At 60.1% G+C, this 57671-nt stretch carries 42 protein-coding genes (2 of these 42 running past the window's edge); 35 read left to right on the top strand and 7 right to left on the bottom strand.

Going from position 1 to position 57671, the window contains the following annotated elements:
• The 3 genes from ngg to mnmC form a co-directional block, all read right to left on the bottom strand.
• On the bottom strand, positions 1–19 hold the beginning of the coding sequence (ngg, locus tag ACF8FG_RS03730; protein WP_070384218.1) for an N-acetylglutaminylglutamine synthetase. 1727 nt of this gene lie to the left of the window's left edge; 19 of the gene's 1746 nt are visible here — the first part of the coding sequence; it begins with the start codon at positions 17–19; its stop codon lies beyond the left edge, outside the window.
• Between the two features lie 3 nt (positions 20–22).
• The gene (locus tag ACF8FG_RS03735; RefSeq protein ID WP_019437323.1) at positions 23–1810 is read right to left on the bottom strand and encodes an N-acetylglutaminylglutamine amidotransferase; all 1788 of its coding nucleotides are present in this window, start codon (positions 1808–1810) and stop codon (positions 23–25) included.
• A gap of 130 nt (positions 1811–1940) precedes the next feature.
• Complete coding sequence (gene mnmC, locus ACF8FG_RS03740) at positions 1941–3905, bottom strand: bifunctional tRNA (5-methylaminomethyl-2-thiouridine)(34)-methyltransferase MnmD/FAD-dependent 5-carboxymethylaminomethyl-2-thiouridine(34) oxidoreductase MnmC (RefSeq protein WP_019437324.1); 1965 nt, start codon at positions 3903–3905, stop codon at positions 1941–1943.
• Positions 3906–4041: 136 nt separating this feature from the next.
• Between mnmC and pap the strand changes: the two genes are divergently transcribed.
• Positions 4042–5535, top strand: a complete 1494-nt coding sequence (pap, locus tag ACF8FG_RS03745; RefSeq protein ID WP_014592035.1) for a polyphosphate:AMP phosphotransferase — start codon at positions 4042–4044, stop codon at positions 5533–5535.
• 289 nt (positions 5536–5824) lie between these two features.
• Complete coding sequence (locus tag ACF8FG_RS03750; RefSeq protein ID WP_019437325.1) at positions 5825–6778, top strand: DMT family transporter; 954 nt, start codon at positions 5825–5827, stop codon at positions 6776–6778.
• A 113-nt stretch (positions 6779–6891) separates the two neighbouring features.
• Here the strand turns inward: ACF8FG_RS03750 and ACF8FG_RS03755 are convergent, their stop codons facing one another.
• Entirely contained in the window at positions 6892–8286 is a 1395-nt protein-coding gene (locus ACF8FG_RS03755) for a class II fumarate hydratase (protein ID WP_010952795.1), read from the bottom strand.
• A 154-nt stretch (positions 8287–8440) separates the two neighbouring features.
• Here ACF8FG_RS03755 and ACF8FG_RS03760 point away from each other — a divergent pair, with 154 nt between their 5' ends.
• The 7 genes from ACF8FG_RS03760 (at position 8441) to ACF8FG_RS03790 (ending at position 16451) form a co-directional block, all read left to right on the top strand.
• Positions 8441–8965 carry a DUF2059 domain-containing protein gene (locus ACF8FG_RS03760; RefSeq protein ID WP_014592033.1) on the top strand — a complete coding sequence of 175 codons (525 nt, stop codon included), beginning with the start codon at positions 8441–8443 and terminating at the stop codon, positions 8963–8965.
• 10 nt (positions 8966–8975) lie between these two features.
• Positions 8976–9272: a BolA family transcriptional regulator gene (locus ACF8FG_RS03765; protein WP_010952797.1), complete on the top strand. Its 297-nt coding sequence runs from the start codon at positions 8976–8978 to the stop codon at positions 9270–9272.
• A gap of 226 nt (positions 9273–9498) precedes the next feature.
• On the top strand, positions 9499–10431 hold the full coding sequence (locus tag ACF8FG_RS03770; RefSeq protein WP_014592032.1) for a rhodanese-related sulfurtransferase: 933 nt from the start codon (positions 9499–9501) through the stop codon (positions 10429–10431).
• A gap of 3 nt (positions 10432–10434) precedes the next feature.
• The gene (locus ACF8FG_RS03775) at positions 10435–11067 is read left to right on the top strand and encodes a DsbA family protein (protein WP_014592031.1); all 633 of its coding nucleotides are present in this window, start codon (positions 10435–10437) and stop codon (positions 11065–11067) included.
• A complete protein-coding gene (locus ACF8FG_RS03780; RefSeq protein ID WP_014592030.1) occupies positions 11060–12892 on the top strand; it encodes an ABC transporter ATP-binding protein in 1833 nt (610 codons plus the stop codon). Before ACF8FG_RS03775 ends, ACF8FG_RS03780 begins: the two co-directional genes overlap by 8 nt.
• A gap of 286 nt (positions 12893–13178) precedes the next feature.
• Positions 13179–15635 carry an EAL domain-containing protein gene (locus ACF8FG_RS03785; RefSeq protein ID WP_392518606.1) on the top strand — a complete coding sequence of 819 codons (2457 nt, stop codon included), beginning with the start codon at positions 13179–13181 and terminating at the stop codon, positions 15633–15635.
• Between the two features lie 30 nt (positions 15636–15665).
• The gene (locus ACF8FG_RS03790) at positions 15666–16451 is read left to right on the top strand and encodes a TenA family transcriptional regulator (protein WP_010952802.1); all 786 of its coding nucleotides are present in this window, start codon (positions 15666–15668) and stop codon (positions 16449–16451) included.
• 56 nt (positions 16452–16507) lie between these two features.
• Here ACF8FG_RS03790 and ACF8FG_RS03795 read toward each other — a convergent pair whose 3' ends face one another.
• From ACF8FG_RS03795 to ubiG, 3 genes are all read right to left on the bottom strand, one after another.
• Positions 16508–17248: a YciK family oxidoreductase gene (locus ACF8FG_RS03795; RefSeq protein ID WP_003252656.1), complete on the bottom strand. Its 741-nt coding sequence runs from the start codon at positions 17246–17248 to the stop codon at positions 16508–16510.
• A gap of 157 nt (positions 17249–17405) precedes the next feature.
• Complete coding sequence (gene mupP / locus ACF8FG_RS03800; protein ID WP_010952803.1) at positions 17406–18077, bottom strand: N-acetylmuramic acid 6-phosphate phosphatase MupP; 672 nt, start codon at positions 18075–18077, stop codon at positions 17406–17408.
• Between the two features lie 2 nt (positions 18078–18079).
• Positions 18080–18778 (bottom strand): bifunctional 2-polyprenyl-6-hydroxyphenol methylase/3-demethylubiquinol 3-O-methyltransferase UbiG, encoded by a 699-nt coding sequence (gene ubiG, locus ACF8FG_RS03805; protein WP_003252662.1) that lies wholly within the window; start codon positions 18776–18778, stop codon positions 18080–18082.
• 110 nt (positions 18779–18888) lie between these two features.
• Between ubiG and mtnA the strand changes: the two genes are divergently transcribed.
• The 26 genes from mtnA to ACF8FG_RS03935 all read left to right on the top strand — a co-directional run.
• Positions 18889–19965 carry an S-methyl-5-thioribose-1-phosphate isomerase gene (gene mtnA, locus ACF8FG_RS03810; protein ID WP_019439148.1) on the top strand — a complete coding sequence of 359 codons (1077 nt, stop codon included), beginning with the start codon at positions 18889–18891 and terminating at the stop codon, positions 19963–19965.
• Positions 19966–20330: 365 nt separating this feature from the next.
• Positions 20331–23090, top strand: coding sequence for a DNA gyrase subunit A (gyrA, locus tag ACF8FG_RS03815; RefSeq protein WP_014592026.1), 2760 nt, complete (start codon positions 20331–20333; stop codon positions 23088–23090).
• Positions 23091–23304: 214 nt separating this feature from the next.
• Positions 23305–24390: a 3-phosphoserine/phosphohydroxythreonine transaminase gene (gene serC, locus ACF8FG_RS03820; protein ID WP_026031981.1), complete on the top strand. Its 1086-nt coding sequence runs from the start codon at positions 23305–23307 to the stop codon at positions 24388–24390.
• Between the two features lies 1 nt (position 24391).
• The gene (gene pheA, locus ACF8FG_RS03825; RefSeq protein ID WP_003252669.1) at positions 24392–25486 is read left to right on the top strand and encodes a prephenate dehydratase; all 1095 of its coding nucleotides are present in this window, start codon (positions 24392–24394) and stop codon (positions 25484–25486) included.
• Positions 25487–25683: 197 nt separating this feature from the next.
• Positions 25684–27891 (top strand): bifunctional prephenate dehydrogenase/3-phosphoshikimate 1-carboxyvinyltransferase, encoded by a 2208-nt coding sequence (locus ACF8FG_RS03830; RefSeq protein WP_033725117.1) that lies wholly within the window; start codon positions 25684–25686, stop codon positions 27889–27891.
• 5 nt (positions 27892–27896) lie between these two features.
• Positions 27897–28574, top strand: coding sequence for a (d)CMP kinase (gene cmk / locus ACF8FG_RS03835; RefSeq protein WP_003252672.1), 678 nt, complete (start codon positions 27897–27899; stop codon positions 28572–28574).
• 124 nt (positions 28575–28698) lie between these two features.
• Positions 28699–30375 carry a 30S ribosomal protein S1 gene (gene rpsA / locus ACF8FG_RS03840; RefSeq protein ID WP_003252673.1) on the top strand — a complete coding sequence of 559 codons (1677 nt, stop codon included), beginning with the start codon at positions 28699–28701 and terminating at the stop codon, positions 30373–30375.
• Between the two features lie 497 nt (positions 30376–30872).
• Positions 30873–31175: an integration host factor subunit beta gene (gene ihfB / locus ACF8FG_RS03845; RefSeq protein ID WP_010952810.1), complete on the top strand. Its 303-nt coding sequence runs from the start codon at positions 30873–30875 to the stop codon at positions 31173–31175.
• A 19-nt stretch (positions 31176–31194) separates the two neighbouring features.
• Positions 31195–31458: a lipopolysaccharide assembly protein LapA domain-containing protein gene (locus ACF8FG_RS03850; protein ID WP_003260859.1), complete on the top strand. Its 264-nt coding sequence runs from the start codon at positions 31195–31197 to the stop codon at positions 31456–31458.
• A 102-nt stretch (positions 31459–31560) separates the two neighbouring features.
• Positions 31561–32994, top strand: coding sequence for an MBL fold metallo-hydrolase RNA specificity domain-containing protein (locus ACF8FG_RS03855; RefSeq protein ID WP_019439150.1), 1434 nt, complete (start codon positions 31561–31563; stop codon positions 32992–32994).
• 244 nt (positions 32995–33238) lie between these two features.
• Complete coding sequence (locus ACF8FG_RS03860; RefSeq protein WP_019439151.1) at positions 33239–34291, top strand: Wzz/FepE/Etk N-terminal domain-containing protein; 1053 nt, start codon at positions 33239–33241, stop codon at positions 34289–34291.
• A gap of 111 nt (positions 34292–34402) precedes the next feature.
• Positions 34403–35620, top strand: a complete 1218-nt coding sequence (locus ACF8FG_RS03865) for a glycosyltransferase (RefSeq protein ID WP_014592019.1) — start codon at positions 34403–34405, stop codon at positions 35618–35620.
• A 10-nt stretch (positions 35621–35630) separates the two neighbouring features.
• Complete coding sequence (locus ACF8FG_RS03870) at positions 35631–37115, top strand: oligosaccharide flippase family protein (RefSeq protein WP_119713377.1); 1485 nt, start codon at positions 35631–35633, stop codon at positions 37113–37115.
• 38 nt (positions 37116–37153) lie between these two features.
• Positions 37154–38011, top strand: a complete 858-nt coding sequence (locus ACF8FG_RS03875; RefSeq protein WP_019439152.1) for an SDR family oxidoreductase — start codon at positions 37154–37156, stop codon at positions 38009–38011.
• Between the two features lie 18 nt (positions 38012–38029).
• Entirely contained in the window at positions 38030–39043 is a 1014-nt protein-coding gene (locus tag ACF8FG_RS03880; RefSeq protein ID WP_014592017.1) for a polysaccharide biosynthesis protein, read from the top strand.
• A 61-nt stretch (positions 39044–39104) separates the two neighbouring features.
• Positions 39105–39896: a glycosyltransferase family 2 protein gene (locus ACF8FG_RS03885; protein ID WP_023390080.1), complete on the top strand. Its 792-nt coding sequence runs from the start codon at positions 39105–39107 to the stop codon at positions 39894–39896.
• Positions 39896–40948 (top strand): EpsG family protein, encoded by a 1053-nt coding sequence (locus ACF8FG_RS03890; RefSeq protein ID WP_014592016.1) that lies wholly within the window; start codon positions 39896–39898, stop codon positions 40946–40948. The genes ACF8FG_RS03885 and ACF8FG_RS03890 overlap by 1 nt, the downstream gene beginning before the upstream one ends.
• A 34-nt stretch (positions 40949–40982) precedes the next feature.
• Positions 40983–41933, top strand: coding sequence for an NAD(P)-dependent oxidoreductase (locus tag ACF8FG_RS03895; protein WP_162911981.1), 951 nt, complete (start codon positions 40983–40985; stop codon positions 41931–41933).
• Between the two features lie 65 nt (positions 41934–41998).
• Positions 41999–43156 (top strand): glycosyltransferase family 4 protein, encoded by a 1158-nt coding sequence (locus ACF8FG_RS03900; RefSeq protein ID WP_014592015.1) that lies wholly within the window; start codon positions 41999–42001, stop codon positions 43154–43156.
• The gene (locus ACF8FG_RS03905; protein ID WP_019439156.1) at positions 43153–44142 is read left to right on the top strand and encodes an SDR family oxidoreductase; all 990 of its coding nucleotides are present in this window, start codon (positions 43153–43155) and stop codon (positions 44140–44142) included. Before ACF8FG_RS03900 ends, ACF8FG_RS03905 begins: the two co-directional genes overlap by 4 nt.
• Positions 44139–45152 carry a glycosyltransferase family 4 protein gene (locus ACF8FG_RS03910; protein WP_019439157.1) on the top strand — a complete coding sequence of 338 codons (1014 nt, stop codon included), beginning with the start codon at positions 44139–44141 and terminating at the stop codon, positions 45150–45152. Before ACF8FG_RS03905 ends, ACF8FG_RS03910 begins: the two co-directional genes overlap by 4 nt.
• A 6-nt stretch (positions 45153–45158) precedes the next feature.
• Positions 45159–47177, top strand: coding sequence for a nucleoside-diphosphate sugar epimerase/dehydratase (locus tag ACF8FG_RS03915; protein ID WP_019439158.1), 2019 nt, complete (start codon positions 45159–45161; stop codon positions 47175–47177).
• Between the two features lie 169 nt (positions 47178–47346).
• Positions 47347–48417 (top strand): dTDP-glucose 4,6-dehydratase, encoded by a 1071-nt coding sequence (gene rfbB, locus ACF8FG_RS03920; RefSeq protein WP_014592011.1) that lies wholly within the window; start codon positions 47347–47349, stop codon positions 48415–48417.
• Positions 48414–49319 (top strand): dTDP-4-dehydrorhamnose reductase, encoded by a 906-nt coding sequence (rfbD, locus tag ACF8FG_RS03925; protein ID WP_014592010.1) that lies wholly within the window; start codon positions 48414–48416, stop codon positions 49317–49319. Before rfbB ends, rfbD begins: the two co-directional genes overlap by 4 nt.
• Positions 49316–50197 (top strand): glucose-1-phosphate thymidylyltransferase RfbA, encoded by an 882-nt coding sequence (gene rfbA, locus ACF8FG_RS03930; protein WP_014592009.1) that lies wholly within the window; start codon positions 49316–49318, stop codon positions 50195–50197. Before rfbD ends, rfbA begins: the two co-directional genes overlap by 4 nt.
• Before the next feature lie 534 nt (positions 50198–50731).
• On the top strand, positions 50732–57671 hold the 5' portion of the coding sequence (locus tag ACF8FG_RS03935; RefSeq protein WP_392518607.1) for an SDR family NAD(P)-dependent oxidoreductase. The gene runs 560 nt beyond the window's last position; 6940 of the gene's 7500 nt are visible here — the first part of the coding sequence; it begins with the start codon at positions 50732–50734; the stop codon falls past the right edge of the window.

A 57671-nucleotide genomic window follows, 5' to 3' on the forward strand; every position in this document is an offset into this window, starting at 1 on the left:
CGATTTCATGGGCTTTCATCGGTCAGATTCCTTGTTCGCTCAGCCACAGGTTAAGCGCCGCCAGTTGCCATAGCTTGGAACCGCGCAATGGCGTCAGCTGGCCGTGTGGGTTGCTCAGCAGGCGGTCGAGCATGGCCGGGTTGAACAACCCTCGGTCCTGGCTGGAGTCGGTCAACAGTTCGCGTACCCAGCCCAACGTGGCACCTTCCAGATGCTTCAGGCCCGGTACCGGGAAGTAACCCTTCTTGCGGTCGATCACCTCATGCGGGATCACCCGTCGCGCTGCCTGCTTGAGCACCTGCTTGCCGCCATCGGGCAGCTTGAAGCGCGCCGGGATGCGCGCCGACAGCTCCACCAGGCGGTAGTCGAGGAAAGGCGTACGTGCCTCCAGGCCCCAGGCCATGGTCATGTTGTCCACTCGCTTGACCGGGTCATCGACCAGCATCACGGTGCTGTCCAGGCGCAGGGCCTTGTCCACGGCAGCCGGTGCGCCGGGGCGCGCGAAGTGTTCGCGCACGAAGTCGCCGGCAGCGTCGGTTTCCAGCAGCCAGGGGGCCTGTACGGTGTCGCGGTATTCGGCGTGGCTGCGGTCGAAGAAGGCGTCACGGTAGGCCGCATAGGCATCGTCGGCGCCGTCCACCTGCGGGTACCAGTGGTAACCGGCGAACAGCTCATCGGCACCCTGGCCGCTCTGTACGCCTTTGCAGTGCTTGGCCACTTCCCGCGACAGCAGGTAGAAGGCGATGCAGTCGTGGCTGACCATTGGTTCGCTCATGGCGCGGAAGGCGGCCGGCAGTTGGTCGATAATTTCGTGTTCGGCGATGCGCAACTGGTGGTGACGGGTGCCGTAGTGTTTGGCGATCAGGTCCGAATACTGGAACTCGTCGCCGCGCTCGCCGCCGGCATCTTCAAAGCCGATGGAGAAGGTCGACAGGTCGTCAACGCCCACTTCGCGCAGCAAGCCGACCAGCAGGCTGGAGTCGACGCCGCCGGACAGCAACACACCCACATCGACGGCTGCCCGTTGGCGGATTGCTACGGCGTCGCGGGTGGCGTCGAGCACGCGGGTGGTCCAGCCTTCCAGGTCCAGTTCACGCTCGTCGGGGTGGGGGCCGTAGTGCAGTTGCCACCAGACCTGGCGTTCCACTTCGCCATGCCGGTCGATGCGCATCCAGGTGCCAGGCTCCAGCTTCTGCACGTTGGCCAGCAGAGTGCGCGGTGCCGGTACCACGGCGTGGAAGTTCAGGTAGTGGTTGAGGGCCACCGGGTCGAGCATCGGGTCGATGTCGCCGCCCTTGAGCAGTGCCGGCAGGGTCGAAGCAAAGCGCAGGCGCTCGCCGTTGCGCGATAGGTACAGGGGTTTGACGCCCAGGCGGTCGCGGGCCAGGAACAGGCGCTGGTTGTCGCGCTCCCAGATGGCCAGGGCAAACATGCCGTTGAGCTTGGGCAGCAGCGCCGCGCCCCAGGCGTGGTAGCCCTTGAGCAGCACCTCGGTGTCGCCGTCGGACCAGAAGCTGTAGCCCAGCGCCTGCAATTCCTCGCGCAGTTCGGGGAAGTTGTAGATGGCACCGTTGAAGGCCAGTGACAGGCCCAGCGTATTGTCGACCATCGGCTGCGCCGAGCCGTCGGACAGGTCCATGATCTTCAGGCGACGGTGGCCCAGGGCGATCGGGCCCTGGCTATGGAAGCCCCAGGCATCCGGGCCTCGCGGGGCCAGGTGATGGGTAATGCGCTCTACCGCAGCCAGGTCGGCTGGGCGAGGGGCTTGGTCGATGGGGGTGAAACGTAACTCTCCTGCTAATCCGCACATAAGTCCTTACCGGTTTTTCCGTTGGGGAGGTGATGCCCCGGATTAGGGCACCTTAAGGAACTGACCTATGTGCATTTCGAGAGTTTTAGAATGTTTGGTTATATGTGGCCGGGCAGGCAACCCGCTGCAATCATTTCCCCCGGATCAACCGGCGCAATCCAAACCGGTTCGGATGGCAAGCCTCCGCCACTGCCCGCGGCAATGGCAGCGGTTCCCCACATACCCAGGCCGCCACCAGCTCGCCACTCAACGGCGCTGTTATCAACCCGCGTGAGCCATGCCCGCTGTTCACATACAACCCGCCCAGCCAAGGGCAGGGCACATCCGGTACTTGCCGCGCATCCCGGCCCAGTACTGCGTAGGCTTCGGCAAACGCCTGCGCGTCGGCGATGGGCCCGACGATCGGCAGGTAATCCGGGCTGGTGCAACGGAACGCAGCACGTCCCTGCAATTGCTCGGGGTCCCGCTCAGCCACAGCCAGCCGTTGCGCCAGATCGACGGAAATTTCGTCCAGCAGCGCCAGGTTGCCCTGGTGCTCGGCCACCGTCGGCGCAAGGTCTTCGCTATGAAAGTCAAAACTGGCCCCCAGTGTATGTTCACCCTCGCGCGGCGGTGCCACATAGCCTTCGGCGCACACTACGGTGCGCAGTGCCTGGCTGCTGGCGGTGGCCGGCAAGCGGGTGATCTGCCCGCGGATGCGCTTGAGTGGTAACTGCGCGCAAGGTTCGAAGCGCAGCACATCCGCCGCGCCGGCCAGGACCACCACTGGAGCGCGGGCTAACAGCTGGTCGCCAGCCCAGGCTTGCCACTGTTCATCCACTTTGCGCAGTTCGAGTACTTCCTGGTGGGTCACCACGCGAATACCAGGGTGCTGCAACTGCTGTTGGCACAGCGCCGGCGGGTGCACCCAGCCACCTTCGGGGTAGAACAACCCGCCGCCAGGCAACGCCACGCCGGCGATGGCTTCGGCCTCGGCGCGGGCCAGGCAGTGCAGCAAGCCATGGTCGAAGGCGGCAGCCAGCTTGCCCTGGCGTTCGGCCTCCTTGCTGTCGAAGGCCAGTTGCAACACCCCGCAGGCATCCCAGTCCCGGCCACGCTGCAAGCGCTGCAGCTGGCGCCGGGTGTAGCCGAACCCGGACAGGATCATCTGCGACAGCGCGGTGCCGTGGGCAGACAGCTTGAGGTACAGCACCCCTTGCGGGTTGCCCGAAGCCTCCTGGGCGGGGGCTTCGTGGCGCTCCAGCACGGTTACCTGCCAGCCGCGCCGGGCCAGGCTGGCGGCGCTGCTGCTGCCGGCAAGTCCGGCACCGATCACCAGCGCCTCGCGCGGCCCCTGTGTAACAGCGGGGCGCGCGTACCAAGGCGCGCATGGGCCGGGCAGGGGGCCGACGTAGGCGCCGCTCATCACCTCCCACTTCTTGCCGATGCCTGGCACCTTCTTCATGGCGAAGCCGGCTTCGACCAGGCTGCGGCGTACCCAGCCGGTGGTGGTGAAGGTACCCAGCACCGTGCCCGGATGCGATAGCCGCGCCAGTTGCGCAAACAGCTCCGGGGTCCACATGTCGGGGTTCTTGGCGGGGGCGAAGCCGTCGAGGAACCACACATCGATCTGTGCATCGAGTTGCGGCAGCTGTTCCAGCACATCGCCGATCAACAGGGTCAGGGTGACCCTGCCACCGGCGAAGGTGAACTGTTGAAAGCCCGGGTGCACCGCCACGTATTGCTCCAGCAGCGGCTCGGTATAGGCGGCCAGTTCAGGCCACAGGCGCACTGCGCGGGCCATGTCGGCGTGGTCGAGGGGGTACTTCTCGACGCTGACGAAGTGCAGGCGCGCGTCGCTGTGTGCGTGTTGGTCGAACAGCTGCCAGGCGCAGAAAAAATTCATGCCGGTGCCAAAACCGGTTTCGCCGATCACCGTGCAGGCGTGCGGCGCCAGGTTGGCAAAACGCTCGGCCAGGCGGGTCTGGCCGAGGAACACGTGCTTGGTTTCTTCGATGCCTTCGTTGACTGCGAAATAGACGTCGTCATAGTGCCGCGAATGGGGGCGGCCCTGGTCGTCCCAGTCGATCTGGGCGTGCTGGAGGAGGGTGGGCATGGTTGGCTCGGTTGCAGCGGATGGCGGGATTTTATGCCATCCGGCTGAGCTGTGGGAGCGCGTTCATTGGTGAAGAGGTCAATACAGGCCGAAATGAAATCCGCTAGTCTTGCTTATCCATTGAAGGAGCCAGTGCATGTTCGAATCTGCCGAAATCGGCCACAGCATCGACAAGGAGGCTTACGACGCCGAGGTACCCGCTTTACGCGAGGCCCTGCTCGAAGCCCAGTACGAACTCAAGCAGCAGGCGCGTTTTCCGGTGATCGTGCTGATCAACGGCATTGAAGGCGCCGGCAAGGGTGAGACGGTAAAACTGCTCAACGAGTGGATGGACCCGCGCATGATCGATGTGCTCACCTTCGACCAGCAGACCGACGAAGAGCTGGCCCGCCCACCCGCCTGGCGCTATTGGCGGGCCTTGCCACCCAAGGGGCGAATGGGTGTGTTCTTTGGCAACTGGTACAGCCAGATGCTGCAGGGGCGGGTGCATGGGGTGTTCAAGGATGCCGTGCTCGATCAGGCCATTACCGGTGCCGAACGCCTGGAAGAGATGCTTTGCGATGAAGGTGCGCTGATCATCAAGTTCTGGTTCCACCTGTCCAAGAAGCAGATGAAGGCACGGCTGAAATCGCTCAAGGACGATCCGCTGCACAGCTGGAAGATCAGCCCGCTGGATTGGCAGCAGTCGCAAACCTACGACCGCTTCGTGCGCTTTGGCGAGCGCGTGCTGCGCCGCACCAGCCGCGACTATGCGCCATGGCACATCATCGAAGGGGTAGACCCGAATTACCGCAGCCTGGCGGTCGGGCGTATTCTGCTGGAAAGCCTGCAAGCCGCGCTGGCCAACAACCCCAAGGGCAAGCACCAGGGCAACGTGGCTCCATTGGGCCGCAGCATCGACGACCGCAGCCTGCTTGGCGCCCTGGACATGACATTGCGCCTGGACAAGGTCGACTATCAGGAACAGTTGATCACCGAACAGGCCCGTCTGGCCGGCCTGTTGCGTGACAAGCGCATGCGCCGGCACGCCCTGGTGGCGGTGTTCGAAGGCAACGACGCCGCTGGCAAGGGGGGCGCCATCCGCCGCGTGGCGGCGGCGCTGGACCCGCGACAGTACCGTATCGTGCCGATTGCCGCGCCTACCGAAGAAGAGCGCGCCCAGCCGTACCTGTGGCGGTTCTGGCGGCACATCCCGGCACGGGGCAAGTTCACCATCTTCGACCGTTCCTGGTATGGCCGGGTGCTGGTGGAGCGGGTGGAAGGCTTCTGCAGCCCCGCTGACTGGATGCGTGCCTACAGCGAGATCAACGACTTTGAAGAGCAGTTGGTGGATGCCGGCGTGGTGGTGGTCAAGTTCTGGCTGGCGATCGACCAGCAGACCCAACTGGAGCGCTTCGAAGAGCGTGAGCAAATTCCGTTCAAACGCTACAAGATCACCGAGGATGACTGGCGCAACCGCGACAAGTGGGACGAATACTCCCAGGCGGTGGGCGACATGGTCGACCGCACCAGCAGCGAGATTGCCCCTTGGACGCTGGTGGAGGCCAATGACAAGCGCTGGGCGCGGGTGAAGGTGGTGCGCACCATCAATCAGGCGCTTGAGGCGGCGTTTGCCAAGCACAAGAAATAGCCGAAGGTGATGTTGCCTGTTCTGGCCCTTTCTCGGGTAAACCCGCTCCTACGACGGATCGCCGCTGAACTGCGCCTCGGATGTTGGACAAAAAATCCAACACCGGGGCGCAGCTCACGCTCCTGTAGGAGCGGGTTTACCCGCGAAGAGGTCAGTACAGGCAACACCTCCCCCAGCCATGCCCCAAAAGAATGACCTGATGAATTCTTTTCTCGGCACTCTCCACCGTCTCCGTCCTCCAACCCCGTAGAATTCAACAACCCCCACCACGGGCTTGATCGAGGATTTTATGCACACCACTTCTGGCCGCTGGGGCTATGGACTGTTCCTGGCACTTCTGACAGCGCTGCTCTGGGGCATCCTGCCGATCAAGCTCAAGCAGGTACTGCAAGTGGTCGACCCGATCACTGTCACCTGGTACCGCCTGCTGGTCTCCGGCGGCCTGCTGTTCGCCTGGTTGGCGGCTCAGCGGCGTTTGCCGTCCATACGCAAGCTGGCGCCCAGGGGCAAGGGCCTGGTGCTGGTTGCGGTGCTCGGCCTGATGGGCAACTACGTGCTCTACCTGATCGGTCTCAAACTGCTTAGCCCCGGCACCGCACAACTGGTGGTACAGATCGGCCCGGTGCTGTTGCTGGTGGCCAGCGTGTTCGTGTTCCGCGAGCGCTTCAGTGTGGGGCAGGGCATGGGCCTGTTGGTGCTGCTGGCAGGGTTTGGCCTGTTCTTCAACCAGCGCCTGGAAGAGCTGCTGACTTCACTGGGTACCTACACCACCGGCGTGTTGACCATCTTGCTGGCGACCAGTATCTGGGTGTTCTACGCCCTGAGCCAAAAGCAGTTGCTGACCGTGTGGCACTCGCAGCAGGTGATGATGGTGATCTACCTCAGCTGCGCTGCGCTGCTGACACCTTGGGTGCACCCGCTGGAGGCCTTGCAACTGACCCCGGTGCAAGGCTGGCTGCTGCTGGCCTGTTGCCTGAATACCCTGGTGGCATACGGCGCGTTTGCCGAAGCACTGGCGCACTGGGAGGCGTCGCGGGTTAGTGCCACGCTGGCGCTGACCCCGCTGGTGACCTTCGTTGCGGTGGCGCTGGCGGCGTTGGTTTGGCCTGAGTATGTGCATGCCGAGGACATCAACGCCCTGGGCTATGTGGGGGCGGTCACGGTAGTGTTCGGTTCGGCGCTGGTGGCGCTGGGGCCCTCGCTGATGGCGGGTTGGCGGGCCCGCAGGGCGCGGTTGGCCTAGGTCTGTCGATTGCCTGTACCGGCCCTTTCGCGGGTAAACCCCCTCCTACAATGGATCATCTCGGTGTAGGAGCGGGTTTACCCGCGAAAGGGCCGGTACAGGCTACAGAGCAGTCAACCCTTGCCGCCCGGTGCCAGCATGTTCTCTGGCCGCACCCACTGGTCGAACTGCTCATTGGTCAGGTACTTCAACGCCAAGGCCGCCTCGCGCAAGGTCGTGCCCTCGCTGTAAGCCTTCTTGGCAATTTCTGCCGCCTTGTCATAGCCGATATGCGGGTTCAGCGCCGTCACCAGCATCAACCCGCGCTCCAGGTGCGCGGCCATCTGCTCCGCATCCGGCTCGATACCCGCCACGCAATGCTGCTGGAAGTTGCGGCAACCATCGGCCAGCAATTCGATGGATTGCAGCAGGTTATGGATGATCACCGGCTTGAACACATTCAACTGCAAATGCCCCTGGCTGGCGGCAAAGCCGATGGCCGCGTCGTTGCCCAGTACCTGGCAGGCCAGCATCGACAGCGCTTCGCACTGGGTAGGGTTGACCTTGCCCGGCATGATCGAGCTGCCCGGCTCGTTGGCTGGCAGGCGCACCTCGGCCAGCCCGGCGCGCGGGCCGGACCCCAGCAGGCGCAGGTCGTTGGCGATTTTCATCAGGGCCACGGCCAGGGTCTTCAGGGCCCCCGCCAGGCTGGTCAGCGGCTCGTGGCCGGCGAGGGCGGCGAACTTGTTGGGTGCAGTGATGAACGGCAGGCCGGACAGCGCCGCCAGCTCGGCCGCGATGGCCTCGGCAAACCCCTGCGGGGCGTTGAGCCCGGTACCCACGGCAGTGCCGCCCTGAGCCAGCTCGCACACCGCCGGCAGGGTGGCGCGGATAGCGCGCTGGGCGTAATCGAGCTGGGCGACGAAGGCCGACACTTCCTGGCCGAAGGTAATCGGCGTGGCGTCCATCATGTGCGTGCGGCCGGTTTTTACCAGCTTGTGGTGACGCATCGACAGCTCGGCCAGCCCCGAAGACAGTTCAGTGACGGCCGGCAGCAGCTTTTCATGCACCGCCTGGGCTGCCGCAATGTGCATGGCGGTGGGGAAGCAGTCGTTGGAGCTCTGCGAGCGGTTGACGTGGTCATTGGGATGTACTGGCGCCTTGCCGCCACGGCCTTTGCCGGCCAGTTCGTTGGCGCGTCCGGCGATCACCTCGTTGACGTTCATGTTGCTCTGGGTGCCACTGCCCGTCTGCCAGACGACGAGCGGGAACTGATCGTCGTGCTGGCCATCCAGTACTTCATCGGCGGCCTGTTCGATCAGCCGGGCGATGTCGGCCGGCAGGTCGCCATTGCGGTCGTTGACGCGCGCCGCGGCCTTCTTGATCAGTGCCAGGGCGTGCAATACCGCGAGGGGCATGCGTTCCTTGCCAATGGCGAAGTTGATCAGCGAACGCTGGGTCTGCGCACCCCAGTAGGCGTCCTCCGGAACTTCGACCGGGCCCAGGCTGTCTGTCTCGATACGGCTCATTCTGTACTCACTCCTGTGTAGTTCGAAATCGCAGTTTAGGCCCTGATTCGACCGAGCGGTTCCGTCGCTCGTCGTGCCACTTGAGCACATCGCCACCACGGCGCAGAATGCTCTACTCTGAGGTGCCCGCCTCCCTCTCTTTGAAGGAAATGCAATGACCCGTCTCCGTGTCCTTTGTGCCGCCGTTGCCCTGGTTTGCGCCAGCGGCCAGGTACTCGCTGCCACCGCCAGCCACAACGCTGCTGCCGAGAAATTCCTGACCCTGGCCAACGCCGACAAGCTGGGCACCCCGGTGTACATGCAAGTGCAGCAGATGTTCGCCCAGCGTTTCGGCCAGACCAAGGCCCCGGCCGCCAAGCAGCCCGTACTGGAAAGCTACCAGGCCAAGGCCAATGCCGCGCTGGACAACGCCATCGGCTGGAACAAGCTGAAGCCGAAGATGGTCGACCTGTACACCCGCACCTTCACCGAGCAGGAGCTGAAGGACCTGGTCAAGTTCTACGAATCGCCGCTGGGCAAGAAAGTGCTGCGTGAAATGCCCAAGGTCACTCAGCAGTCGGCACAGCTGACCCAGCAGAGCCTGGAACCAGCAGTACCGGTGGTGAACAAGCTGCTGGAAGACATGACCAAAGAGCTGGACCCGAACGCAGGCAAGGCCGCCGCCCCAGCGAAGAAGTGAGTACGCCGCAATGACCATGCAACAACGTATCGAACAGCAACTGGCCGCGCTGGCGCCGCAACATCTGGAAGTGCTCAACGAAAGTCACATGCACAGTCGTGGTCAGGAGACCCACTACAAGGCGGTGATCGTCAGCGAGCAGTTCGCCGGGTTGAACAGCGTCAAGCGCCACCAGAAGGTCTACGCCACCATGGGTGAGCTGATGGGCGAGATCCATGCCCTGGCCATCCACACCTACACCGCCGAAGAGTGGGCCAAGGTCGGCGTTGCACCGGCCTCGCCCGTGTGTGCAGGCGGCGGGCACTGAAACCTTTTTGTTGTTCTGGTAGAATCCTGCAAGATCCGGGGCCGCTTTGCGGCCCTTTCGCGACACAAGGCCGCTCCCACAGGAACCGCACTAGCCATCGGGTTACGCGGTCCCTGTGGGAGCGGCCTTGTGTCGCGAAAGGGGCGCAAAGCGCCCCCATGCTTTTTCTATACCTGTCAAACCCGGTCCGCCCCTTACGAGGGCAACCACCTGGAGATTCCGTTACATGTCTCAAGCCATCGTCGTCGCGGCGCTGTACAAGTTCGTCACCCTGGAAGATTACGTCGAGCTGCGCGAGCCGCTGCTCAAGACCATGCTCGACAACAACGTCAAAGGCACCCTGCTGCTGGCCCACGAGGGCATCAACGGCACCGTTTCGGGCACCCGGGAAGGCATTGATGGCCTGCTGGCATGGTTGCGCAGCGACTCGCGTCTGGTCGACATCGACCATAAAGAGTCGTACTGCGACGAACAGCCGTTCTACCGCACCAAGGTCAAGCTCAAGAAAGAGATCGTCACCCTCGGCGTGCCGGGCGTAGACCCCAACCAGGCCGTTGGCACCTATGTCGAGCCCAAGGACTGGAACGCCCTGATCAGCGACCCTGAAGTGCTGCTGATCGACACCCGCAACGACTACGAAGTGGCCATCGGTACGTTCAAGGGCGCCATCGACCCGAAGACCGAAACCTTCCGTGAGTTCCCGGAGTACATCAAGGCCAATTTCGACCCGAGCAAGCACAAGAAGGTCGCGATGTTCTGCACCGGCGGCATCCGTTGTGAAAAAGCCTCCAGCTACATGCTCGGTGAAGGCTTCGAGTCGGTCTATCATCTTAAGGGCGGCATCCTGAAATACTTCGAGGAAGTGCCTCAGGAAGAAAGCCTGTGGGACGGCGACTGCTTCGTCTTCGACAACCGGGTTACGGTGCGTCATGACCTGAGCGAGGGCGAGTACGACCAGTGCCACGCCTGCCGCCATCCGATCAATGCAGAGGAGCGCGCGTCCGAGCACTATTCGCCAGGTGTCAGCTGCCCGCATTGCTGGGACAGCCTGAGCGAGAAGACCCGGCGCAGTGCCATCGACCGGCAGAAGCAGATCGAGCTGGCCAAGGCCCGCAACCTGCCGCATCCGATCGGTTACAACTACAAAGCCGAGGCTTGAAGCATGTCTGCACGCCTGATCTATGTGATGGACCCGATGTGCTCCTGGTGCTGGGGTTTTGCGCCAGTGGCCGCGGCCCTGATCGCCCAGGCGCGTGAGGCAGGCGTGCCTGCCCACTTGGTACCGGGCGGGCTGCGCACTGGCGGCAGCGCCCTGGACAGCTCCACTCGCAAGTACATCCTGGAACACTGGCAGGCGGTGGCTGATGCTACCGGCCAGCCGTTCCGCTTCGAGGGGGCCATGCCTGACGGCTTCGTCTACGACACCGAGCCGGCCTGCCGCGCCCTGGTCGCGGCCCGCGAGCTGGATGCCGAGCGTGTCTGGCCGCTGCTGGCGTTGATCCAGCGTTCGTTCTACGAACAGGGCATCGATGTAACCACCGCGCCGCAGCTGGTCGAGCTGGCCTCCCAGTGTGGCTTCGACCGTGCCGCGTTTGCCGAAACCTTCGCCCGTGCCGATACCCGCGCCGCCACCGCGGCCGACTTCGCCTGGGCCCAGGATCTGGGTATTGCCGGTTTCCCGACCTTGCTGGCCGAGCGCAATGGCCAACTGGCCTTGCTGACCAACGGCTACCAGCCGCTGGAGCGCCTGCAATCCTTGCTCGGCCGCTGGCTGCAGCAGGCCGCCTGTGCTTGATGTACCAGGGTCACCCGACCCGGTACCGGGCAAGCCATACACTGCGGGCGATCGACTGAGCTGGGCGGAAATCCGCCGCCTGGCCCTGCATCACAAGAAAAACCTCTGGTCCGCCAACCTCGTTGCGTTATTGGCGGCGTGTTGCAGTGTGCCCATTCCGCTGCTGCTGCCGCTGTTGGTGGACGAAGTACTGCTCGGCCATGGCGATGCCGCGCTGAAGTGGATGAACCACCTGCTGCCGTCCAACTGGCAGGTAGCAGCCGGCTACATCGGCCTGATGCTGGCGCTCACCCTATGCCTGCGCCTGGCTGCGCTGGCCTTCAACGTGATCCAGTCCAAGCTGTTCGCCGGGCTGGCCAAGGACATCGTCTACCGCCTGCGCATCCGCCTGATCGAGCGCCTCAAGCGTATTTCGCTGAAAGAGTACGAAAGCCTGGGCAGCGGCACGGTGACCACCCACCTGGTCACCGACCTGGACACCCTCGACAAGTTCGTTGGCGAAACCCTCAGCCGCTTCCTGGTGGCCATGCTGACACTGACCGGCACGGCGGCCATCCTGATCTGGATGCATTGGCAGCTGGCCTTGCTGATCTTGCTGTTCAACCCGCTGGTGATCTACTTCACCGTGCAGTTGGGCAAGCGGGTCAAACACCTGAAAAAACTCGAGAACGACAGCACCGCGCGCTTTACCCAGGCGCTGGCGGAAACCCTGGATGCCATCCAGGAAATCCGCGCCGGCAACCGCCAGGGCTACTTCCTTGGCCGCCTGGGTTTGCGTGCCCGCGAGGTGCGCGATTACGCCGTGGACTCGCAATGGAAAAGCGATGCCAGTGGCCGTGCCAGTGGTCTGCTGTTCCAGTTCGGCATCGACATCTTCCGCGCGGCGGCCATGCTGACCGTGCTGTTTTCCGACCTGTCGATCGGCCAGATGCTGGCGGTGTTCAGCTACCTGTGGTTCATGATCGGTCCGGTGGAGCAACTGCTTAATCTGCAATATGCGTACTACGCCGCAGGCGGTGCGCTGAGCCGCCTCAACGAGCTGCTGGCGCGTGCCGACGAGCCGCAATACCCGGCCGCCAGCGACCCGTTCGCCGGGCGCGAAACGGTGGGCATTGAAGTGCGCGACCTGCGCTTTGCCTATGCCGACGAGCCGGTGCTCGAGCACCTCGACCTGTCCATCGCTGCGGGTGAGAAGGTGGCGATTGTCGGTGCCAGCGGCGGCGGCAAGAGCACGCTGGTGCAGCTACTGCTGGGCCTTTACAGCGCCCAGGCCGGGACCATCCGCTTTGGCGGGGCCAGCCTGCAGGAAATCGGTTTGGAAACCCTGCGCGAGAACGTCGCGGTGGTGTTGCAGCACCCGTCGCTGTTCAACGACAGCGTGCGTGCCAACCTGACCATGGGTCGCGACTGTAGCGATGATGCCTGCTGGCAGGCGCTGCGCATCGCCCAGTTGGATGCCACCATCGCCGCCTTGCCGCAAGGCCTGGACAGTGTGGTAGGGCGTTCAGGCGTGCGCTTGTCCGGTGGCCAGCGCCAGCGTCTGGCCATTGCCCGCATGGTACTGGCTGAGCCCAAGGTGGTGATCCTCGACGAGGCCACCTCAGCCCTGGATGCCGCCACCGAGTACAACCTGCATCAGGCCTTGGCGTGCTTCCTCAGCGGCCGCACCACGCTGATCATCGCCCATCGCTTGTCGGCGGTGAAACAGGCCGACCGGGTGCTGGTGTTCGATGGCGGGCACGTGGCCGAAGACGGCGACCATCAGCAGCTGATTGCCGAGGGTGGGTTATACGCCAAGCTGTATGGGCATCTGCAGCAGAGCTGATTATCTGGCTGCCTTCACCGGGCTTTTGGGAGTAACAGTCTTGCTCAATTTCTAAAAGCTGGTGCGACCCTGTGGGAGCGGGCTTGCCCGCGAACACGGGCGAAGCCCGTGCCATCCACCGCGGTGTCTTCTTCGCGGGTAAACCCGCTCCTACAATGGCCAGCGCGTACGCTGTAAAATCCCCCGGTTCCTTGTCATAAAAATCCCCTCCACAGCGATGGCAAATGGCCTACGCTGTGCTTGTCTGGGTCGATTTACGCCTTATCTGCTCTGTGACAGGGACTCCATGAAGGGAAATCGCACACTCGAAGCGCCAAAGTTGCTCGGCATCACATGGCCTTTCATCGCCGTCGTGGTCCTTCAGGTGGCGTTGGGCAGCCTCAGCCTTTATACGCTCTCGGCCGTGCGCGCCTATGTCGCGGGCGAAAGCCTGTGGTCCAAGGCGCAGAAAGATGCCATCTACTACCTCAGTCTGTACGGCGAGACGCAGGACGACAGCACCTACCAGCGCTATCGCCAGGCCATTACCGTGCCCCAGGGTGACCATCGTCTGCGCGAGGTGCTCGACCACCCCAGCCCTGATCTGGACGCCGCGCGACAGGCGGTTCTGCAAGGTGGCAACCACCCTGACGATGTCGAGCGGATCATCTGGTTCTACCGTAACTTTCGCCATGTCAGCTATATGCAGACAGCCATCGATTACTGGGACATCGGTGACGACTATCTGGCCAAGCTGGATGTACTGGCCGGTGAAATGCGCCAGCGTTTTGCCAATGGCCCGGCGGATCCAGACACTGTCAGCGATTGGAAGGCCCGCATTGTCGCCATCAACGAAGGCGTGACCCCGGCGGCCAAGGCCTTCAGTGATGCCTTGGGTGAAGGCTCGCGTATGTTGCTGCGGGTGCTGCTGATCACCAACCTGCTGACCGCGATGTTCCTGATCGCCATTGCCTGGCGCCGCTCCAGCAAGCTGTTGGCCCAGCGCCAGGCCTTTGCCAGCGCCCTTCAGGAAGAAAAAGAGCGAGCGCAGATTACCCTGCAGGCCATCGGTGATGCGGTGATCACCACTGATGTCGAGGGCAGTATCGGCTACATGAACCCGGCCGCTGAGCAATTGACCCACTGGCAATCCGGCCAGGCCCAGGGCCTGCCGCTGTCGGCACTGTTCAGCCTGGTTGATGAACACGCCGAGGAGGACGGTCGCAGCTTGGTCGAACAGGTGCTCAGCGGCAGCCTCAAGGGCGGCTCCGAGCATGCCCGGCTGATCCAGCGCCTGGACGGCAGTACCGTGTCGATCAACCTGGTAGGCTCGCCGATCCTCAATGATGGCCAGGTCAGTGGCATCGTGCTGGTGTTGCACGACATGACCCAGGAACGCCAGTACATCGCCAACCTGTCCTGGCAGGCAACTCACGACGCCCTGACCGGGCTGGCCAACCGCCGCGAGTTCGAATACCGCCTGGAGCAGGCGCTCAACGACCTGGCGCGCCAGGCCGGGCGGCATTCGCTGATGTTCCTCGACCTCGACCAGTTCAAGCTGGTCAACGACACCTGTGGCCACGCTGCCGGCGATGAGTTGCTGCGGCACATCTGCGCGGTGCTGCAATCCGGCCTGCGTGAGGGCGATACGCTCGCGCGGCTGGGCGGCGATGAGTTTGGCGTGCTGCTGGAAAACTGCCCGCCCGACCAGGCCGAGCGCATCGGCGAACAATTACGCCAGATGGTGCAGAGCCTGCACTTCGTATGGAAAGGGCGGCCGTTCGTAACCACGGTCAGCATTGGCCTGGTGCATATGGCCCAGGCCCCCGGTACCCTGGAGGCCTCGCTGCGCGCCGCCGACATGGCCTGCTACATGGCCAAGGAAAAGGGCCGAAACCGTGTGCAGGTGTACCACGCCGACGACAGCGAACTGTCCATGCGTTTTGGCGAGATGGCCTGGATCCAGCGCCTGCATGTGGCCCTGGAAGAAAACCGCTTTTGCCTCTACGCCCAGGAAATCGCCCCGCTCAAATCCTTCGAGGACCCGGGCCATATCGAAATTCTGTTGCGCCTGCACGACGAAAGCGGCCGCACCATCCTGCCCAGCAGCTTCATCCCGGCGGCCGAGCGCTACGGCCTGATGACCGCGCTGGACCGCTGGGTGGTGCGCAATGTGTTCATGGTCATACGCCAGTGCCTGGAAGAAGGGCGTGAAGGGCCATTGTCGACCTGTGCCATCAACCTGTCGGGGTCCAGTATTGGCGACGACAAGTTCCTTGAATACCTCCAGCGGTTGTTTGTCGAATACGCCATTCCGCCGCGAATGATCTGCTTTGAAATTACCGAAACCAGCGCCATTGCCAACCTGGGCAGCGCCATTCGCTTCATCAACGAGCTGAAAGGGCTGGGTTGCCGTTTCTCGCTCGATGATTTTTGCGCCGGCATGTCCTCGTTCGCCTATCTCAAGCATTTGCCCGTGGACTACCTGAAGATTGACGGCAGTTTCGTCAAGGACATGCTCGACGACCCGGTCAACCGGGCCATGGTCGAGGTCATCAACCATATCGGCCATGTGATGGGTAAGCGCACGATTGCCGAGTTCGTCGAAACACCCTTGATCGAGCAGGCCTTGCAGGAAATAGGCGTGGATTACGCCCAGGGCTACCTGATCGAACGCCCCCAGGTGTTCACCTGTGACAGTCTGCAGCGCCAACGGATCGCCGCCCGGCCTCTGTTGCAGCGAGCACCTGGCACGTTTCGCTAGTTGGAAATCACAAGGATCAAGGAGCTGAAAGTGATTGACGCATTCGTTCGTATCGGGCCTTTGATGGACCCCGCCAGTTACCCCCAATGGGCCCAGCAACTGATTGAAGACTGCCGCGAGAGCAAGCGCAGGGTGGTTGAGCATGAGTTTTATGCACGACTACGCGATGGCCAGCTGAAGCAATCGACCATCCGCCAGTACCTCATCGGTGGCTGGCCGGTGGTGGAGCAGTTTTCGTTGTACATGGCGCATAACCTGACCAAGACCCGCTATGGCCGGCATCAGGGCGAGGACATGGCGCGGCGCTGGCTGATGCGCAACATCCGCGTCGAGCTCAACCATGCCGACTACTGGGTGAACTGGTGCCAGGCGCACGGTGTGCATCTGCACGAGTTGCAGGCGCAAGAAGTGCCGCCCGAGCTGAACGGCCTGAACGATTGGTGCTGGCGGGTGTGCGCCACCGAGAACCTGGCCATTTCCATGGCGGCGACCAACTACGCCATCGAAGGCGCGACCGGTGAATGGTCGGCGGTGGTGTGCTCGACCGACACCTATGCGCAGGGGTTTCCTGAAGAAGGGCGCAAGCGGGCGATGAAGTGGCTGAAGATGCATGCCCAGTATGACGATGCGCACCCGTGGGAGGCGCTGGAAATCATCTGTACCCTGGCTGGTGAGAACCCCACCCTGGGGTTGCGGACCGAGCTGCGCAGGGCCATTTGCAAGAGTTACGACTGCATGTTCCTGTTCCTGGAGCGCTGCATGCAGCTGGAAGGGCGCCAGCAAGGCCGTATGCGGCCGGCGTTGGCTGCGGGCTGATCGCTTTCCTGTACCGGCCTCTTTGCGGGCAAGCCCGCGAAGAGGCCGATGCAGGTTTATTGGGCGTTGAACGCCTGCCCGTTCACCCCTGTGCTGTCCGGCCCCATCAGGTACAGGTACACCGGCATGATCTCTTCGGGCAGCGGGTTGTTCTGCGGGTTCTCGCCGGGGTAGGCCTGGGCCCGCATCGCCGTGCGCGTGGCGCCTGGGTTGATACTGTTGGCGCGCACCGGCGCCACGCCTTCCAGTTCATCAGCCAAGGTCTGCATCAGGCCTTCGGTGGCGAACTTCGACACGCCATAGGCGCCCCAGTAAGCCCGGCCCTTGCGCCCCACGCTGCTGCTGGTGAACACCACCGAAGCGTCTTCCGACAGCTTCAGCAGCGGCAGCAGGGTGCTGGTGAGCATGAAGGTGGCATTGACGTTGATGTGCATCACGCGCATGAAGTTGTCGCCCGACAGCTGTTCCAGCGGTGTGCGCGGGCCGATGATCGACGCATTGTTGAGCAGGCCATCGAGGCGGCCGAACTGGCCTTCGATCATGGCCGCCAGCTCGTCGTACTGGTGTGGCAGGGCGGTTTCCAGGTTGAACGGGATAACCACCGGCTGCGGGTGGCCGGCGGCTTCGATCTGGTCGTAGACCTCGTTCAGGTTGGCCTCGGTCTTGCCCAGTAGCAGCACGGTGGCACCCAGGGCGGCATAGGCCTTGGCAGCTGCGGCACCAATGCCACGGCCGGCACCGGTAACCAGGATGACCCGGCCTTGCAGCAGGTCGGGGCGGGCGGTGTAGTCGAACATGGTTCTGTCCTTCGAGTTCGTGTGGGCGGCCCGGGGCTATCGTAGGAGCGGGTTTGCCCGCGAATGCGTCAGCCCAGACAACACTGGCGTCTGATCGGACGCATTCGCGGGTAAACCCGCTCCTACAAAAGGGCGGTGCCCGGTCATCGGTCTGGGTTCAGCAGCCGCACAGCGCGCTGTCGATCACTTTGCGCAGTTCCAGCGGGTGGTCCACCACCACGTCGGCACCCCAGTTGTTGGGGTTGTCCTCTGGATGAATATAGCCGTAGCGCACGGCTGCCGTGCGGGTACCTGCGTCGCGGCCAGACTCGATGTCGCGCAGGTCGTCGCCGACGAACAGCACACTGGCCGGGTCCAGATTCAGCGTCTTGCAGGCCAGGATCAGCGGCTCGGGGTCGGGTTTGCTGTTTTTCACGTGGTCCGGGCAGATCAGCAATGCCGAGCGCTCGGCCAGGCCCAGCTGCTGCATGATCGGCTCGGCGAAGCGCACCGGCTTGTTGGTGACGACGCCCCACAGCAGGTTGCCTTTCTCGATGTCGGCCAGCAGCTCGGCCATGCCCTCGAACAGCTTGCTGTGCACCGCGCAGTCGCGCTGGTAACGCTCGAGGAACTCCAGGCGCAGGGCCTCGAAGCCGTCAGCCTCCGGGTCCATGGCGAACGCAGTGGCAACCATGGCGCGGGCGCCACCCGAGATAACGCCACGGATCAGGTTGTCGTCAACGGCCGGCAGCCCGCGTTCGGCGAGCATGGCCTGGCAAATGGCGATGAAGTCCGGCGCCGTGTCCAGCAAGGTGCCGTCCATGTCGAAGAGTACTGCTCGCAAACGCATGCTTATTCCTCGCGCAGGGTCTGGATCATGTAGTTGACGTCGACGTCGCTGTTGAGCTTGTAGTGCTTGGTCAGCGGGTTGTAGGTGAGGCCGATGATGTCCTTCACCTGCAGGCCTGCATCGCGGCTCCAGGCGCCCAGCTCGGACGGGCGGATGAATTTCTTGAAGTCATGGGTGCCGCGCGGCAGCATCTTCAGGATGTACTCGGCGCCGACGATGGCCAGCAGGTAGGCCTTGGGGTTGCGGTTGATGGTGGAGAAGAACACCTGGCCGCCCGGCTTGACCATGCGGTAGCAGGCGCGGATCACCGAAGACGGGTCGGGCACGTGCTCGAGCATTTCCAGGCAGGTAACCACGTCGAACTGTTCGGGCATTTCCTCGGCCAGGGCTTCGGCGGTGATCTGCCGGTATTCCACCTGCACGCCGGACTCCAGTTGGTGCAACTGAGCCACCGCCAGTGGCGCCTCGCCCATGTCGATACCGGTGACCGTGGCGCCGCGCAGGGCCATGGCTTCGCTGAGGATGCCGCCACCGCAACCCACGTCCAGCACTTTCTTGCCGGCCAGGCTGACGCGCTCGTCGATCCAGTTGACGCGCAGCGGGTTGATTTCGTGCAGCGGCTTGAACTCGCTTTCGCGGTCCCACCAGCGGTGGGCCAGCGCTTCGAACTTGGCGATTTCGGCGCGGTCGACGTTGCTCATTGAACAGTCCTCTGAAACTTCGCAAAATTGCGCCGGAGTATACCCGAGCGCTTGGCCGCGAGGGTCGCTATAATCGCCCGTTTTTGATATCCGAATGACGGGGAGAGGCGATGCGCGAGCGACTTTTGGCGGCGGAGAAGGTGACCGCGATCCGCTGGCAGGGCGGCGCCTTGCACCTGCTCGACCAGCGCTTGCTGCCGTCGGAGGAGCGTTGGCTGGCCTGCGACAATGTTGCGCAGGTGGCCGCAGCCATCCGTGACATGGCAGTGCGCGGCGCCTCGGCGATCGGTATTGCCGCAGCTTACGGCCTGGTACTGGCCCTTGAAGAGCGGCTGGCCGAAGGTGGCGATTGGGAAATGGACCTGGAAGACGACTTTCTCACCCTCGCCGAAGCGCGTCCTACCGCCGCCAACTTGTTCTGGGCGCTGAACCGCATGCGCGAGCGTCTGCTGCGCCTGCGTCCGGAAGAAGACGTTCTGGCGGCGCTGGAGGCCGAAGCGGTGGCCATTCACGAAAGCGACCGTGAGGCCAACCTGACCATGGCCCAGCAGGGTATCGAACTGATCCGTCGTCATCAGGGCAATGCCCAGGCCCTGCTCACCTTCGGCAACGCCGGCGCCCTTGCCAGTGGTGGCTTTGGCACCGCACTGGGGGTGATCCGTGCCGGCTACCTGGAAGGCATGGTCGAGCAGGTTTATGCCGGTGAGACTCGCCCTTGGCTGCAGGGCTCGCGCCTGACGGCCTGGGAGCTGGCCAACGAGGGAATTCCGGTGACCCTTTGTGCCGACTCCGCGCTGGCCCACCTCATGAAGACCAAGGGCATCACCTGGGTGGTGGTGGGGGCGGACTGCATCGCTGCCAATGGTGACATGGCCGGCAAGATCGGCACCTATCAGCTGGCCGTCAGTGCCATGCACCATGGGGTGCGCTTCATGGTGGTGGCGCCGAGCACCAGCATCGACCTGAACCTGGCAACCGGCGAGGATATTCCCCTGGAAGAGCGTGACGCCGACGAGTGGCTGGACTTTGGCGGTGCCCCGGCGGTACGGGATGTGCAGGTATTCAACCCGGTGTTCGACGTGACCCCGGCCGACCTGATTGACGTTATCGTGACCGAACGGGGTGTTGTAGAGCGTCCGGATACTGCCAAACTGGCCCAGTTGATTTGCCGCAAGCGCCTGCACTGACTTTGTATCGTCTCACCGGCCTCTTCGCGGGCTTGCCCGCTCCCACAGGGATATCGCATGGCCTTAGGGCTGTGGTGAACCTGTGGGAGCGGGCGAGCCCGCGAAGAGGCCGGTGCAGGCAATACAAAAATCAGGTTTCAAACGCGGCTGAGACCAACTGCCACCTCTCCCCACCGCCCCTGCGTTTGTGATAACATCCGGCAGTTTCCAAGACCGCCCATCACGGCGGCCTTCATTGCGCAGATCCATGGCACAACTCATTGATTTGTCGTAAGTCGTCGCACCCTTATGCGCTGCGGCGGCGAGCTTCGTTCGGCCCTTGATGGAGCTGCGAAGTTTCACCAGAAAAAGGAATCAGGCTTCTCATGGGCGAACTGGCCAAAGAAATCCTCCCGGTCAATATCGAAGACGAACTGAGACAGTCTTACCTCGACTACGCGATGAGCGTGATTGTCGGGCGAGCGCTGCCCGATGCGCGTGACGGCTTGAAGCCCGTGCATCGCCGCGTTCTCTATGCGATGAGCGAACTGGGCAACGACTGGAACAAGCCGTACAAGAAATCCGCCCGTGTGGTCGGTGACGTGATCGGTAAGTACCACCCGCACGGCGACACTGCGGTCTACGACACCATCGTGCGTATGGCCCAGCCGTTCTCGTTGCGCTACCTGCTGGTCGACGGCCAGGGCAACTTCGGTTCGGTGGACGGCGACAACGCTGCTGCCATGCGATACACCGAAGTGCGCATGACCAAACTGGCCCACGAACTGCTGGCCGACCTGCACAAGGAAACCGTCGACTGGGTGCCCAACTACGACGGCACCGAGCAGATCCCGGCGGTCATGCCGACGCGTATTCCCAACCTGCTGGTCAACGGTTCCAGCGGTATTGCCGTGGGCATGGCGACCAATATCCCGCCGCACAACCTCGGCGAGGTCATCGATGGCTGCCTGGCGCTCATCGACAACCCGGAAGTCACCATCGATGAGCTGATGCAGTTCATCCCTGGCCCGGACTTCCCGACTGCCGGCATCATCAACGGTCGCCAGGGCATCATCGAGGCCTATCGCACCGGTCGTGGCCGCATCTACATGCGCGCCCGCTCCGAGATCGAAGACATCGACAAGGTTGGCGGTCGCCAGCAGATCGTGATCACCGAGCTGCCGTATCAGCTGAACAAGGCGCGCCTGATCGAAAAGATCGCCGAGCTGGTCAAAGAGAAGAAGATCGAAGGTATCACCGAGCTGCGCGACGAGTCCGACAAGGACGGCATGCGCATCGTCATCGAGCTGCGTCGCGGTGAAGTGCCGGAAGTGGTGCTCAACAACCTCTACCAGCAAACCCAGCTGCAGAGCGTATTCGGCATCAACGTGGTGGCCCTGGTTGACGGCCGTCCGCGCCTGCTCAACCTCAAGGACCTGCTCGAAGCGTTCGTCCGCCACCGCCGTGAAGTGGTGACCCGCCGTACCGTATTCGAGCTGCGCAAGGCCCGTGAACGCGGCCATATCCTGGAAGGCCAGGCGGTTGCGCTGTCCAACATCGACCCGGTCATTGCCCTGATCAAGGCCTCGCCGACGCCGTCCGAAGCCAAGGAAGCCCTGGTTTCCACGCCGTGGGAATCCAGTGCCGTGCAGGTCATGGTCGAGCGCGCCGGCGCCGACGCCTGCCGCCCTGAGGACCTGCCGGAGCAGTACGGCCTGCATGACGGCAAGTACTTCCTGTCGCCGGAACAGGCCCAGGCCATTCTCGACCTGCGCCTGCACCGCCTGACCGGCCTGGAGCACGAGAAGCTGCTGGCCGAGTACCAGGAAATCCTCGAGCAGATCGGCGAGTTGATCCGCATCCTCAGCAGCGCCGAGCGCCTGATGGAAGTGATTCGCGAGGAGCTGGAGGCCATCCGTGCCGAGTACGGCGATGTGCGCCGCACCGAAATCCTCAATGCCAGCCACGACCTCAACTACGGCGACATGATCCCGGAAGAAGAGCGCGTGGTCACCATCTCCCATGGTGGTTATGCCAAGACTCAGCCATTGTCCGCCTACCAGGCCCAGCGCCGCGGCGGCAAAGGCAAGTCCGCGACCGGCGTGAAGGACGAGGACTACATCGAGCACCTGCTGGTCGCCAACAGCCATGCCACCCTGTTGCTGTTCTCCAGCAAGGGCAAGGTGTACTGGAAGAAGACCTACGAAATCCCCGAAGCGTCCCGCGCTGCCCGCGGTCGACCGCTGGTCAACCTGCTGCCGCTGGAGGAGGGTGAACGCATCACCGCCATGCTGCAGATCGACCTCGAAGCGCTGCAGCAGAACGCCGACCTCGACGAATTGCTGGACGAGGCTGATGACACCGTGCTCGAGGGTGAGCTGGTTGAGGCCGAGGAAGTCGACGAAGAAGACGGCGACACCCCGGAGTGGGTTGCAGAGCCGACCGGCGCATACATCTTCATGGCGACCGCTTCCGGTACCGTCAAGAAGACCCCGCTGGTGCAGTTCGCCCGTCCGCGCTCCAACGGCCTGATCGCCCTGAAGCTGAAGGAAGGCGACACCCTGATTGCCGCGGCCATCACCGATGGCGCCAAGGAAGTCATGATGTTCTCCGACGCTGGCAAGGTCATCCGCTTTGCCGAGAGCGTCGTGCGTGAAATGGGCCGCAACGCCCGTGGTGTACGCGGCATGAAGCTGGGCAAAGGCCAGCGGATCATTTCGATGCTGATCCCGGAGTCCGGCTCGCAGATCCTTACCGCCTCCGAGCGTGGCTTTGGCAAGCGCACCCCGCTGTCCAAGTTCCCGCGTCGCGGCCGCGGTGGCCAGGGTGTGATCGCCATGGGTACCAAAGGGCGCAACGGCCTGCTGATCGGGGCTATCCAGGTGCAGGAAGGCGAGGAGATCATGCTGATTTCCGACCAGGGCACGCTGGTTCGCACCCGGGTTGGCGAGGTGTCCAGCCTCAGCCGCAACACCCAGGGCGTTACGCTGATCAAGCTGGCGGCCGATGAGACACTGGTGGGCCTGGAGCGTATTCAGGAGCCGTCCGAGGACGAACTCGATGAAGTGATCGAGGCGGACGAGGAGGGTGTCGAAGCCGAAGCGCCAGACGAAGCTGCAGGCGCCGAAGAGGCCCCGCAAGAGTAATCAAGCGTGAAACCCGAACGGGGCGACCAAGGTCGCCCCGTTTGACTGATAACAGCTGGCAAAGCCCGGCCTTGTGGGAGCGGGCATGCCCGCGAAGCAGACACTGCGGTAGATGGCACCGGCTTTGCCGGTGTTCGCGGGCTCGCCCGCTCCCACAGGGTCGCTGCGAACCCATGTGATAGTTTTTGTTCTATTTGGCAGAGCGAGAGTGGATGTGAGCAAACGAGCCTTTAACTTCTGCGCAGGCCCTGCCGCGCTTCCTGACGCTGTCCTGCAGCGCGCACAGGCCGAGATGCTGGACTGGCGTGGCAAGGGCTTGTCGGTGATGGAAATGAGCCATCGCAGCGACGATTACGTGGCCATCGCCGAAAAGGCCGAGCAGGACCTGCGTGACCTGCTGTCCGTCCCCTCCAACTACAAGGTGCTGTTCCTGCAAGGGGGCGCCAGCCAGCAGTTCGCTGAAATCCCGCTGAACCTGCTGCCGGAAAACGGCACAGCCGACTACATCGAAACCGGCATCTGGTCGAAAAAGGCCATCGAGGAAGCGCGCCGTTTCGGCAACGTCAACGTCGCCGCCACTGCCAAGCCTTACGACTACCTGGCCATCCCTGGCCAGAACGAGTGGAATCTGACCAAAAACGCAGCCTACGTGCACTATGCGTCCAACGAGACCATCGGTGGCCTGCAGTTTGACTGGGTGCCGCAGACCGGTGACGTACCGCTGGTGGTCGATATGTCGTCCGACATCCTCTCGCGCCCGATCGATGTGTCGCAGTTCGGCCTGATCTACGCCGGCGCGCAGAAGAATATCGGCCCAAGCGGTCTGGTGGTGGTGATCGTGCGCGAAGACCTGTTGGGCCATGCCCGCAGCAGCTGCCCGACCATGCTTGACTACAAGGTTTCGGCTGACAACGGGTCGATGTACAACACCCCGGCTACCTACTCCTGGTACCTCTCGGGCCTGGTCTTCGAGTGGCTGAAAGAGCAGGGCGGTGTCGAGGCCATGGAGCAGCGCAACCGTGCCAAGAAAGACTGCCTTTACGGGTTCATCGATCGCAGCGAGTTCTACACCAACCCGATCAGCGTCAACGCCCGTTCGTGGATGAACGTGCCGTTCCGCCTGGCTGACGAGCGCCTGGACAAGGCCTTCCTCGCTGGCGCCGACGCGCGTGGCCTGCTCAACCTCAAGGGCCACCGTTCGGTTGGCGGCATGCGCGCCTCCATCTACAACGCCCTGGGCCTGGAAGCGGTAGAAGCGCTGGTAGGCTACATGGCTGAATTCGAGAAGGAGCATGGCTGACATGTCCGAACAGGAGCTCAAGGCGCTGCGCGTACGCATCGACAGCCTCGACGAGAAAATCCTCGAGCTGATCAGCGACCGCGCCCGCTGCGCCGAAGAAGTGGCCCGGGTCAAGACTGCCTCGCTCAAAGAAGGCGAGAAGCCGGTGTTCTACCGTCCCGAGCGTGAAGCTGCGGTGCTCAAGCGCGTGATGGAGCGCAACAAGGGCCCGCTGGGCAATGAAGAGATGGCGCGGCTGTTCCGCGAAATCATGTCGTCGTGCCTGGCCCTGGAAGAGCCGCTGAAAATCGCCTACCTCGGCCCTGAAGGCACCTTCACCCAGGCGGCGGCCATGAAGCACTTCGGCCACGCGGTGATCAGTCGGCCGATGGCGGCCATCGACGAAGTGTTCCGTGAAGTGGCGGCCGGTGCCGTCAACTTCGGTGTGGTGCCGGTGGAAAACTCCACTGAAGGTGCGGTCAGCCACACCCTGGACAGCTTCCTCGAGCATGACATGGTGATTTGTGGTGAGGTCGAGCTGCGTATCCACCACCACCTGCTGGTGGGCGAGAACACCAAGACCGACAGCATCACCCGCATCTACTCCCACGCCCAGTCGCTGGCCCAGTGCCGAAAGTGGCTGGATGCGCACTACCCGAACGTGGAGCGCGTGGCCGTATCGAGCAATGCCGAAGCGGCCAAGCGAGTCAAGGGCGAGTGGAACTCGGCGGCGATCGCCGGCGATATGGCGGCCAACCTGTACGGCCTGACCCGCCTGGCCGAGAAGATCGAAGATCGCCCGGACAACTCCACGCGCTTCCTGATGATCGGTAACCAGGAAGTACCGCCGACCGGCGACGACAAGACCTCGATCATCGTTTCGATGAGCAACAAGCCAGGTGCGTTGCATGAGTTGCTGGTGCCGTTCTATCAGAACGGCATCGACCTGACCCGCATCGAGACCCGCCCGTCGCGCAGCGGCAAGTGGACCTACGTGTTCTTCATCGACTTCGTCGGCCACCACCGCGACCCGCTGATCAAGGCGGTGCTCGAGCAGATCAGCCAGGAGGCTGTGGCGCTGAAGGTGCTGGGCTCTTATCCGAAGGCGGTGCTTTGATTCAGGGGCCTTGGGGCTGCCCTGCAGCCCTTCGCGGGCATGCCCGCTCCCACAGTGAGCATGTGATGCCGAGCTCTGTGGGAGCGGGCTAGCCCGCGAAGGGTCGCGCCGCGGCCCCAATGGCCCTCACAGGCTACCTAGATTTCTGAACAGGGTTCGCACCAGTGGTAAATGCAGCAAAAACCAAACCTGCGCCCATCATCGACCGCCTGGTCGTGGTCGGTCTCGGCCTGATCGGCGGCTCGTTCGCCAAGGGCCTGCGTGAAAGCGGCCTTTGCCGCGAAGTGGTCGGTGTCGACCTGGATGCCCCCTCGCGCAAGCAGGCCGTGGCCCTGGGCGTGGTCGACCGCTGCGAAGAAGACCTTGCCGCCGCTTGTGTGGGCGCCGATGTCATCCAGCTGGCCGTACCCATCCTGGCTATGGAAAAAGTCCTCGCGCGCCTGGCCCTGCTCGACCTGGGTGATGCAATCATCACCGACGTCGGCAGCGCCAAGGGCAACGTCGTGCGTGAGGCGCGTGCCGTCTTCGGTGCGCGCCTGCCGCGTTTCGTCCCGGGCCACCCCATCGCCGGTTCCGAGCAGAGCGGGGTAGAGGCGTCCAATGCCACCTTGTTCCGCCGGCACAAGGTGATCCTCACGCCGCTGGCCGAAACCGACCCCGCCGCGCTGGCCCTGGTTGACCGCCTTTGGCGTGCGCTGGATGCCGATGTGGAACACATGTCGGTCGAGCGCCATGATGAAGTACTGGCCGCCACCAGCCATCTGCCACACCTGCTGGCCTTTGGCCTGGTCGACTCACTGGCCAAACGCAATGAAAACCTCGAGATCTTCCGGTACGCTGCGGGTGGGTTCCGCGATTTCACAAGAATCGCCGGCAGCGATCCGACCATGTGGCATGACATTTTCCTCGCCAACCGCGACGCTGTCCTGCGCACGCTTGATACATTTCGCAGCGATCTCGACGCCCTGCGCGACGCGATCGCTGAAGGGGATGGGCACCAACTGCTGGGTGTATTCACCCGCGCACGGGTTGCCCGCGAGCATTTCAGTAAAATCCTGGCCCGCCGGGCCTATGTGGACGCTATGAACGCCAACGATCTGATTTTCCAGGCCCAACCGGGTGGCCGCCTGAACGGGCGGATCCGTGTACCGGGCGACAAGTCGATTTCCCATCGCTCGATCATGCTCGGCTCGCTGGCCGAAGGTACTACCGAGGTCGAAGGCTTCCTCGAAGGCGAAGATGCGCTGGCGACCCTGCAGGCATTCCGTGACATGGGTGTGGTCATCGAAGGCCCCAACCACGGTCGTGTAACCATTCACGGCGTGGGCCTGCATGGCCTGAAGCCGCCACCAGGGCCGCTGTACGTAGGTAACTCCGGTACTTCGATGCGCCTGCTGTCGGGCCTGTTGGCCGGTCAGCCGTTCGATGTCACCATGACCGGCGACGCCTCGCTGTCCAAGCGCCCGATGAACCGTGTGGCCAACCCGCTGCGCGAAATGGGTGCTGTGGTCGAGACCGGCCCGGACGGCCGTCCGCCGCTGACCATCCGCGGTGGCCACAAGCTCAAAGGGCTGACCTACACGCTGCCGATGGCCAGCGCCCAGGTCAAATCCTGCCTGCTGCTGGCCGGTCTGTACGCCGAAGGCAAGACCACTGTCACCGAGCCTGCGCCTACCCGTGACCACACCGAGCGCATGCTGCGCGGTTTTGGCTATTCGGTCGACAGCAATGGCCCAGTGGCCTCGCTGCAGTCCGGTGGCAAGCTGACCGCTACCCGGATCGAAGTGCCGGCTGACATTTCCTCGGCAGCGTTCTTCCTGGTCGCAGCCTCTATCGCTGAAGGCTCCGAGCTTGTGCTGGAGCATGTCGGCATCAACCCGACCCGTACTGGCGTGATCGACATCCTGCGCCTGATGGGCGGCGACATCACCCTGGAAAACCAGCGTGAAGTGGGCGGCGAGCCCGTGGCCGACCTGCGTGTGCGCGGTGCCAAACTTAAGGGTATCGACATTCCTGAAGCGTTGGTGCCGCTGGCCATCGACGAATTCCCGGTACTGTTCGTGGCCGCTGCCTGCGCTGAAGGGCGTACCGTGCTGCGTGGCGCCGAAGAGCTGCGGGTGAAGGAGTCCGATCGCATCCAGGTGATGGCCGATGGCCTCACCACCTTGGGCATCAAATGCGAGCCGACCCCGGACGGCATCATCATCGACGGCGGCCAGCTGGGCGGCGGCGAAGTGCATGGGCATGGTGACCACCGCATCGCCATGGCCTTCAGTGTGGCCTCGCTGCGCGCCAGTGCGCCGATCCGCATTCACGACTGCGCCAACGTCGCCACCTCGTTCCCCAACTTCCTGGCGCTGTGCGCCGAAGTGGGGATCCGCGTGGCAGAAGAGGGCAAGTCGTGAATTCAATGGCACCGGTTATCACCATCGACGGGCCAAGCGGCTCGGGCAAGGGCACGGTCGCCGGGCTGATTGCCCGCGAGTTGGGCTGGAAGCTGCTGGACTCTGGCGCGCTGTATCGCTTGCTGGCATTCAATGCCAGCAACCACGGCGTCGACCTGACCAACGAAGAGCTACTGACCAAGCTTGCCGCCCATCTGGATGTGCAGTTCATCGCTGCCGAGCCCGGTAAGCTGCAACAGATCATCCTTGAGGGTGAGGACGTCAGCAACGTCATCCGTACCGAAACCGTCGGTGCTGGTGCATCGATGGTGGCCTCGCTGCCGGCGGTGCGTGATGCGCTGCTGGTACGTCAGCGTGAGTTCCGCGAAGTGCCAGGGCTGATTGCTGACGGGCGCGACATGGGTACCGTGGTGTTCCCGGACGCGCCATTAAAGGTCTTCCTCACCGCCAGCGCGGAGGAGCGCGCACGTCGCCGCTACCTGCAGTTGAAGGGCAAGGGTGAAGATGTTAGTCTGTCGAGTCTGCTGGATGAGATTCGTGCGCGTGATGAACGTGACACCCAACGTGCAGTGGCCCCGCTGAAACCAGCGGCCGATGCCATTCAGTTGGACTCTACCGAGTTGTCCATCGAGCAGGTGTTGCAACGTATCAGAAGCGAGATCGCCCAGCGCGACCTTATCTGATAGCCAGGAAAGCAGGCAGGGGCACCAGTCAACGTCCTGCCGGCTTTCCTTTACTTAAAACGAACCCACATTGTCTGGAATGTGGTTATGGGCGTCTGTTTCGCCCGAATCTACAGGAATTAAAATGAGCGAAAGCTTTGCAGAACTCTTTGAAGAAAGCCTGAAAACCCTCAATCTTCAGCCGGGTGCGATCATCACCGGTATCGTTGTCGACATCGACGGCGACTGGGTTACCGTACACGCTGGCCTGAAGTCCGAGGGCGTCATCCCGCTCGAGCAGTTCTACAACGAAGCTGGCGAGCTGACCATCAAGGTCGGTGACGAAGTTCACGTTGCGCTGGACGCGGTCGAAGACGGCTTTGGCGAAACCAAGCTGTCCCGTGAAAAAGCCAAGCGCGCCGAGTGCTGGATTGTTCTGGAAGCAGCTTTCGCCGCCGAAGAAGTGGTCAAGGGCGTTATCAACGGTAAGGTTAAGGGCGGCTTCACTGTCGACGTTAACGGCATCCGTGCGTTCCTGCCGGGCTCCCTGGTTGATGTCCGCCCAGTGCGCGACACCACCCACCTGGAAGGCAAAGAGCTGGAATTCAAGGTCATCAAGCTGGACCAGAAGCGCAACAACGTTGTCGTTTCCCGTCGCAGCGTGCTGGAAGCCGAGAACAGCGCCGAGCGCGAAGCCCTGCTGGAAACCCTGCAGGAAGGCCAGCAAGTCAAAGGTATCGTCAAGAACCTCACCGACTACGGCGCATTCGTGGACCTGGGCGGTATCGACGGCCTGCTGCACATCACCGACATGGCCTGGAAGCGCATCAAGCACCCATCGGAAATCGTTAACGTTGGCGACGAAGTCGACGTACGCGTTCTGAAGTTCGACCGTGAGCGCAACCGCGTTTCGCTGGGTCTGAAGCAGATGGGCGAAGATCCGTGGGTAGCTATCACTGCCCGTTACCCAGAAGGTACTCGCGTACAGGCTCGCGTTACCAACCTGACCGACTACGGCTGCTTCGCTGAGCTGGAAGAAGGCGTTGAAGGTCTGGTACACGTTTCCGAAATGGACTGGACCAACAAGAACATCCACCCGTCGAAAGTCGTTCAGGTTGGCGACGAAGTGGAAGTCATGGTTCTGGACATCGACGAAGAGCGTCGTCGTATCTCCCTGGGCATCAAGCAGTGCAAGTCCAACCCATGGGAAGACTTCTCCGGCCAGTTCAACAAGGGTGACAAGATCACCGGTACCATCAAGTCGATCACCGACTTCGGTATCTTCATTGGTCTGGACGGCGGCATCGACGGTCTGGTTCACCTGTCCGACATCTCCTGGAACGAAACCGGCGAAGAAGCCGTACGTCGTTTCAAGAAGGGCGACGAGCTGGAAACTGTCATCCTGTCGGTTGACCCAGAGCGCGAGCGCATCTCCCTGGGCATCAAGCAGCTGGAAGACGATCCGTTCTCCAACTTCGTTGCTGTCAATGACAAGGGCGCTATCGTCAAGGGCATCGTGAAAGAAGTTGACGCCAAAGGCGCCATCGTCACCCTGGCCGACGACATCGAAGCCACTCTGAAAGCTTCCGAAATCAGCCGTGACCGCGTTGAAGACGCGCGTAACGTTCTGAAAGAAGGCGAAGAGATCGAAGCCAAGATCATCAGCGTTGACCGCAAGTCCCGCGTTATCAGCCTGTCGATCAAATCGAAAGACGACGCTGAAGAGCGCGAAGCTATCCAGAGCCTGAAAAACGCTCCGGAAGCTGCTGCCGACACCACCATGGCTGCGCTGCTGCGCGAAGCAATGGCCAAGCAGAACTGAGTTCTGTTTGATCGGTAAAAAGGGCGACCCTCGGGTCGCCCTTTTTTTTGTGCTCCGCAACCAGGTGGCGCGGCGGATGGCACTGCTGGATCACGCCAGCTTCAGGCTGGCGAAGCCCGTTGTAGGAGCGGGTTCACCCGCGAATCAGGCAGCGCGGTGGATGGCACCGGCTTCGCCGGTGTTCGCGGCTAAACCCGCGCCTACGCCGATGGCGCCAGTGTAGGAGCGGGTTCACCCGCGAATCAGGCGGCGCGGTGGATGGCACCGGCTTCGCCGGTGTTCGCGAGTAAACCCGCGCCTACGCCGATGTCGCCAGTGTAGGAGCGGGTTCACCCGCGAAGCAGGCCCCGCTGGCCAGTCTAAGCGGTAGACCATTCTTGAATTACTTCAATCTTGAATTTTTTTATTAAGTCAAGATCCACCCTGTTCAAATCCTTCCCAGCGTGCTACAAACTGGTTAAGCAATGATCTAGCTGCTTGATAACGAAGGGAAAAATATGACGAAGTCGGAGCTGATCGAACGTATTGTCACCCATCAGGGGCTGCTCTCGTCCAAGGATGTGGAGCTGGCCATCAAGACCATGCTTGAGCAGATGTCACAATGCCTGGCTACCGGCGATCGCATCGAGATCCGCGGTTTTGGCAGCTTCTCGCTGCACTATCGCGCCCCTCGCGTAGGCCGTAACCCGAAGACCGGCCAGTCGGTCAGCCTCGAAGGCAAGTTCGTGCCGCACTTCAAGCCCGGCAAAGAGTTGCGTGACCGGGTCAATGAAGACGAGCATGAAGAGGCCCACACCTGATTCCACAAGGAGCAATCTGATGCGTAACCTCAAGCGCGCCCTGGCGGCGGTGTTCGTGCTGCTATTGGCGGCTGTGGTGTTGTTCTTCGTGCTGGAGAACCAGCAAACCGTGTCACTGGTCCTGTTCGGTTGGGCTGCACCCGCCATGCCGGTTGCTGTCCTGGTGTTGGCTGCCTTGGTCATTGGCCTGGCAGTCGGGCCGTTGCTGGGGGCCTACGGCGTGCAGCGCAGCAAGCGCAAGATCAGGGCTTCTGCTCGTCAGGCGGCATTGAACGGCAACTAAGGAAATTTCCTACACCTACTAAAGAAAGGTTCACCTATGCATGCGTCGGTCGTCATGGAGTAATAGTCCACTTCATTTTCGGTCCAGGCGAGTGTGCGCAGCATGGAATATCCCAGCCTTTCCCATCACGGTGGTACCCGGGGTGTCACCGGGTCCTGTCACCAGCTGCACCTCGGTCCATCCACCAGTTTGCTGGTCGACTGCGGGCTGGAACAGGGAAGTGATGCGCCGCCCGGTGCAGAATCCGCCCCTCTCGGTTTTGATATCCAGGGTATTCAGGCTCTGGTCATCACCCATGTCCATCTCGACCATGTTGGGCGCATCCCTGCGCTGCTGGCAGCGGGTTACCGTGGTCCTATCCTGTGCAGCGAGCCCTCGGCCCGGCTGCTGCCGCTGGTACTGGAAGACGCCTACAAGCTGAGCATCAGCAGCGAGCCTGCGCAGGTGGCGCGCTATCTCGAATTCATCCGTGACCTTATCGTGCCGCTGCCCTTCGAGCAGTGGCACACGGTGGTTGAGTGCCCTGGTCTTGCCTGTCGTATTCGCCTGCAGCGTGCAGGGCATCTGCTGGGTTCCGCTTATGTCGAGTGCGATATGCAGCATGAGCAAACCAACAGCCGGTATGTGTTTTCTGGCGATCTGGGCGCTTCTGGCAACCCGCTGCTGCGCCCGGTGCAGCCCCCGGAGCGTGCTGACGTGCTGGTGCTGGAAAGCACCTACGGCGACCGCCTGCACCCGCAGGCAGACGACCGCCGTCAGCGGCTGGAAGACGCCATCGACCGAGCCCTCGCCGACAAGGGCACCCTCTTGATTCCTGCATTCAGTCTTGGTCGTACGCAGGAGCTGTTGTACGAGCTGGAAGACATTCTGCACCGCAAAGCCCTGCTGAACACTACTGGTCCGGCTCCGGACGGTGAGTCAATCGACTGGTCACAGTTGCCCATCATCCTCGATTCGCCCTTGGCTCAGCGCATCACCAGCGTGTACCGGGAGCTGCACGAATACTGGAATGCAGAAGCCAGGGCGCGTGTTGCTGCAGGGCGCGATCCACTCGGCTTCAGCCAACTGATCAGTGTGGACACCCATGCCCGCCACCAGCAGGTGGTCAATTACCTCAAGAGCACCGGGCGACCGGCGATCGTGATTGCCGGCAATGGCATGTGTTCGGGTGGGCGCATTGTCAACTACCTCAAGGCCATGCTTGGGGATCCGCGGCATGAGGTGATGTTTGTGGGGTATCAGGCTAAGGGGACGCCGGGGGCGGTGATACAGGCGAGTGAGGGGGCGGAGGGTTTTGTGCAGATCGACCTGGATGGGCATATGTACGAGGTGCGGGCAAAGGTCATGACATTGTCGGGGTACTCGGGGCATGCGGACCAAAAAGGGTTAGTGAGCTTCGCAACACGAGGCGCTAGCTTGGCAGTGAATATCCTCTTAGTGCACGGCGATCCTAATGCGAAAGCTGCGTTGAGCCAGGCCTTGATGACCGCAAGCTTAGCGTTCAAGCACAAGGTAGAGGTGAGCATTCCTCGATAACGACCTGACAATCTGAACAGGCCATGGTGGAACCAGGGCACTACTTTTATGGTCATTGCCTCTCAGGTCACATGGGGGGGCAGCATTTTTCCCAGCTTCCTTCGGTCAGCTCCAGGATCAAGCAGAGGCTAATTGCCGCTGCGCTCGATTTTAGTTACCGTAGGAGCGGCCGCTATAGAATTCAGCGCTGCTTGGTATACCAGTAGTCTGTTCAGCTTATCGGAATCAAGGAAAAATAAAAGAAATGCGCAATGACCTCGAGCGCTTCAAGCAAGAGCGTGAATTTGATATTTTCGATTTGACTGAAGGGGTATGGCGGCAGCGTTGGTTGGTGCTGGTGGTTACTGCAGTGGTGGTGGCGGTCTTCGCTATTTACGCGATTGCAGTGACGCCCGTTTATCAAGCCAAGCTGAATGTTCAGCCTCCGTTAGATAGCGATATCAATCAGCTGAATGTCGGGCGGTCGGATGGCAAAGGGCTCCTTGTGCCAATAACGGCAAAGTTTGTTAATGATGTATATTTGCGAAACTTGCAGTCCAATGTTTTGCGTCAAATGTTTTACAAGCGTGTCTATTTGACGAGTTTTGTTGAAAATGTTGAGGGTGAATCGCAAGCAGGGCTTTATGCAAAATTTAATTCTCAGTTTTTGGTTGGTATACATCAGTCAGAGCAATATGCAACAGTAACGGTGTTGGCAGAAGATCCTAAACAAGCTGCTGATTGGGCTGTGCGCTATGCGGAGATGGCGGGTGAGCAATCAAAAAAAGAGTTGATAGAAAGGGTGGTGTCAGACTTTAAAGTTGAAGCTGATAATCTTCAGCAGTCTATAGATTCTGCGCGGGCGAAAGCCAGGCTTGAGCGGGATGACCGCATTGCCCAATTGACAGAAGCCTTGAAAATATCAAAGTCGATTGGTTTGGAAAAACCGCCGATTATTGAAAATAATCTTTCGTCTGAAGTTTCTGCAGGTATGAATGGGTCGTTAATGTACATGCGGGGGAGCAAGGCTCTGGAGTCGGAAATTCAGAATCTCCAGACACGCTCGTCTGATGATCCATTCGTCAATAACCTCCGCGAGCGTGAAGAGCAGGCGGCCGTTTATCGATCTTTGAAGGTTAGTCCTGATCAATTTTCGGTGTATCGTCAGGATGGTGTGGTCGAGATACCAGAGACGCCGATTAAACCAAGGAAGGCATTGCTGGTGGCTGTCGGAATGTTTGCGGGCTTGTTTCTAGGGATTTTTATTGCTCTTGTTCGCGAGGCTTGGCGTTTCCGTCAGGCGCGTTTGCGCACGTAGTCAATAGCCGGTTGGCCGGTGCTGTGAGTTATCGTATTCCTTGAAGACAAGCGCCATGGAACGACTCACCAGGCTAAAGCAATGATCAAATTTTAAAGGGTTCGATTAAAAATGAATGAGCGATATCTAGTCTCAGTGGTAGTGCCAACCCATAATCGCTCAAAGTATGCGATCCCTTGCGTAAAAAGCCTGCTGGAAATTAAAAGCGAACGGCTGCAGGTTGTTGTGCATGACACCAGCAATGATGACTGTGCTCTCGCGGCGTGGGCGGCCGCCCAGACAGATTCGCGTTTGGTGTACGTACATTGGAAAAATCGTCTTTCCATGACCGAGAATCATGAGCGTGCGATTGAGCTGGCAGAAGGCGAATACGTATGCCTGATCGGTGACGACGACACAGTCTCCGCGAGAATCATCGAAGCAGCCGAGTTCGCAAAATCTGAGGCGATCGAAATGCTGACGCCACAGGTAAAAGCGTTTTACTACTGGCCTGACTTTCGGACCAGGTTCTATGGCGCCGCGCATGCCGGGCGCATTTACTTGGACGATTTTTCCGGTGGATGCATGCAGTATGACGTGAAAGCACGTTTGGATATTGCACTGCATGAAGCTTGTCAGGGTACTGATGCGTTACCCAAGCTTTATCACGGATTGGTCAAGCGCCGTCTTCTGGATGAGCTTCGGCAGCGTAGCGGCAAGATCTTCTATGGAACTAGCCCCGACATGTCAGCCTCCATCTCGCTATCTCTGATAGGTAAAACATACTCCCTCATAGACTTTCCCTTTACCATGCCAGGCGGTGGCGGAGGCAGCAATAGCGGGCGCAGTGCTATGGGGAAGCACAAGGGAGATCTTAAAAGCGATCCACACATGAAGCCGTTCACCGATCTGCGTTGGCCGCCTGAGTTGCCGATGTTTTTCAGTGTGGAGACTGTCTGGGCCCACGCTGCATGGGCCACCCTTGAGGGCTTAGGTGATAAAGCTCGTCAAGCCCAGTTTAATCTGGCTCGGCTTTATGCTTTATGTCTTTTCCATCATCGGGATTATGCAAAGGAGGTGCTCTCGGCGCGGCGTGCTGCTAAGCAAGGCGGATGCACCCAAGTCGGTACTGCCCGGATCGTTTCGGAGCTGTTCTCTGTCGTCTGCAAGTATGCGCTTGCGAGGTTTAAGCGCGTTTTGAAGCCCAAGGCTAGTAATGGTCGAGAAGTAGTAGCTGTGGTTGAAGACGTGTATCTCGCCCGGCAGGCCTTGGATCAGCGACTGCCTTTGAGCTTGTCAGGCTCTGCACAAAGCGAGTCATCGTCAGTAAACGCTCAAGGTAGTGAGTGATTGTGCAGCCATGAAGATAGCCAACCTATCATCGCTATTGCTTGCCAGTTTTTCTGGAAAATTGATCTATGCGTTGGCAAGCTTGGTTTCCCTGCCTGTGGCAGCACATGTCTTGGGGGCCGAAGCGGTGGGGTTGGTCGGTTTCTTCACCACGCTTCTGATGGTACTGATGGTGCTAGAGGGAGGGCTTACCAGTAGTGTAATACAGCGTTTGGCGAGTATCAGAGGCTCACGATTAATCGGGCGCTCACATCGTCCCATTTTCGCACTCATCAATACCTATCTGCTGGTGTTCACCTTAATGGGTTTGGTGGCGGCGTTAGTGATTGTGATGGCTTCACCTATGCTTGTGTCAAGTTGGCTGAAGCTCACCGTGATTGCTGAGCAGCAAGCACTATATAGTTTGTATTGTATGGCTATATTTATTGGGCTGAATCTCCCGGTGATGTTGTTGCAGGGGGTGTTCGCCGGCCATGAGCTCCAGCAGTCTTTAAATAAGATTTATATTCCGTACTCCATAATGCGGACGCTAGGCGTGCTTCTGGTTGTTAGCGAGGTTTCGCGTCTTAATAGTGTGGTTGGCTATTTTGTAGTTCAGGTTGTGGTGCAATTTGTTTATGTCCTTTCCTTGCTCTTGGTGTTGAAAAGGCACGGAGCTCTCGGGCGAGCCAGGGTCCACTTTAAATATCTGAAGCACGGAATTGCTTTTAGTCGAGGGGTTTTTCTAATCTCACTGACCTCGCTGATAACAGTGCAATACGATAAGGTATTCATGAGCGGTAAGCTTGGCTTGGAAGAGTATGCTTATTACAGTCTGGCGAGCACGATCGCTGGATTTCCCTACATATTCTCGACAGCGTTTAATGCTGTTTTGTTTCCGAGGTTTTCAAGTAACTTGCGGCTTGGCCAGTTGGACGTAATAGAAAAAACATTTCGTGCTGCACTGGTTTTGTTCTCCCTTGTCATGACCATTATGTGCAGTGCGGTATTCTGGTTTGCTCAGCCCGTTCTACTTATGCTGTTTGAGCCGTTCCTGGCAAACGGAATGGCGATCGTGTTGCCGTGGCTATTGGTTGGAACGGCATTACAATCTCTCTTAATTATTCCCTTCGCGCTGCAGTTGGCGGCAAGTTGGACTTCACTGTCTTTTCGCTTGAATTTGGTGGCAGTGCCGGTCATGCTGTTGGCACTACCCACTCTGGTGACTCACTTTGGAGCGGTCGGCGGAGGGTACACTTGGGTGCTTTACAATTTGTTTTCGCTTGCGTGTACTGCATATTTCACCTGCCGTCGCTTTCCTTGGTTAAAGAGCGCATATAGGGCCTGTCTGATAGCTGTGCTCTTCACTACGGCGCTGGCGAACGGAATTTTTTTCCTATGTTCAATTTGGTTAAGCAGCGGTTTGGCTGTCTTGGTCGTCACGTGTCTTTCTTCGGCAGCGTTGTGCGCAGTAGGCTTGGTAGTTTTTCGACGGCATCTTGCTGGACTCAGATGACGTGACCGTATACGCTTTCCTGATTAGGGAGAATGACAATGAAAATCATGGTGCTCGGTGCGTCCGGGATGTTAGGTAGCGCGGTATTCAGGCATCTGGCGTCTGATCCGCGCTACGACGTATGTGGTACCGTCCGTAGTGCGGGAGTGTTACGATTTTTCTCACCGGCTGAGCAGGTGCGCATTCAGGTGGGTATCGATGTGCTTAACCAAGATGAGGTTTTAGCACTGTTCAATCAGCACCGTCCTGACGTAATAATCAATTGCACCGGTTTAATAAAGCAACTGGCAACTGCAAACGATCCGCTTGCTGTACTGCCGATCAACTCTTTGCTACCCCATCGGCTGCAAAAGATAGCCAGTTTGATTGGCGCTCGTCTAGTTCATATTAGTACGGATTGCGTGTACGCCGGCACTCGAGGGATGTACATTGAGTCAGACCCGTCTGATGCAGAGGACCTTTATGGTAAGTCGAAGTATATTGGAGAGGTCACTGATGCGACTAATGCCATTACACTCAGGACTTCCATTATTGGACATGAGCTGAGCAGTAGCAAATCACTCATTGATTGGTTCTTGTCGCAAACAGGTCCAGTGAAGGGTTATCAACGAGCGATTTTTTCAGGCTTGCCCACCGTTGAATTAGGTCGGATCATCGGCAATCTCGTTTTGCCTAATGCTGAATTAAGCGGCCTTTATCACGTGTCAGCTGAAGCCATTGACAAGTATTCGCTGTTAAGTAAAGTCGCGAGAATTTATGGTAAGGCTATCACTATTACAGCCGATGATGAGGTAGTCATTGACCGGTCTCTCGATTCGACACGTTTCCGAGAAGCTGTCGGATATGTGCCTCCCTGTTGGGATGATTTGATATCTAGCATGCGCGACTTTAAATAGATTTATCAGGGCAAATATATGTTCAAAAATAAAGTATTGATGATTACCGGTGGCACTGGATCGTTCGGTAATACAGTGCTAAAGCGCTTTCTGGATACTGATGTTAAAGAAATAAGAATATTCAGTCGCGATGAAAAAAAACAAGAAGACATGCGTATCGCCTTGGGTAACGACAAGGTAAAGTTTTATATTGGCGATGTTCGGGACTATAGCAGCCTTATACAGGCAATGGTGGGCGTGGATTATATTTTTCACGCTGCAGCACTAAAGCAAGTTCCATCTTGTGAATTTTTTCCAATGGAGGCCGTGAAAACCAATGTCATGGGGACTGAAAACGTTCTCAATGCGGCGGTTGAGTGTAAGGTCAAGCGCGTTGTTGTTTTGAGTACTGATAAAGCGGTTTATCCCATAAATGCGATGGGTATTTCCAAGGCTCTAGCTGAGAAGTTGGTAATCGCGAAATCTCGGATGATTCCCGATACTTCACCCACCGTTATATGTGCCACTCGTTACGGCAATGTCATGGCGTCCCGCGGGTCAGTGATTCCGCTATTTGTGAATCAACTTAAGTGTGGGCAGGCGTTGACGGTCACAGACCCCAATATGACGCGTTTTCTGATGTCATTGGAGGATTCGGTCGATCTGGTTTTGCACGCGTTTGAGCACTCCCAGCAGGGTGATATCTTTGTTCAGAAAGCGCCCGCTTCGACAGTGGGAGATTTGGCGGAAGCGCTCAAGCAGCTCTTTGTATCAAGCAGTGAAGTCAAGGTGATTGGTACCCGGCACGGCGAAAAGCTCTACGAGTCATTGATATCTCGCGAAGAGATGGCTAAGGCTGAGGACATGGGGCGGTACTATCGGATACCTGCCGACAATCGCGATCTGAACTATGAGAAGTATGCTTCTGATGGCGAGCAGGAGGTCTCTCAGCTTGATGACTACACCTCTCATAATACAACGCTGCTGTCCATCGAAGAAATCAAGGAGACGTTGTTGAGGTTGGAGTATATTCAGCAAGAGTTGAAGGTTTGACTGCGATGTCTCTTTGGTTGCAGTACATTATCTTTAATGGTGCTGGAAAAGGTGGTTCGCAGTGACAAAGGCTTCTGTCAGTGTAATTGTTCCTTGCTATCGGAGCAAAGCATCAATTTCGCGTGCGGTCGAATCGGTGTTTACGCAAACCCTGAGGCCGATCGAAGTAATTTTGGTTGATGACTGTAGCCCAGATGATACGCTTGAACAACTGTATGCCGAGCAGCAAAAATACCCTGCGGGCTGGATAAAAGTGATTGAACTGCCACAGAATGGTGGGCCAGGGAGTGCGCGCAATGCAGGCTGGGCACAGGCGAACGGCAAGTATGTGGCGTTCTTAGACTCTGATGATTGTTGGCATGCTCGAAAAGTCGAACTTCAGTACAACTGGCTTGAGCAGCACCCCGAAGTAACTTTGTTGGGACAAAAATTTGCTTCGGGGATGCAGCGAGAGCCGGCTGTAGAGGATGTGAGTTGTACCCAGGTAACAAAGCGACAGCTACTGTTTTCTAATCAATTTACTACATCGTCGGTAATGCTGCAGCATGGCGTGAAAAGTCGATTTAAACAAGGGAAGCGCTACTGTGAGGATTATCAGCTCTGGTCTGATATCCTTTTTAAGGGGGGGGTGTGTTGCAATATGGATTTTCCGTTGGTCAAAACCTTTAAACCTGTTTATGGGGATTCTGGTTTGAGCGGGCAGTTATGGTCTATGGAGTTGGGTGAATTAGGTGTTCATGGCGCGCTGTTGCGGGAAAAGAGAATTGGGATCCTGCCATTTTTGTTGGCCGTGTCGTGGTCGATGCTGAAGTTTGCCCGACGTGTCGTAAACTCATATGTGCGAAGACGTTAATGATCTATATCTTCGGCTGGGCAATGATGCTGTTGGCGCTAGTCGCTTCTGAAATTACCAAGAACAGGAGCCGTATTCCTGTGGCTTTGGTGATTTTGTTTGTTGCGGTAGTAGCTGTATTGCGCGGTGCTGTTGGCACGGATACTAACACCTATGAGTGGTTGTTGGGTTTGGCTACCTTGGATCCTTTGGCGGGAGGGGTTGAGCCTGCCTTTACTTTCCTGGGCTGGATTTTCATGGGCGTTACAGGCTCTTCTGTTGGCGCAGTGAGATTATTTGGTCTTTTGCTATTTATTGTTCTTTTTTATTATTTGTTGCGCTCCAATGGGAATGAGCGATTTTTTTTGTTGTCCTGTTTCTTACCTTCCTTTATTTATCAGTACAGCATGAATACATTGCGATTAGGTTTGGCCAGTGTGTTTTTGCTTTTGGCATTCCAATATGCTCGACGGATTCGTTACTCAAGACGGGTGGGTTTTTCGTTGATCGCTTTGGGGTTTCATTATTCCTCGATTTTTAACGTCGCCTATCTGATGATGTTGCGCGTCCCGTGGGCGCGCTGGAGCAGTGTAATTGCCGGCCTTGGTTTTGTAGTGTGCGTGGCGTTATTACTGATCCTTAAAAGTGATTATTTTCTGATGAAGCTTAGTGCTTACAGTGCAGTTTCATCACCTGGAAAGTTTTCTGGCATGAGTAAGGTGGTGGTCATTGCAGTAATGCTCATGGCGGTTGCGGCTTCGCGCATGCCGCGCAGCGACAAAATAAAATTAGTGATTCTTACTACTGTTTTAACAATCGCATTTTTTGCGTTAGCAAGCATTAGTTATGCTGGGTTGCGATTTCTCGATTTGTTGTCGTTCTCGCTGCCGTTAGCCGTTCTGGTAGCGTATAACGATAATGAGCGCTCCTTGGACTGGGCGATAAAAATAGGGCTATCGGCAGTTGGGATCTTGTCAATGGTGGCTAGTTATAGGAACTATCTCCAGGAAATGGGGCAGGGTCCTAGCCCTTTTTTGCCTTATCATTTACTGGATGCACTCGGCGGCCTGTAAGTTGGTGTCGCAAGGTTGTGATAGGAGCGGGAACTTGAAAATCCTAGTGTTGGGCGCAAATGGCTTCATTGGGGAACGTTTGATGACGGTCCTCGCCGAGCAAGCGCACTCGATTCGAATGTTAACCCGTAAGCCCGGGAAAGCATCCAGTGAAAAACTGGAAGTGCTATTGGGGGATCTCACGAGTGATACGCTGGACGTTGAACGTCTTGTAGATGGCTGTGATGTGATCATCAATTGTGCGGGTGAAATCAAGAATGAGCAATTAATGCCCGCTTTGCATGTCAGCGCGGTAAAGCGCCTACTCGATGCCCTTGGCCGCAGGGGCCGGGGAGCGCCTCACGTTCGCTGGGTACAATTGAGCAGTGTTGGCGCGTATGGACCAGCGGCGGGCAAAAGACGAGTGGTCACCGAGCAGACCGCACCTAATCCTCAAGGAATGTACGAGATTACCAAGACCGATGCGGACAAGCTGATCATGTCTCATGCTGCATTGCAGGGAGAGTCGGGTGACTGGGTAATACTTCGACCGTCCAATGTGTTTGCTTGTGACATGCCCAATGGTTCCATTCGTCAGTTGGCCAGGATCATTGGTAAAAAAATGTTCTTCTACGTTGGGCGCGAAGAAGCGATTGCCACTTACATTCATGCGAATGACGTTGCAGCAGCCCTTGCCTGTTGTTCGAGTGAGCCACGTGCAGCGAGGCAAATCTACAACTTGTCCAATGATTGCAGGCTGAGGGACGTGGTCGAGGCACTTGCAGATTGTCAAGGTGTTCAGCCGCCGAAATGGTGGTTGCCGGAGTGGCTAGTCAGAGTGGCTGTTTGGCTTGCTGGGAACATGATGCGTTTGCCGTTAACACAAAGTCGAGTAGATGCCCTGGTAAATAAAACTTCTTATCCTGCGGAGAAAATACGCAACGATTTGAATTTTACGCCTAAGTACAGCGTCCCCGTGCATATATGTGAAGTGATCCAAAAATAATGGAATTATGAATTGAAGGCTATTGGGTAATTTTATCTGTGACTGGCGCATTGGAATCTAACAGTATGTCAATTAAAGGTTTGCGGGTGGCACGGATTTCTACGGTCCCGTTTTTTGTGGTTACGCAGCTTAGCGCTCAATTGCGAGCGCTAAATGAGGCGGGAGCAGAGGTCGACGTGATCGCCAGTAACGACGACATGAGTGGATTGCTTCAGTCAAGGAAGGATCTGAATTTTATACCTGTCGAGATAGCCCGCGAAATCAGCCCGCTGAAGGATTTGCGCAGCCTGATAAAGCTTATCATTTTGTTCAGGAAGCAGGGTTATGACATCGTTCACTCCACGACGCCTAAAGCAGGACTGCTAGCGGCTATTGCTGGGCGGATCGCAGGTGTCAAGATACGTTTGCACACCTTCACAGGCCAGCCTTGGGTAACCATGAATGGGTTAAAAAAGCACCTGCTAAAATTTTGCGACGCGCTCATCGCCAGATTAAATACCCACAACTACGCCGACAGTGTCAGCCAGCGAGAGTTTCTCGTTCGAGAAGGTGTGATTCCACAAGAGAAAGTGTCAGTGATTGGCTTCGGTTCACTGGCGGGTGTTGATATGGATCGATTTGACTGTCAGCGTTTTTCACCGGAGGTGATTGCGCAGACCAGAAACGAACTCGAAATTCCTCAGGATGCCAAAGTTCTTCTCTTTGTTGGGAGAGTCACTCCAGAAAAGGGTATAGGTGAACTCATGGAGGCTTTCACCACGCTGAGGGCAGTGCATGCGGACCTTTTTCTCGTGCTGGTCGGGCCTTATGAGGCTGAAGGGCGAGAGGTTGTCGAGTCTCATTTTGCAGCGGGGACCGCGCACATAAAGGTGCTTGGCCTGCAGGAATTGCCTGAAAAATTTATGGCAGCGGCCGATTTGCTCTGTTTGCCGAGCTATCGGGAAGGGTTCGGTACGGTAGTGATCGAAGCAGCGGCGATGGGCCTTCCAACAGTTGGAACGGATATCTATGGCCTTAATGATGCTGTCGTCAATGGCGAAACGGGGCTATTGGTGCCTGTCCGTGACTCCGGTGCTTTATCCGATGCGATAGATGCTCTACTGTCGCACCCCCAGCGGCTGATTAGCATGTCCACAAAGGCAAAAGAGCGTGCGAGAAGGGACTTCGATTCCAGGCACTGCTCAGCGCTTCTAATCCAACAGTATGAAGGATTTTACAAGTGAGTCATTCAGCAGAGCTGTCAGCCGGTGAGCGCATTCTGGTGACGGGATCCACCGGTTTTGTGGGGGGCGCGCTGTTGAACGGGCTTATTGAGGCGGGGCGTTTTGACGTAGTCGCACAGTACCGTGAGAGGCCAGAAGCGATCAGCACTCTGGTAGACGCGGTATGTGTGCCTTCGATCAACGGCGAGACTGATTGGAAGGCCGCGCTGGAAAAAGTTGATGTTGTCGTACATTGCGCGGCGCGTGTTCACGTAATGAATGAAACTACGAACGATCCCTTGGCTGCTTTTCGTCGCGTGAATGTAGATGGAACGCTTGCACTTGCCCGCCAGGCAGCGAGTGCTGGTGTCCGTCGATTCATCTACTTGAGCTCCATCAAGGTTAATGGTGAGGAAACGAGCGAAGCTCCTTTCAACGCGCAGGACAACTGTTCACCTACTGATCCCTACGGTATATCCAAGTGGGAGGCTGAGCAGGGTTTGCTGGCCTTGGCAGCGGAGAGCGCAATGGATGTCGTGATTGTTCGACCGCCACTGATCTACGGTCCAGGGGTCAAGGCGAATTTCCTTAAGATGGTCAAATGGATGGATCGAGGTATACCGTTGCCTTTGGCGTCAGTGCACAACAGCAGAAGCTTGGTGGGCTTGAGTAACCTTATTTCCTTCCTGATTCATTGCATTGACCACCCAAACGCTGGCAACCAGATATTCCTGGTGTCAGATGGCCAGGATCTGTCGACGCCAGCTCTGTTATCGAAAGTAGCAGGCGCGCTAGGTAAATCATCCCGTTTGATACCTTTCCCGGTGTCATTTTTGTTGGGGCTGGCAGCCTTGGTTGGGAAAAAGGCAGAATTTCGCCGACTGTGTGGCTCACTGACGATAGACATTGAAAAAAATAGACGGTTGCTCGGTTGGCAGCCGCAGTCTTCGGTATCCGATGAATTGAAGCGAACTGTCAAAGCATATCGTCAGCAGGAATCCAAATGAGCCTTTGGTTGCTATTACCCATTACCGCAATTCTTTCATATTTTTTAACCGCCGCCCTTCGTCGCTATGCGCTCTCAGCGAGCATGATAGATGTGCCGAATGCACGCAGTTCCCACACCGTGCCCACTCCTCGTGGTGGTGGCGTTGCTATTGTGTTGTCGTTCCTTTTAGGGTTGGTAGTACTCGGAATCGTGGGAGTGTTGCCTGGCGCTCTAGCAGTAGGGCTTTTCGGGGCAGGTCTGATCGCAGCGCTGATAGGGTTTCTTGATGACCATGGTCATGTGCCTGCACGCTGGCGATTGCTCGGGCATTTTTCTGCCGCGGCCTGGGGCTTGTTCTGGATGGCAGGTGCTCCCCCCCTTGAGCTCTTTGGAACGGTTTTAGATCTGGGATGGGTGGGAAACGTTCTTGCGACCGTGTATTTGGTCTGGTTACTCAATTTGAACAATTTCATGGATGGAATTGATGGCTTGGCCAGTGGCCAGGCCGTGACGGCATGCATCGGTGGCGCATTGCTCTATTGGCTGGGCGGGCAGGCATCGCAACTGTGGCTTTGCGGCTTGTTGCTGGCCGCAGTGGCAGGTTTCTGGATTTGGAACTTCCCTCCAGCAAAGATCTTCATGGGCGATGCCGGCAGTGGTTTCCTCGGGATCATGATGGGGCTACTGGCCCTACAGGCTGCTTGGATTTCGCCCGCTTTTTTCTGGAGTTGGCTAATACTGTTAGGAGTGTTCGTTGTTGATGCAACCTGGACCCTGATTCGAAGGCTCCTGCGCGGGGAGAAGGTCCATGAGGCACATCGCAGTCACGGATATCAGTATGCGGCCAGGCACTACAAAAGCCACAGAGTAGTCACCCTCACTGTGCTGTTGATCAATGTACTCTGGCTGACACCACTCGCGTTGCTGGTGGGATCTGGGCTCCTCAACGGAGCTGGCGGTCTACTGATCGCCTATGCGCCGCTATGTGTACTGGCGGCAAAGTTTAACGCCGGGCGGCGGGAGGCCTGACTATCTATGAGACCAGGAGGCGATAACAAGATGCGCAGTTGGCTTCTACAGCTTACGCGGCGCCAGAAACGGTTGCTGCAATTGTCTACTGATGTGCTGCTGATATGGGTGGCGCTCTGGCTCGCGTTTGTGGTCCGTCTAGGCATTGAAGAGATGGCTAACCCCATAATCGACCATGCGTGGCTGTTCCTCACTGCTCCTTTGGTGTCCATTCCGTTGTTCATTCGCTTCGGTTTGTACCGTGCGGTGATGAGATATTTCGGTAACGACGCCTTGATCGCCATCATCAAGGCCGTGACACTCTCGGCGCTCATTCTCGGCTTCATCATTTACTGGGCTAGCAACCACCAGAATGTTGTGCCACGGTCCATCACCTTCAATTACTGGTGGTTGAGCCTGATCATGATCGGCGGTCTTCGCCTGGCCATGCGGCAGTATTTCTTGGGTGACTGGTTTGCCGCGGCTGTGCAGCACGTTCCTTTTGCCAGTAATGGCCGTGGCGATGGCCTGCCGCGAGTGGCCATCTATGGCGCCGGTGGTGCTGGCAATCAGCTTGCTGCTGCCCTGCGCTCTGACAAGGCCCTGCGCCCGGTTGCCTTCATCGACGATGATCCCAGCATCACCGACCGGGTGATTGCCGGCTTGCAGGTTTACCGCCCCGACCAGTTACAGGACATGATCGATGCCACGGGAGCGCAGGAAATCCTGCTAGCCATACCGTCCTCTACCCGCACTCGCCGTCGCGAAATCCTCAACTTCCTTGAAGGCTACCCGCTGCACGTGCGCAGTATTCCCAGCTTCCTGGACCTGGCCAGCGGTAAAGTAAAGGTGGACGACATCCAGGAAGTAGATATTGCCGACCTATTGGGTCGCGATGCCGTCCCGGCACAGGCTGACCTGCTGGAGCGCTGCATCGTCGATCAGATCGTACTGGTAACCGGTGCCGGCGGCTCCATAGGCTCGGAACTGTGCCGGCAGATATTGGGCCAGGGGCCAAAAACCCTGCTGTTGTTCGACCATAGTGAATTCAACCTCTACAGCATCCTCTCCGAGCTGGAGCAGCGCGTTGCCCGTGAATCCCTTACGGTCAGCCTTGTACCCATCCTGGGCTCGGTGCGCAACCAGTCCCAGCTTCTGGACATCATGCGCACCTGGCACGTCGACACTGTCTATCACGCAGCTGCCTATAAGCACGTGCCGATGGTGGAGCACAACATCACCGAAGGCCTGATGAATAATGTCATCGGCACACTGCACACTGCCCAGGCCGCGTTGCAGGCCGGAGTTGCCAACTTCGTGCTGATTTCCACCGACAAGGCCGTGCGCCCGACCAATGTGATGGGCAGCACCAAACGCCTGGCCGAGATGACCCTGCAGGCGCTGAGCCGCGAAGTGGCGCCGGTGCTGTTTGGCGACAGCAGCAACGTTTCGCAGGTGAACAAGACCCGCTTCACCATGGTGCGCTTCGGTAACGTGCTGGGCTCATCGGGGTCGGTGATTCCACTGTTCCACAAGCAGATCAAGGCGGGCGGCCCGCTTACCGTCACCCACCCCAAGATCACCCGCTACTTCATGACCATTCCCGAGGCCGCGCAGCTGGTAATTCAGGCCGGCTCCATGGGCAAGGGTGGCGATGTGTTCGTGCTGGACATGGGCGAGCCGGTGAAAATTGTGGAACTGGCCGAGAAGATGATTCACCTGTCGGGCTTCAGTGTGCGCTCCGAGCGTAACCCGATGGGTGATATTGCCATTGAGTTCACCGGGTTGCGTCCGGGGGAAAAGCTGTATGAAGAGTTGCTGATTGGCGATAACGTCATTGCGACCCGTCACCCGATGATCATGAGTGCCAACGAAGACTTCCTGCCCTGGGATACGCTCAAGGAGTTCCTGCGGCAGCTGATGGCGGCAGCGGCGGTTGATGACTTTGTGCGGGTACGGCAGTTGCTGCGCGAAACCGTGAGCGGCTATTCGCCGGAAGGCGAGATTGTCGACTGGATTTACCAGCAGCGGCGCCTGGAGCCCTGACCTTGCTTTGCAGCTAAACCTGCTTCCACAGGGCCGCAGCGCGGCCCCTGTATCTCCGCCATTCCAGCCTGAATGTCACGTTGCCATCGTCTTCGCTCTCGAATCAACCGCCGACAGTCTAGAATCCTGAAAGTGGAAGCGCAGACCCTGACAACGGAAGCAGACAAACATGACCATTTTGGTAACCGGCGGTGCAGGCTTTATCGGGGCGAACTTCGTTTTGGACTGGCTGGCCGGCGATGACGAACCCGTGGTCAACCTGGACAAACTCACCTATGCAGGCAACCTGCAGACCCTGAGCAGCCTGCAGGGCGACAAGCGCCATATCTTCGTGCACGGCGACATTGCCGATAGCCGGCTGGTCGCGGAATTACTGAATGCCCATCAGCCCCGCGCCATCATCAACTTTGCCGCCGAGTCCCACGTCGACCGATCGATCCATGGCCCGCAAGCCTTCATCGAAACCAACGTCGTCGGCACGTTCCAGTTGCTGGAAGCCGCGCGTGCATACTGGGGCAGCCTTAATGAGCCGGCGCGGCAGGCATTTCGTTTCCTGCATGTGTCTACCGACGAAGTGTATGGCTCTCTGACTGCCGACGAACCGGCTTTCACTGAAACCCACCAGTACCAGCCTAACAGCCCGTACTCGGCCAGCAAGGCTGCCAGCGACCACTTGGTGCGTTCGTACTACCACACCTACGGCCTGCCGGTGCTGACCACCAATTGCTCGAACAATTACGGCCCTTATCACTTCCCGGAAAAGCTCATCCCGCTGATGATCGTCAACGCCCTGGCCGGCAAGCCGCTGCCGGTATATGGCGACGGTCAGCAGATTCGCGACTGGTTGTACGTAAAGGACCACTGCAGCGCCATCCGCCGCGTACTGGAGGCCGGCAAAGCTGGTGAGGTGTACAACGTCGGCGGCTGGAATGAAAAGCCCAACCTGGACATCGTCAACCGCGTGTGCGCACTGCTGGACGAACTGCGCCCACGCGCCGACGGCAAGCCCTACGCCGAACAGATCACCTATGTAAGCGACCGTCCAGGTCACGACCGCCGTTATGCCATCGATGCCCGCAAGCTGGAGCAGGAGCTTGGCTGGAAGCCTGCGGAAACGTTCGAAACCGGCATCCGCAAAACCGTGGCCTGGTACCTCGACAACCAGGACTGGGTGCAGAACGTGCAGTCTGGCAGTTACCGTGACTGGGTAGAAAAAAACTACGCAGGGCGTTCTGCATGAAGGTGCTGCTGCTGGGCAAGGACGGTCAGGTAGGATGGGAACTGCAACGCAGCCTGGCCCCACTGGGGCAGTTGCTGGCGCTGAACGCTCGCAGCCAGGCATACTGTGGCGACCTGGCCAACTTGCCGGGCCTGGCCGAAACCGTCCGTGTCTACGCCCCCGATGTCATCGTCAATGCGGCGGCCTACACTGCCGTGGACAAGGCCGAGAGTGACCGTGAGCAAGCCTTCAAGGTAAACGCCGACGCCGTCGGCGTGCTGGCCCGCGCTGCCGCTGAATGTGGCGCGCTACTGGTACATTACTCCACCGACTATGTGTTCCCAGGGCAGGGCACCCAGCCTTGGCGCGAAGACGATGCCGTTGACCCATTGAATACCTATGGCGCCAGCAAGCTGGCCGGCGAGCAAGCGATCCAGGCTGCCGGTTGCCAGCACCTGATTTTCCGCACCTGCTGGGTGTATGCCGCACGCGGCAACAATTTCGCCAAAACCATGCTGCGCCTGGCTGCGGAGCGTGACAGCCTGGGCGTGATAGATGACCAGCACGGTGCCCCGACGGGTGCAGAACTGATCGCCGACATCACCGCCCACGCCATTGTCGCCACGCGCCGCAACCCATCCCTGGCTGGCCTGTACCACCTGGCCGCTGAGGGTGAAACCACCTGGTGCGGCTATGCCCGTTACGTACTGGAGCAAGCGGCAGTCCACGGCGTGCCGCTGAAAGCTCATGCCGAGAACGTCACCCCCTTGACCACAGAGGCCTACCCGACGGCGGCCATGCGGCCGGCCAACTCGCGTCTCGATACCCATAAACTGCAGAAGGCCTTTGCCCTGACCCTGCCAGATTGGCGCCTGGGTGTGGCTCGCATGCTGACGGAAATCCACGAGAAAAGACCACTATGAAGCGTAAAGGCATCATTCTGGCGGGTGGGTCGGGTACCCGCCTGCACCCGGCGACCCTGGCAATTTCCAAGCAACTGTTGCCGGTGTACGACAAGCCGATGATCTATTACCCGCTGACCACACTGATGCTGGCGGGCATTCATGACATCCTGATCATTTCCACCCCGCAAGACACCCCGCGCTTCGAGCAGCTGCTGGGCAACGGCCACCGCTGGGGCATCAACATCACCTACGCCGTGCAGCCATCTCCGGACGGCCTGGCCCAGGCGTTCCTGATTGGCGAAGACTTCCTCGGCAACGCCCCCACCGCGCTGGTGCTGGGTGACAACATCTATTACGGCCACGACTTCCAGCAGTTGCTGCGCAACGCGATGGACCGGCAAGGCAGCGCCAGTGTGTTCGCCTATCACGTGCAAGACCCCGAGCGTTATGGCGTGGTCGAGTTCGACGGGCAGGGTAATGCCATCAGCCTGGAAGAGAAACCGGCCAAACCCAAGTCCAACTATGCCGTGACCGGGTTGTACTTCTACGACAACGACGTGATCGAGATTGCCAAAAGCATTCGGCCATCCGCGCGTGGTGAGCTGGAGATTACCGACGTGAACCGCGCGTACCTGGAGCAGCACCGTTTGTCGGTAGAGATCATGGGGCGCGGGTATGCCTGGCTGGATACCGGGACGCATGACTCGTTGCTTGAGGCAAGCGGGTATATCGCGACGATCGAGCGGCGGCAAGGGCTGAAGGTGGCCTGCCCCGAAGAGGTGGCATTCCGGCAGGGGTGGATCGATGCCCAACAGTTGGAAACGCTGGCAGCACCGCTGGCCAAGACCGGTTATGGCCAGTATCTGCTGCGTTTGATTCAAGGCACGGTTTATTGAGGCAACAACCTCGGTGGGGCGGCGCCGCCATTCCACGGGCGGTTCAACCCGCGAAGGGACCGAGTCCTGCTGGCCAATTTCCACCCGCCGTTCACCGTTGCCGGCGCTACCGTATTCGCGGGTAAACCCGCTCCTACACAGATTGGTGGTGGACACACATTGGTGATTGGGCGCAGACCGTCGTAGGAGCGGGTTTACCCGCGAAAGGGCCGCCCCTGCTGGCCAATTCCCATCAGCCATTCACCGTCGCAGCCGCCACCGTATTCGCGGGTAAACCCGTTCCTACGCCGTGAACCATCCCTCACCCCAGGGTTTTCCCACCCCCACAACCCGCGTATCATCTGCGCACACAAATCTGAACATTCCCACGCCAGTTCCAGACCATGAGTCTTGCGCACCCTGCGTGCATGGCAGTTTCAGGTACCCAGACAATCATCAGTGACATATAACGAATGGCCAGTTTCGTGGCCAGGCCAGGCATGCCGGCTGTCCGACGGATGGGACGGTGCCCGATGAGATTTGAAGGAATAGGTTTTGATCAAGCGTAGAAAGGTTGCAATCGTTGGTTGTGCGTACCGTTTTCCTGGCTCTTCCAATGCAGGCTTCTGGCAAAACCTGATGGAGGGCCGCGACCTGGTGACCCAGGTTGACCCGTCGCGTTGGAACAAACGCGAGTTCCTGCACCCGGACAAGGCCAGCCCTGCATCCAGCTACACCTTCGCCTCAGGCACCCTGGGTGATATCAGCGCTTTCGACGCTGGCTTCTTCAGCATCTCGCCGCGGGAAGCCGCGATGATGGACCCGCAGCAACGCATGCTGCTGGAAATGTGCTGGGAAACCTTTGAAAACGCCGGGGTCAAGCCGTCCAGCCTGCGTGGCAGCAACTGCGGCGTGTACCTGGGCATCGCCGGTGTCGAGCAGTCCTACCGCCTGCTCGAGGACCTGTCGGCCATCGATGGCGCCACGGCGACCGGCAACACCATGAGCATCGCGGCCAACCGCCTGTCGTTCTTCTACGACCTGCGTGGCCCGAGCATGGCCATCGACACCGCCTGCTCGTCGTCGCTGGTGGCTTTCCACCAGGCGTGCCAGGCCATCCTCAGCGGTGATGTCGACCAAGCCGTGACGGGCGGTATCAGCCTGCACATGCACCCGTTCGGCTTCATGATCTTCGCCAAGGCGACCATGCTGTCGCGCACCGGGCGCTGCCAGTCGTTCGACGAAAACGGCGACGGTTACGCCCGCTCCGAAGGCGGCGGGTTGTTCCTGCTCAAGGACTACGACCAGGCAGTGGCCGATGGAAATACCATTTTGGCGGTGGTAGCGGCCAGTGCGGTGAACACCGACGGGCGCAAGTCCAGCCTGACCCTGCCCAATGCCGAGGCCCAGGCGGCGCTGCTCAAGCGCGCCTACTCCCAGGCCGGTATCTCCCCCGAGCAGTTGGACTACCTGGAGGCCCACGGCACCGGTACCGCGGTGGGAGACCCGATCGAAACCCGCGCTATCGGCGAGGCACTGGGCCAGGCGCGCGGCGCCGGCAACCCGCTGCCAATCGGCTCGGTGAAAAGCAACCTCGGGCACCTTGAAGCCGCCTCTGGCGTGGCTGGCCTGATGAAGGCACTGAACTGCCTGGCCGAGCGCACCGTGCCCGCTACCATTGGCGTGCAGGCGCTCAACCCGAACATCGCGTTCGCCGACCTCAACCTGCAGGTGGTCACCGAGCCCCTGCCGCTGAAGGCAGATGGCCAGTTGACCGTGGGGGTGAACTCGTTCGGCTTTGGCGGCGCCAACGCCCATGTCATCCTGCAAAGCCCCGAGCCACAGGCGCCGGCAGCGCAAGCGGCCAGCGCCCGGCGCGTGCCGTTACTGCTCAGTGCCAAGAGCGAACAAGGCCTGCGCGCAACCGCTGAACGCTTTGCCGCCTACCTGGCCGGGCAGCCACAGGCCGACTATTACGATGTGGCCTACCAGGCGATGTTCCGCCGCGATGCGCACAGCCACCGCCTGCTGCTGGTTTGCGACAACGCGGCCGAAGCCGCCCAGGCGCTGGACGACTATGCCCAGGACCCGACCCTCAGCGAACTGAGCGCTGTGCTGGAGGCCGGCCAGGCTCTGGACGGCGCCTCGGCACCGGTATTTGTCTACTCCGGCAACGGCTCGCAATGGCAGGGCATGGGCCGGGCGATGCTCGACCAGCCGCTGTTCGCCGCCGCCGTGGATGAAGTGGACGCGTTGTTCCAGCCCTTGGCGGGCTACTCGCTGCGCGCCGAGCTGCTGGGTGACAACGGCGAAGGCCGTTATGCACGTACCGAAATCGCCCAGCCTGCGCTGTTTGCCCTGCAAGTGGCGGTTACCAAAGTGCTGGCTGCCGAAGGCATCCACCCGGTGGCGGTGATCGGCCACAGTGTGGGTGAAGTGGCGGCGGCCTGGGCCAGCGGCGCGTTGAGCCTTGAGGACGCCACCCAGGTCATCTACCACCGCAGTCGCCTGCAGGGCCTGACCCGTGGTACCGGGAAGATGACGGCGGTCGGTCTCTCGGGTGAGGCCACGGCGCAACTGATTGCCGAACTGAAACTGGATGGCCGCCTGGTGGTGGCGGGCGAGAACAGTGCCCGCGGCGCCACTGTCGCCGGTGAGGTTGACGCCCTGGCACTGCTGGAAGCGGCCCTGGAAGAGCGCCAGGTATTCGCCCGTCGCCTGGACCTGGACTACGCCTTCCACTCGCCGGCCATGGACCCGATCAAGCAAGCGGTTATCGACGACCTCGCGCATATCCGCCCGCAGGCTACGAAGATCCCGTTCTACTCCACTGTCGTCGGTGGCCAGTTGAACGGCGAACGGCTGGACAGCCAGTACTGGTGGCAGAACATTCGCTTCCCGGTGCTGTTCCAGGGCGCGCTGGCTGCCTTGGTGCGCAATGGCCTGAACCTGTTCGTCGAAGTGGGCCCACATGCGATCCTGCGCAGCTACGTCAACGATGTGCTGGCCGAGTGCGAACAACCGGGGCAAGTGATTGGCACCCTCAAGCGCAACGACCACAGCCCGCTGCTGCTGGAACGTACCGTAGCCCGCCTGCAGATTGCCGCCGTCGAGCCACAGTGGCAGGCACGCTTCCCGGTGACCGGGCGCCCGCTGCGCCTGCCTAACTATGCCTGGCAGCACGACCACTTCAGCTTGCCGGTCACTGCCGAGGCCTATGGCCCGCTGAGCCACGAGCGCGTGCACCCGTTGCTGGGTTACCCGGTAACAGACCAGGCGCTGACCTGGGAAAACCGCCTGGATACCCAGCAGTACCCGACCCTGGCCGACCACAAGGTGGGTGAGTCGGTACTGTTCCCGGGTGCAGGCTTTACCGAGCTGGCCCTGGCGGTGGCGCAACTGCACCAGCCGGGCGAGTTCGTCGATATCGAAGAGCTGGAAATCCACAACCCTCTGCTGCTGAGCAGCGAGGTCATCAAGAAAGTGCGCGTGCAGGTCGAAGAGGCCGACGGCACGTTGCGCATCAGCTCGCGCACGGTGATGCAACGCGAAGACTGGGTACAGCACGTGGTTGCACGCTTGCCGGGCGAAGCGCGCGGTGTGCTGCTGGACACCCGGGCACCGGCGTTGCCAGCCCGCCCGGCAGACTTCACCGGCGAGCAGCACCTGGCAATGACCTGCGCGGTTGGCCTGAACTACGGCCCCGCTTACCAGACTGTGGCCGCAGCCTGGGTGGAGGGGGAGCGCGTGTTGGCTGAGTTGGTCGTGCCTGCTGCCATCGAGCACGAACTGGCAAGCCTGCACCTGCACCCGGCGTTGCTGGATGGTGCCTTCCAGCTGATTACCGAGCTGCTGGCCAGCCGCCAGGGGCATGACGATGGCCTGGCGTTCATCCCCGTCAAGCTTGGGCGCATTGCCTTTACCAATGCTGGCGGTGTTCCGGTGTTGGCCGAGGTGCGTCAGCGCAAACGCACCGCGCATTCGCTGCTGGTCGACTTCACCCTGTTCGATGCCAGCGGCGCTGCCGTGCTGGCGATCAAGGATGCGCGCATGCGTGCCGTGCGCCTGCAGTACGACCGCAGTGGCGATATCAAGCGTATGGGCCATGTAGGGCAGGCCGCGCCAGGCGCGGTTGTGCCTGTGCAGCGTAACGCCGTGGCCTGCTCGCCGTTGGTCGAGGCCTTGCAGTGCCTGGCCGACGAACCGGCACAGGTGCGTTACCTGAATGAAGTGGAGCCACTGCTGGATGTGCTGTGCAACAGCTTTGTCCTCGATGCGGTGGAACAGGCCGGCGGCCGCATCAGTGCCGAGCAGGTCGCGCTATGGTCGCAGGGCCAGGGCGACTTCCTGGCGATGCTGTTGCGCCATGCCGAGCACGACGGCAGCCTGCAGCGTAGCGCGGACGGCAGCTGGCAACTGGTCGACCAGGGCGAGCGCCCGACCTCGCAGGCTATCTGGCAAGAGCTGTTCAAGAGCTACCCCGAGTACTTCCAGATTATCCATTCCGTTGGCCGCATCGGCCGACATCTGTCGGCGTTGCTGGATGGCAGCCAGGCCTTCGACACCCTGCAACCGCGCGAAACCAGCGGTGCCAGCCTGGCGCGCCTGGTGCTGGGTGCGGCAGGGCAGCAGCACCTGCTCAGCGGCATTGGCCAGACCTTGGCCGCGCGCCTGGCGCAACTGCCGCCCGGCCAGCGCCTGCGTGTGCTGGAATTCGGCTTCGGTGGTGCTTCGTTTGCCGAACTGTTGTACGCCGGCCTGGATTTCGATCGCCTCGATTATGCCTACTGTGTCGCCGAGCCTGAGCTTGAGCAGCGTCTGCGTGACGATTGCCCGGCGCTGGAGGTGCTTGGCCTGGAGCAACTGGCCGACGCCGGTACGTTCGACTGGGTGCTGGTGCCTACCGACTTTGGCCCCCTTGGTACGGTGGGTGACGCCCTGCGCCTGGCCAGTGGCCGGCTCAACCCGCACGGCCAGTTGGCGCTGCTTGGGCAGTACCCGGCGCGCTGGGCCGATTTCGTCTTCGGTGCCCAGCCAGATTGGTGGCTGGCCGGCCCGCAGCAGGCGTTGTCGCGCCAGCAAGGCCCGGCGTTCTGGAGCCATGAGCTGCAGCGGCATGGCCTGACCGCGTTGCGCACGCTGGAGGCGTTGCCGGGTAACGCCTGTGGTAGCTACCTGTTGCTGGCGGACAAGCCCGCCGGTGCCGACACTGTCGCACCCGTGGCAGTGCAGCGCTGGGCCGTACTCGCCGAAGCAGGGCAGGGCGCTGCCCTGCGCCTGGCAGAGCAACTGCGCGCCCAGGGCCAGCAGGTTGACCTGTTGCAGCCGGGTGACGCCCAGGCGCTGGCGGCTCAGCTTGGCGCCTTTGCCCAGCCCCCTGAGCATGTGCTGCACCTGGCCGGTTTCGATAGCGGCACAGGCCTCGATGGCCAGGCCGAGCGCTGCATGCAAGCGGCCGCGCTGGTGCAGGCCTGTGAGTCGCTGACGATCGCCCCGCAGTGCTGGTTGTTCAGCCGTGGCGCTGCCGAGCACCTGCACAGCGTCGACACCGCCGCCGACGTTGCGGCCATCGGCGACGCCGCCTTGTGGGGCTTTGGCCGCACCCTGGCCAACGAATCCCCGCACTGTCGTATTCGCCTGCTCGATCTGGCCCACGCGGCAGCGGTCGAGCTGGCGATACCCGCGTTGCTGCACGCCGACAGCGAAACCGAGCTGGCCCTGGACGGCGAAGGCCGTCGCTACGTGCCGCGCCTGCGGGTGCTGGCCGACCAGCCGCGCCCCGCAGTGGGCGATGCACAGTGGGTATGCCTGGGCTTCGACCTGCCGGGCCAACTGCGCAACCTGCGCTGGGAAGTGCGTGAGCCGCGTCAACCGGCGGCGGATGAGCTGGACATTCAGGTACGCGCGACGGGCCTTAACTTCCGTGACGTGATGTTCGCCCTCGGCCTGCTGTCGGATGAAGCCATCGAAAACGGCTTCTCCGGCCCTACCCTGGGCTTCGAATTTGCCGGTGTGGTGCAGGGCAAAGGCGCCGAGGCAGTGGGCGACTTCGCCCCGGGTGACCGTGTGGTGGGCTTTGGCCCCTGCAGCTTCGCCAACCGCCTGGTCACCAACGCCAACGCCGTTGCACGCATCCCCGAAGGGATGTCGTTCGAAGCGGCGGCCACCATTCCGAGTACCTTCTTCACCGTGTACTACGCGCTGCATCACCTGGCGCGCCTGGAGCCGGGCGAGAAGGTGCTGATCCACGGTGCTGCCGGTGGCGTGGGCATTGCTGCCATCCAGATCGCCAAATGGCTGGGCGCAGAAATTCACGCCACCGCAGGCAGCGACGAGAAGCGCGACTTCCTGCGCCTGCTGGGCGTCAGCCACATCTACGACTCCCGTTCGCTGGCTTATGCCGACCAGGTGCTGGCGGCCACCGGTGGGCGTGGCGTGGACGTGGTGCTCAATTCGCTGGCCGGTGAGGCCATCAACCGCAACCTGCAGGTGCTGAAGCCGTTTGGTCGCTTCCTGGAGCTGGGCAAGCGCGACTTCTACCAGAACACCCGTATCGGCTTGCGCCCGTTCCGCAACAACATCAGCTATTTCGGTATCGACGCTGACCAGCTGATGAGCGAGCGCCCCGCGCTCACCCGCCGCCTGTTCGCCGAAATGATGGAGCTGTTTGAACAGGGCATCCTGCATCCGTTGCCGTTCCGCGAGTTCGACGCCAACCAGGTGGTCGAGGCTTACCGTTACATGCAGCAGGCACGGCAGATTGGCAAAGTCGTGGTGACCTACGCTAACCCTATCCAGCAAACCGTCGACACCCGCGTGCAGCCGGTGCGGGCACTGCAGCTTGCCGCCGATGCCAGCTACCTGGTCACCGGCGGCCTGGGTGGCTTTGGCTTGCGTACTGCGCAGTGGCTGATCGACAAAGGTGCCCGTCACCTGGTGTTGCTGGGCCGTCGTGGCCCGGCCAGTGAAGAGGCCCAACCGCAGCTGGCGTTGTGGCACGCCCAAGGTATCGATGTGCAGGCCGTGGCGTGCGACATCACCGACCGTGAGCAACTGCGCGGGGTGTTTGATCGCATCGGCGCCAGCCCATGGCCACTGCGTGGCCTGGTGCATGCCGCGACGGTGATTGACGACAGCCTGATCCGCAACCTAGACGGCGACCAGTTGCGTCGCGTGCTGGAACCCAAGGCCAAGGGCGCGCAGTACCTGCACGAGCTGACCCAGGGCCTGGCGCTGGACTTCTTCGTGATGTTCTCCTCGGCCACTACCTTGTTCGGCAACCCCGGCCAGGCCAACTACGTGGCGGCCAACCACTGGCTCGAAGCCCTTGCGCGGCACCGACGTGCTCAGGGCCAGGCAGCCACTGCCGTGCTGTGGGGCGCCATCGACGATGTCGGCTTCCTGGCGCGCAACAGCCAGATCAAGGACGCCCTGCAGAGCCGCATGGGGGGTTCGGCGCTGCGGGCCGAGGCCGCCTTGGCACAGCTCGAGGCCA

Source organism: Pseudomonas sp. YQ_6, assembly GCF_043103245.1.
GTDB lineage: Bacteria > Pseudomonadota > Gammaproteobacteria > Pseudomonadales > Pseudomonadaceae > Aquipseudomonas > Aquipseudomonas alloputida.

Bases quoted from the DNA above. Each gene is read 5' to 3' on its own strand.
- ihfB (WP_010952810.1), top strand. From the start codon at position 30,873: ATGACGAAGTCGGAGCTGATCGAACGTATTGTCACCCATCAGGGGCTG.
- ACF8FG_RS03850 (WP_003260859.1), top strand. From the start codon at position 31,195: ATGCGTAACCTCAAGCGCGCCCTGGCGGCGGTGTTCGTGCTGCTATTG.
- ACF8FG_RS03750 (WP_019437325.1), top strand. From the start codon at position 5,825: ATGCACACCACTTCTGGCCGCTGGGGCTATGGACTGTTCCTGGCACTT.
- ACF8FG_RS03860 (WP_019439151.1), top strand. From the start codon at position 33,239: ATGCGCAATGACCTCGAGCGCTTCAAGCAAGAGCGTGAATTTGATATT.
- ACF8FG_RS03875 (WP_019439152.1), top strand. From the start codon at position 37,154: ATGAAAATCATGGTGCTCGGTGCGTCCGGGATGTTAGGTAGCGCGGTA.
- ACF8FG_RS03865 (WP_014592019.1), top strand. From the start codon at position 34,403: ATGAATGAGCGATATCTAGTCTCAGTGGTAGTGCCAACCCATAATCGC.
- rfbB (WP_014592011.1), top strand. From the start codon at position 47,347: ATGACCATTTTGGTAACCGGCGGTGCAGGCTTTATCGGGGCGAACTTC.
- ACF8FG_RS03735 (WP_019437323.1), bottom strand. From the start codon at position 1,810: ATGTGCGGATTAGCAGGAGAGTTACGTTTCACCCCCATCGACCAAGCC.
- rpsA (WP_003252673.1), top strand. From the start codon at position 28,699: ATGAGCGAAAGCTTTGCAGAACTCTTTGAAGAAAGCCTGAAAACCCTC.
- mupP (WP_010952803.1), bottom strand. From the start codon at position 18,077: ATGCGTTTGCGAGCAGTACTCTTCGACATGGACGGCACCTTGCTGGAC.
- ACF8FG_RS03870 (WP_119713377.1), top strand. From the start codon at position 35,631: ATGAAGATAGCCAACCTATCATCGCTATTGCTTGCCAGTTTTTCTGGA.
- pap (WP_014592035.1), top strand. From the start codon at position 4,042: ATGTTCGAATCTGCCGAAATCGGCCACAGCATCGACAAGGAGGCTTAC.
- ACF8FG_RS03765 (WP_010952797.1), top strand. From the start codon at position 8,976: ATGACCATGCAACAACGTATCGAACAGCAACTGGCCGCGCTGGCGCCG.
- ACF8FG_RS03770 (WP_014592032.1), top strand. From the start codon at position 9,499: ATGTCTCAAGCCATCGTCGTCGCGGCGCTGTACAAGTTCGTCACCCTG.
- ACF8FG_RS03900 (WP_014592015.1), top strand. From the start codon at position 41,999: ATGTCAATTAAAGGTTTGCGGGTGGCACGGATTTCTACGGTCCCGTTT.
- rfbD (WP_014592010.1), top strand. From the start codon at position 48,414: ATGAAGGTGCTGCTGCTGGGCAAGGACGGTCAGGTAGGATGGGAACTG.
- ACF8FG_RS03785 (WP_392518606.1), top strand. From the start codon at position 13,179: ATGAAGGGAAATCGCACACTCGAAGCGCCAAAGTTGCTCGGCATCACA.
- ACF8FG_RS03795 (WP_003252656.1), bottom strand. From the start codon at position 17,248: ATGTTCGACTACACCGCCCGCCCCGACCTGCTGCAAGGCCGGGTCATC.
- ACF8FG_RS03915 (WP_019439158.1), top strand. From the start codon at position 45,159: ATGAGACCAGGAGGCGATAACAAGATGCGCAGTTGGCTTCTACAGCTT.
- pheA (WP_003252669.1), top strand. From the start codon at position 24,392: ATGTCCGAACAGGAGCTCAAGGCGCTGCGCGTACGCATCGACAGCCTC.
- ACF8FG_RS03910 (WP_019439157.1), top strand. From the start codon at position 44,139: ATGAGCCTTTGGTTGCTATTACCCATTACCGCAATTCTTTCATATTTT.
- gyrA (WP_014592026.1), top strand. From the start codon at position 20,331: ATGGGCGAACTGGCCAAAGAAATCCTCCCGGTCAATATCGAAGACGAA.
- mtnA (WP_019439148.1), top strand. From the start codon at position 18,889: ATGCGCGAGCGACTTTTGGCGGCGGAGAAGGTGACCGCGATCCGCTGG.
- cmk (WP_003252672.1), top strand. From the start codon at position 27,897: ATGGCACCGGTTATCACCATCGACGGGCCAAGCGGCTCGGGCAAGGGC.
- rfbA (WP_014592009.1), top strand. From the start codon at position 49,316: ATGAAGCGTAAAGGCATCATTCTGGCGGGTGGGTCGGGTACCCGCCTG.
- ACF8FG_RS03855 (WP_019439150.1), top strand. From the start codon at position 31,561: ATGGAATATCCCAGCCTTTCCCATCACGGTGGTACCCGGGGTGTCACC.
- ACF8FG_RS03880 (WP_014592017.1), top strand. From the start codon at position 38,030: ATGTTCAAAAATAAAGTATTGATGATTACCGGTGGCACTGGATCGTTC.
- ACF8FG_RS03760 (WP_014592033.1), top strand. From the start codon at position 8,441: ATGACCCGTCTCCGTGTCCTTTGTGCCGCCGTTGCCCTGGTTTGCGCC.
- ubiG (WP_003252662.1), bottom strand. From the start codon at position 18,778: ATGAGCAACGTCGACCGCGCCGAAATCGCCAAGTTCGAAGCGCTGGCC.
- ACF8FG_RS03755 (WP_010952795.1), bottom strand. From the start codon at position 8,286: ATGAGCCGTATCGAGACAGACAGCCTGGGCCCGGTCGAAGTTCCGGAG.
- ACF8FG_RS03890 (WP_014592016.1), top strand. From the start codon at position 39,896: ATGATCTATATCTTCGGCTGGGCAATGATGCTGTTGGCGCTAGTCGCT.
- ACF8FG_RS03775 (WP_014592031.1), top strand. From the start codon at position 10,435: ATGTCTGCACGCCTGATCTATGTGATGGACCCGATGTGCTCCTGGTGC.
- mnmC (WP_019437324.1), bottom strand. From the start codon at position 3,905: ATGCCCACCCTCCTCCAGCACGCCCAGATCGACTGGGACGACCAGGGC.